General features: G+C 39.0%; 43 protein-coding genes, 1 tRNA gene and 1 riboswitch (1 of these 45 running past the window's edge). Of the genes, 16 read left to right on the top strand and 28 right to left on the bottom strand.

Annotated features, from left to right (window positions below; all coding sequences use genetic code 11):
- From PLE33_03700 to PLE33_03685, 4 genes are all read right to left on the bottom strand, one after another.
- Window positions 1-106: the 5' end (the start) of a capsular biosynthesis protein gene (locus PLE33_03700; protein ID HPS60348.1), read on the bottom strand. 686 nt of this gene lie to the left of the window's left edge; only the first 106 of its 792 coding nucleotides appear in the window; the start codon lies at window positions 104-106; the stop codon falls past the left edge of the window.
- A 3-nt stretch (window positions 107-109) separates the two neighbouring features.
- Window positions 110-991, bottom strand: coding sequence for a polyprenyl synthetase family protein (locus PLE33_03695; GenBank protein HPS60347.1), 882 nt, complete (start codon window positions 989-991; stop codon window positions 110-112).
- 356 nt (window positions 992-1,347) lie between these two features.
- Window positions 1,348-3,237: a TonB-dependent receptor gene (locus tag PLE33_03690; protein HPS60346.1), complete on the bottom strand. Its 1,890-nt coding sequence runs from the start codon at window positions 3,235-3,237 to the stop codon at window positions 1,348-1,350.
- A gap of 20 nt (window positions 3,238-3,257) precedes the next feature.
- A complete protein-coding gene (locus PLE33_03685; GenBank protein HPS60345.1) occupies window positions 3,258-4,070 on the bottom strand; it encodes a hypothetical protein in 813 nt (270 codons plus the stop codon).
- A 44-nt stretch (window positions 4,071-4,114) separates the two neighbouring features.
- A riboswitch (molybdenum cofactor riboswitch) is annotated at window positions 4,115-4,233 on the bottom strand.
- A gap of 317 nt (window positions 4,234-4,550) precedes the next feature.
- Between PLE33_03685 and PLE33_03680 the strand changes: the two genes are divergently transcribed.
- Window positions 4,551-5,483: a hypothetical protein gene (locus tag PLE33_03680; GenBank protein HPS60344.1), complete on the top strand. Its 933-nt coding sequence runs from the start codon at window positions 4,551-4,553 to the stop codon at window positions 5,481-5,483.
- Between the two features lie 177 nt (window positions 5,484-5,660).
- On the opposite strand, the gene PLE33_03675 is transcribed toward PLE33_03680, so the two are convergent.
- From PLE33_03675 to PLE33_03645, 7 genes are all read right to left on the bottom strand, one after another.
- Window positions 5,661-6,998 (bottom strand): LPP20 family lipoprotein, encoded by a 1,338-nt coding sequence (locus tag PLE33_03675; protein ID HPS60343.1) that lies wholly within the window; start codon window positions 6,996-6,998, stop codon window positions 5,661-5,663.
- Window positions 6,995-8,266, bottom strand: coding sequence for a CsgG/HfaB family protein (locus PLE33_03670; GenBank protein ID HPS60342.1), 1,272 nt, complete (start codon window positions 8,264-8,266; stop codon window positions 6,995-6,997). The genes PLE33_03675 and PLE33_03670 overlap by 4 nt, the downstream gene beginning before the upstream one ends.
- Window positions 8,267-8,827: 561 nt before the next feature.
- Complete coding sequence (locus tag PLE33_03665) at window positions 8,828-9,991, bottom strand: T9SS type A sorting domain-containing protein (protein HPS60341.1); 1,164 nt, start codon at window positions 9,989-9,991, stop codon at window positions 8,828-8,830.
- 360 nt (window positions 9,992-10,351) lie between these two features.
- Window positions 10,352-11,944: a hypothetical protein gene (locus tag PLE33_03660; GenBank protein HPS60340.1), complete on the bottom strand. Its 1,593-nt coding sequence runs from the start codon at window positions 11,942-11,944 to the stop codon at window positions 10,352-10,354.
- A 695-nt stretch (window positions 11,945-12,639) separates the two neighbouring features.
- A complete protein-coding gene (locus PLE33_03655; protein HPS60339.1) occupies window positions 12,640-13,020 on the bottom strand; it encodes a hypothetical protein in 381 nt (126 codons plus the stop codon).
- Between the two features lie 244 nt (window positions 13,021-13,264).
- A complete protein-coding gene (locus PLE33_03650) occupies window positions 13,265-16,546 on the bottom strand; it encodes an Ig-like domain-containing protein (protein ID HPS60338.1) in 3,282 nt (1,093 codons plus the stop codon).
- A complete protein-coding gene (locus PLE33_03645) occupies window positions 16,512-18,956 on the bottom strand; it encodes a S8 family serine peptidase (protein HPS60337.1) in 2,445 nt (814 codons plus the stop codon). The genes PLE33_03650 and PLE33_03645 overlap by 35 nt, the downstream gene beginning before the upstream one ends.
- Window positions 18,957-19,205: 249 nt before the next feature.
- Here PLE33_03645 and PLE33_03640 point away from each other — a divergent pair, with 249 nt between their 5' ends.
- Genes PLE33_03640 through PLE33_03625 form a run of 4 tightly spaced genes read left to right on the top strand, consistent with a single transcriptional unit; the run spans window position 19,206 to window position 23,151 of the window.
- On the top strand, window positions 19,206-20,144 hold the full coding sequence (locus PLE33_03640) for an aspartate carbamoyltransferase catalytic subunit (GenBank protein ID HPS60336.1): 939 nt from the start codon (window positions 19,206-19,208) through the stop codon (window positions 20,142-20,144).
- A 13-nt stretch (window positions 20,145-20,157) separates the two neighbouring features.
- Window positions 20,158-21,456, top strand: coding sequence for a dihydroorotase (locus PLE33_03635; protein ID HPS60335.1), 1,299 nt, complete (start codon window positions 20,158-20,160; stop codon window positions 21,454-21,456).
- Window positions 21,449-22,240, top strand: a complete 792-nt coding sequence (locus tag PLE33_03630; GenBank protein ID HPS60334.1) for a dihydroorotate dehydrogenase electron transfer subunit — start codon at window positions 21,449-21,451, stop codon at window positions 22,238-22,240. The genes PLE33_03635 and PLE33_03630 overlap by 8 nt, the downstream gene beginning before the upstream one ends.
- Window positions 22,225-23,151 carry a dihydroorotate dehydrogenase gene (locus PLE33_03625; GenBank protein ID HPS60333.1) on the top strand — a complete coding sequence of 309 codons (927 nt, stop codon included), beginning with the start codon at window positions 22,225-22,227 and terminating at the stop codon, window positions 23,149-23,151. The genes PLE33_03630 and PLE33_03625 overlap by 16 nt, the downstream gene beginning before the upstream one ends.
- A gap of 249 nt (window positions 23,152-23,400) precedes the next feature.
- On the opposite strand, the gene PLE33_03620 is transcribed toward PLE33_03625, so the two are convergent.
- Entirely contained in the window at window positions 23,401-26,928 is a 3,528-nt protein-coding gene (locus PLE33_03620; protein HPS60332.1) for a C25 family cysteine peptidase, read from the bottom strand.
- Between the two features lie 263 nt (window positions 26,929-27,191).
- Between PLE33_03620 and PLE33_03615 the strand changes: the two genes are divergently transcribed.
- Window positions 27,192-28,100: an endonuclease/exonuclease/phosphatase family protein gene (locus PLE33_03615; GenBank protein HPS60331.1), complete on the top strand. Its 909-nt coding sequence runs from the start codon at window positions 27,192-27,194 to the stop codon at window positions 28,098-28,100.
- A 303-nt stretch (window positions 28,101-28,403) separates the two neighbouring features.
- Here PLE33_03615 and PLE33_03610 read toward each other — a convergent pair whose 3' ends face one another.
- Window positions 28,404-29,357, bottom strand: coding sequence for a YitT family protein (locus PLE33_03610; protein ID HPS60330.1), 954 nt, complete (start codon window positions 29,355-29,357; stop codon window positions 28,404-28,406).
- A gap of 105 nt (window positions 29,358-29,462) precedes the next feature.
- On the opposite strand from PLE33_03610, the gene PLE33_03605 reads away from it, so the two are divergent.
- The 8 genes from PLE33_03605 to PLE33_03570 all read left to right on the top strand — a co-directional run bounded on the left by PLE33_03605 (window position 29,463) and on the right by PLE33_03570 (window position 37,725).
- Window positions 29,463-31,124 (top strand): nucleoside kinase, encoded by a 1,662-nt coding sequence (locus tag PLE33_03605; protein HPS60329.1) that lies wholly within the window; start codon window positions 29,463-29,465, stop codon window positions 31,122-31,124.
- 8 nt (window positions 31,125-31,132) lie between these two features.
- The gene (gene mutL, locus PLE33_03600; protein HPS60328.1) at window positions 31,133-33,025 is read left to right on the top strand and encodes a DNA mismatch repair endonuclease MutL; all 1,893 of its coding nucleotides are present in this window, start codon (window positions 31,133-31,135) and stop codon (window positions 33,023-33,025) included.
- Window positions 33,022-33,912 carry a tRNA (adenosine(37)-N6)-dimethylallyltransferase MiaA gene (miaA, locus tag PLE33_03595; protein ID HPS60327.1) on the top strand — a complete coding sequence of 297 codons (891 nt, stop codon included), beginning with the start codon at window positions 33,022-33,024 and terminating at the stop codon, window positions 33,910-33,912. The genes mutL and miaA overlap by 4 nt, the downstream gene beginning before the upstream one ends.
- A gap of 113 nt (window positions 33,913-34,025) precedes the next feature.
- Window positions 34,026-34,859 carry a peptidylprolyl isomerase gene (locus PLE33_03590; GenBank protein HPS60326.1) on the top strand — a complete coding sequence of 278 codons (834 nt, stop codon included), beginning with the start codon at window positions 34,026-34,028 and terminating at the stop codon, window positions 34,857-34,859.
- Window positions 34,860-35,081: 222 nt separating this feature from the next.
- A complete protein-coding gene (locus PLE33_03585) occupies window positions 35,082-35,210 on the top strand; it encodes a hypothetical protein (protein HPS60325.1) in 129 nt (42 codons plus the stop codon).
- 227 nt (window positions 35,211-35,437) lie between these two features.
- Window positions 35,438-35,707, top strand: a complete 270-nt coding sequence (gene rpsT, locus PLE33_03580; GenBank protein ID HPS60324.1) for a 30S ribosomal protein S20 — start codon at window positions 35,438-35,440, stop codon at window positions 35,705-35,707.
- A gap of 54 nt (window positions 35,708-35,761) precedes the next feature.
- Window positions 35,762-36,433 (top strand): monofunctional biosynthetic peptidoglycan transglycosylase, encoded by a 672-nt coding sequence (mtgA, locus tag PLE33_03575; GenBank protein HPS60323.1) that lies wholly within the window; start codon window positions 35,762-35,764, stop codon window positions 36,431-36,433.
- On the top strand, window positions 36,433-37,725 hold the full coding sequence (locus PLE33_03570) for a DUF2851 family protein (protein HPS60322.1): 1,293 nt from the start codon (window positions 36,433-36,435) through the stop codon (window positions 37,723-37,725). The genes mtgA and PLE33_03570 overlap by 1 nt, the downstream gene beginning before the upstream one ends.
- A gap of 73 nt (window positions 37,726-37,798) precedes the next feature.
- Here the strand turns inward: PLE33_03570 and PLE33_03565 are convergent, their stop codons facing one another.
- The gene (locus PLE33_03565) at window positions 37,799-40,915 is read right to left on the bottom strand and encodes an N-6 DNA methylase (protein HPS60321.1); all 3,117 of its coding nucleotides are present in this window, start codon (window positions 40,913-40,915) and stop codon (window positions 37,799-37,801) included.
- A gap of 356 nt (window positions 40,916-41,271) precedes the next feature.
- On the opposite strand from PLE33_03565, the gene PLE33_03560 reads away from it, so the two are divergent.
- Together PLE33_03560 and PLE33_03555 are read left to right on the top strand one after the other, a co-directional pair.
- Window positions 41,272-41,949, top strand: a complete 678-nt coding sequence (locus tag PLE33_03560; GenBank protein HPS60320.1) for a hypothetical protein — start codon at window positions 41,272-41,274, stop codon at window positions 41,947-41,949.
- Between the two features lie 565 nt (window positions 41,950-42,514).
- Complete coding sequence (locus PLE33_03555) at window positions 42,515-44,002, top strand: T9SS type A sorting domain-containing protein (GenBank protein HPS60319.1); 1,488 nt, start codon at window positions 42,515-42,517, stop codon at window positions 44,000-44,002.
- 68 nt (window positions 44,003-44,070) lie between these two features.
- Here PLE33_03555 and PLE33_03550 read toward each other — a convergent pair whose 3' ends face one another.
- The 14 genes from PLE33_03550 to PLE33_03485 all read right to left on the bottom strand — a co-directional run.
- Window positions 44,071-44,487 carry a hypothetical protein gene (locus PLE33_03550; protein ID HPS60318.1) on the bottom strand — a complete coding sequence of 139 codons (417 nt, stop codon included), beginning with the start codon at window positions 44,485-44,487 and terminating at the stop codon, window positions 44,071-44,073.
- 869 nt (window positions 44,488-45,356) lie between these two features.
- Window positions 45,357-45,824, bottom strand: coding sequence for an ECF transporter S component (locus tag PLE33_03545; GenBank protein HPS60317.1), 468 nt, complete (start codon window positions 45,822-45,824; stop codon window positions 45,357-45,359).
- A gap of 47 nt (window positions 45,825-45,871) precedes the next feature.
- Complete coding sequence (locus PLE33_03540) at window positions 45,872-46,483, bottom strand: transposase (GenBank protein ID HPS60316.1); 612 nt, start codon at window positions 46,481-46,483, stop codon at window positions 45,872-45,874.
- Complete coding sequence (locus tag PLE33_03535; protein ID HPS60315.1) at window positions 46,467-46,991, bottom strand: hypothetical protein; 525 nt, start codon at window positions 46,989-46,991, stop codon at window positions 46,467-46,469. Before PLE33_03535 ends, PLE33_03540 begins: the two co-directional genes overlap by 17 nt.
- Window positions 46,988-47,332 (bottom strand): hypothetical protein, encoded by a 345-nt coding sequence (locus PLE33_03530; protein HPS60314.1) that lies wholly within the window; start codon window positions 47,330-47,332, stop codon window positions 46,988-46,990. Before PLE33_03530 ends, PLE33_03535 begins: the two co-directional genes overlap by 4 nt.
- A gap of 20 nt (window positions 47,333-47,352) precedes the next feature.
- Window positions 47,353-47,444, bottom strand: a tRNA-Ser gene (locus tag PLE33_03525).
- Window positions 47,445-47,450: 6 nt separating this feature from the next.
- Entirely contained in the window at window positions 47,451-47,918 is a 468-nt protein-coding gene (tadA, locus tag PLE33_03520; protein HPS60313.1) for a tRNA adenosine(34) deaminase TadA, read from the bottom strand.
- The gene (locus tag PLE33_03515) at window positions 47,915-49,612 is read right to left on the bottom strand and encodes a peptidylprolyl isomerase (GenBank protein HPS60312.1); all 1,698 of its coding nucleotides are present in this window, start codon (window positions 49,610-49,612) and stop codon (window positions 47,915-47,917) included. The genes tadA and PLE33_03515 overlap by 4 nt, the downstream gene beginning before the upstream one ends.
- Window positions 49,609-52,215, bottom strand: a complete 2,607-nt coding sequence (gene mutS / locus PLE33_03510; GenBank protein HPS60311.1) for a DNA mismatch repair protein MutS — start codon at window positions 52,213-52,215, stop codon at window positions 49,609-49,611. Before mutS ends, PLE33_03515 begins: the two co-directional genes overlap by 4 nt.
- 27 nt (window positions 52,216-52,242) lie before the next feature.
- Window positions 52,243-53,367 (bottom strand): SPOR domain-containing protein, encoded by a 1,125-nt coding sequence (locus PLE33_03505; GenBank protein ID HPS60310.1) that lies wholly within the window; start codon window positions 53,365-53,367, stop codon window positions 52,243-52,245.
- Window positions 53,368-53,414: 47 nt separating this feature from the next.
- Window positions 53,415-54,674 carry a transcription termination factor Rho gene (rho, locus tag PLE33_03500; GenBank protein ID HPS60309.1) on the bottom strand — a complete coding sequence of 420 codons (1,260 nt, stop codon included), beginning with the start codon at window positions 54,672-54,674 and terminating at the stop codon, window positions 53,415-53,417.
- Window positions 54,675-54,689: 15 nt separating this feature from the next.
- Window positions 54,690-55,427, bottom strand: coding sequence for a class I SAM-dependent methyltransferase (locus PLE33_03495; protein HPS60308.1), 738 nt, complete (start codon window positions 55,425-55,427; stop codon window positions 54,690-54,692).
- 134 nt (window positions 55,428-55,561) lie between these two features.
- On the bottom strand, window positions 55,562-56,458 hold the full coding sequence (locus PLE33_03490; GenBank protein ID HPS60307.1) for a patatin-like phospholipase family protein: 897 nt from the start codon (window positions 56,456-56,458) through the stop codon (window positions 55,562-55,564).
- A 938-nt stretch (window positions 56,459-57,396) separates the two neighbouring features.
- Window positions 57,397-57,671, bottom strand: a 275-nt coding sequence (locus PLE33_03485; GenBank protein HPS60306.1) for a hypothetical protein, incomplete at its 5' end; no start/stop codon positions are given.

Genomic DNA, 57,671 nt, shown 5'->3' with positions numbered 1-57,671 from the left:
TTTTAACTCCTCCTTCAGCCATCGCGGATAGTTGCTTAAGAGAATCCTCCAGCGATTTGGAGCCGTCATCAATATTTGGTAACAGATGAGTATGAATATCAACCATCGCTTAGGGTAATCTCTCTTTTATCATTGCTACGAATTCCAGAAGAACAGAATTATTGGGATAGGGCTTCAGCATTTTAACGGAATTGGCAAGCATATTTTCCACCGTCTTACGCGCTTTATCAAAACCCAAAAGAGCTGTGTAACTGATTTTGGAAACAGGAATAATTTCATCATCCAAACCCTCACTGCCACGAGAATAATCTGCCTCTATATCTTCAATCATTTGATAGGCAATTCCCAAATTCATAGCATAAGTTCGCATAACCTGATGTGTTTCTTCATCCGTTTTACTTAGCATACAGGCAATATCGGCTGCTGCCTCTAACAAAGAACCAACTTTCTTCATATCTATATAATTCAAAGTGCTGATTTTCATCACTTTATGCCTGCTGGATAAAGCTACAACCTGACCGCCAATCATTCCATAACTCTTTGTCGCATTTGATAGGATGCGAATTGCTTCCAGCACCTGTTCCGGATTGTTCATCTCGCTAACTATTTCATAAGATAGAGTATATAAGGCATCGGCAGCCAAAATAGCTATGGCATTACCATATTTGATATGCAACGCGGGCTGACCTCTGCGCTGAGTTCTATTCATCACACCGGGTATATCATCATGAATTAACGCTCCATTATGCAAAAGCTCAATTGCTGCTGCAGCTTTTACGGCATCGGGCAAAGAACGATGTTTTTTAAAACCCGTAAGCATTTCAAACATAGATAGAAGCAATAACGGACGCCATCTTTTGCCGCCGGGAATTACTGCTTCATAAATTGCTTTTTTAAGCTCTGGGGCATATTTGGTCTCATAAGACAACGCATTTTCAAGTTCTTTTTCTATAAGCTCGAAACGCGTTTCAAAATACTTCTGTAAAAGCAAAACACACTTCCTTTTCAGCACGCTTGCTAAAGCTACTATTTTATGGCTTCTATTATCTCAAATACCATAGATTTGTCAAGTTCTTTCTCGCTGCACAGATAATATATAGTTCCTGGAGATAGGTGTATTCCAAAAATCACTTAGTTGCAGATTGAAAACACCGTTTCTCAGGAAGGTTGACCTCCTGGTCAACCATATTAAACGATGTCCTCATCGTTTAATAGGATAAAGGGTTTCCGTTACCGTTTGCTTTTCGGTAAAGAAATAAAGCGTAAGAGGTGGTTGATGAGGACATCAACACTCCGATGTCATCCTGAAGGGCTTTAAGGTATCACAACCTTCACGACCCTTTTTATCTATATTTTAGCTTTCAGAGCCAAAGAAAAGTTTCTTCCCGGTTCCGGATAACCGTATTCACTTTGGTAATCCTCATCCAGCAGGTTCTCAATTCCCAGCGATAATTCATAGTTTTTCCAGGGGAAGATACATAGCAAATCGTGCTTCCAGTAAGTATTTAAAGTATGGTAACCTCCGCTGTCATCTTGAGAAAGCCGTCTATCTCTATAAGAACTATAGAGCAGAAACTTAATTTTACCGGGTAAGGTAAATCTTTGGCATAATTCCACAGAGTTTTTAGGTGTCTCGGTTAAGTAATAATCACTATTTTCCCGGTAGCTCAGGTAAGCGTAATTGATGCTGGTCTGAAAAATATTCGCAGGAGAATAGCTTAGTCCAACTTCCGTGCCCTGGGATTGAACTTTGCAGATATTTTCATAGATGCCTTGGGAAGACAAATCAATCAGGTTTTTTGTATCATTATAATAGGCGCTAATGGAAAAGGAGAGTTTATTTCGGTAAAATGCCTGTTGATGACTTAGTTCCAGTTTCAGAGCATTTTGGGGTTTCAAATCGGGATTTCCTTTACGAGCTGAATAAAGCTGACGCATAGTTGGATGAGAAGTATTGCGTCCGATGGCTAAAGAGGTTTTGCCTTCCGGTATTATTTCATACACAATTCCTAAAGCGGGTTCCAACTGGGGTTGCGAATTGTTATTATCACTATTGATTCTGGTATTAATGCCAATTCCTGTAGTTAAAGATAATTTGGGTAAAACGGTGCATTCAAATTGAGTAAATGCCTGATGTATATGGACAACCGAATCCGTCCATTGTTGGTAAGAATCGTTATCTTTCCGGGTATTGCCCTGAAAATCGTAATTATAGCCAAAATCTATTTTTTGATTATCCCCAAAAGTTTTCGTTAAACGGGAATGAACCCCTAAGCCGGTATTCTTCATTTTAGAATCTAAAGTAAGGTTTTGGTATGCAGGATCGTTGAATTCCAAATAGCGATCGGTGTTCCCGGCAGTAATTAATTGCAGATTTAAAGTGCTGGAACCACTCATTTGCATTTTTGTCCATAACCCGATATGATAACGCATCCAATCCCGATACTGACGATAGCGCTGTTCGTAAATAGAGGCAGGAATATTCTTTTGTTCCATTTGGCTATAATTGAAGTCAATACCGGCATTATGGAAGTTCAAAAATTCTCTGTCCAGAGAGCCGGAAACATTATACAGGCATTTATCGCTGTTATTACGAACTCCTCCATCTTCATAATGCGTAGGAGTAAATTTTTCAGAGAGCATAAAGCCGTCCGATTTTTCGCGAGAAACGCCTAACCGGTAATTCCAGGTGTCAAAACTATGCGCTGAAGAGATATTCACTTCATTGGTATTGTTGCGTTTAAATATTGTATTCAGTTCCAGCCAGTAATTTTTAGGCGGGGTTTTGGATATAATATTGATTACCCCGCCCATATTATTTGTACCGAATAGAGGAGAAGCTGGTCCCTTTAAAACCTGGATTTCTGCAATATCCAGCAAAGAGAGTTTGCTGATATCCACATTGCCGAAATAGCCATTATTTAGAGGTTTGCCATCCACCATCACTTTAATTTCGTTTTTCCTGAAACCCCTTAAGCGTAAATTGCTTTCGTCTTTTGTGCCAATCGTAGCGCTGATGCCAACGCTATTTTGCATTGCTTCTCTCAAGGAGAGGGAGGTTTTTACATCTTCACTGCTAATTGTATGTAACGAGCCAATTGCCTCTGAGGGCTTTTCCACTATTACATAAACGGTAGGAAGAGTGTAGGTCTTCAGGGAATCCTGTATTACCGTTCCGCCTAAGGCAACTGCCATCCAGGCAAAAATAAGCAGCAGGATAGTTTGCAGCCGTTTCACTTCTAAGCTATATAATATCTTTAATAATCCGTCATTATTCTTGATTCGTAGCCGTCAAAGCTGGCAGGAACAGGAATAGCTATATCTTTTTTATCTTGAGGTGCAAGAGGAAAAGTGTAATCTTGTAAACCGGCATTGGTTAGTTCTATCTTTGCCAGTTTTTTAAACTTCTTTTGGGAATTAGTTAAAGAATCATTCAGCGCTGGAAAAGTGGTAACTTCAGAATCCAGCAGATAATAGCCCTCAGCAATTTGTTGCGGAGTATAATTTTTAGCATAGTCATCTACAGCAATTAACCGAATAGTGCTGCTATCGGATAAACTAATACCCTGAATCAAATCGCTAAGTTTAATTGCTTCTTCAGTTCCAGAAATCCAATTGGGAATGGTATGAATTGTTAAGCCCTTCAGTTCAATGGTTTTACTGGCTCTTCCGCTAAGGACATCCACTTTGCGGTATAAATTGAAGAGGGATGTGTTTTTTACTTTGAAAGCGCTTGGAAGTCCCAAGTCAGGGGAAAACCAGGTGCGGTTGTTATCGCTGGGGACAATATAGCCCTCTTTAAAGAAATTCCAGGTTAAATCGTAACCGGCATTAACAGAAGCACGAGGACTGTAATTGTCACTGGCAACAATTTCATAAGCAAATAAATCTCTGAAATTCAAGGTATCGCTGGCAGAGGGATCAACTAAATCACGCACAGTGGCATTGGAAATAAATTGGTCCAATTGGTAACCATAAATATTAGTGTCTGTTGGATTGTCGTCCTTTTCACTGCAGGCAAACATAAATAGTGTAAGGAGTGCGAGTAATAGCACGCTAATTCTTTTCATTTTTCCTCCATATAAAGCTATAGAGGCATACAGGGATGAAGTTTTTTTTATTTCCCTGTTGCCTTTCCAAATACGGGAGGCATAATCGTTTCCAATTATACCCTGTGGTGCAATTCCATACTGAATACAGTTTAGGAAGTTGCACTCGGCTTTTTACAAAAAATCCGCAGCAAGTAAAATTGTCAACCCCCAACTTTAGTGTTTCACGCAGATTTCGCAGATTACGCAGATTTAATAGGTCTGGGATAAATAGGATTATTGGGATTTACAAGATTAATTATAATTAGCTACCGAGAACACCGAAGCCACCGAAAAAGAACTAACTTTGAACTAAGAACTCCCGCACTAAGAACTCCCGCACTAAGAACTCCCGCACTTTGAACTCCCGCACTAAGAACTCCCGCACTCCTGCACTCAATTTGCCTTTTTGGTTCTATGAATTATATTCTGTAATATAGCTTGTAAAAAAAGGATGAGGAAATGCGTAAATATTATTTATTCCCGGGTCTGCTGTTAATGATTCTGCAGCTTTCGGCTTTTCAGGTATATTTACCGGAAGGGCAGGTAAAAGAAATTACCATAGAGGACTTAAAGCAGGAAAAGCTTGTTACTTTCACTACTGTTAGAGATAAAGACGGGGGTCAAAAAGAAGAGACCTGGCAAGGCATTCCTTTAATTTCCTGGCTAAATTCTTTCACCGGCAGTTCCTGGCTAAATTCTTTCACCGGCAGTTCCTGGCAAAATTTGCAAATTGAAAGTAACGACAATTATCAGCTTTCTTTTCACCGTTTAGAACTGGATGACACCAATGCTTATCTGGCTTTGAAATTGGGAGCGGAAGAACTTTCGGAATATAACATCCGCTTAATTTTTACCCGCTACCGGGAAAACGCCTGGATGAGGAATATTAAATGTTTACGGATGTTAGGTTTTAAGCCGGTTCCTAAACCCAGGCAAATATACTTTTGGGATAAGAGCTTGCAAAAAAACGGCATTGATCTCAAATCCGGAGCAATTGCAATCAAGGACTTAATGCAAAAAGGTTTTGGTTTGGAAAGCGGGGATCTTATTTTTGTAGATGAACAATTTCGCAAGTTATGCTTTAGTTATCCTCGGGAAATAGCTAATGCCTCACTATTTATGGATTCCCGGGGACAGTATTTTCTGGTTCCTGAACCTTCTTCTCCGCTCAAAATCTCTTTTGAAAACGATCTTTCCCGCATAATCTATATCCAGTGTGGAGCAATTGCTTATCTTCCTGAAGACGCCATTGAAAACATTGCAGGGATAGGGAAAACCCTTAATTGGAACTGGAATAGTGAATATCTGTATTTTTTCAGAGCAGAGAAAAGACAGATTAAAGCCGGAGAAAAGCCCTCGGATATCAATGAGGATTGCTGGCTGGAATTTTAACCGCGATTATAGAAAGGACTTATGACGACTTGTTTCACGCAGATTACGCAGATTAAGCAGATTACGCAGATTACGCAGATTTGATTTCTGAGTGGTTTACAGTGCCGTCAGCACTCCCGCACTCCTGAACTTCCGCACTCCCGCACTTTGAACTCCCGCACTTTGAACTCCCGCACTCTAATACATAATATATTGTTCCACCAGCATAAACATCACTTTATCGCAGATCTCATTAACAGCATTCAGTTCACTCATTTTTTCGGCAATTTCGGGTAAAGAAGCAGTGCTTTTAATTCCGGTTATGTTAGTATTATAAATACTTTTACCGTTGCTGCTTTGAAGCAATTCTACATAGGCATCAGCGGTGGCAGAATATTGATTGAGCAGGGGCAGATAATTACTGCTGCGGTTATAGATATTAACTTTGAAAGTCCAGTCGCTGGCATCTTGGTTTTCGGTAACCTCCAAATCCAAGTCCTGCAGTTTCTTAATTAAAATATTGCGGAAGTCAGTTCCCGGAGTATTATCAAAACTATATTCAAGGTAAGCTTTGGGCTGACGGACATTTAGTTTTAAAGAGGCAGGCATAAAGCGCAGATTATTAAACATAGTTTTAACTACCGGGTTATCTCTTCCTGTCAGCCAGAATGCCTTATCCGGTTTAGCTTCTACAAATTGAGGATTGCTGAAAGAAGTTATGCGGTTGATAATTAATTCCGCTGTGCCGTTTTCATCTGTTGTAGCAAAGGGAATAATTTCGCCTTTTCCACTGTTGAAAATGAAGCATACAGGAAAATTAGAGCAGGGATATTCTTGTCCGTTTTTATTGTAACTTACGGCAAGAGCAACGGTTTTGCGTTCTCTTTGCTTAGCAGTAAGGTCTATCTCCTTATGGGCAAATTTAATGCTGAAGGTTTCGGGTAAACGGTTCAGACGATAGAAAAGTTCGTTGTAAAGGTTAATCTCATTGCCTTTGTAAAGCGTTGTCAAATCCCTATCGGTATAATCCACAATCAGTTCCAGTCCTTGCAAAAGCGAGGTTATTCCGGAACCAATATTGGTGTTTGCAGCATCAAAATCCGCAAGCAAATTGAGGGCTTGAGCCATTGCCTGTTCGCATTGAGTTTTCCGCCAGGCAGCATATTCCCTTTTAGAAAGACGATAGTAAGCCCAATAGTCATTTTTGGTTTCATAAGTGCCAACCAACTGCAGGTCTCTAATTTTATTATTACTGGAGCTGCGAATTCTGCTTATTATTTCAGAGGAGGGAATACCATTTTCCTCTGTTTCCTTTAAAGCAATATCGGAATCAATCTGCACGCTGATTTGAGTGGATATTTCCAGAATAGCATTATTTCTGGCAAGTTCCACATAGTTAGGTGCTTTACGGGGGATTTTTACTACAGCGCTATAGTATTCATTATCATAAGGCATTTCCAGAATCCATTCCGGTTGCTTTTTTGCCATACTGCATGCTGTAGCAAGCAAGAGCAGAAGATACAATAACCGTTTCACTGCATTAAATATCCGCTAACTTTATTCACGATGTCATTTCCTGTATTTTTCAGTGTTTCCATAATCATTTCATTGACGGATGGGGGAAAGGGCTCTGCTTTTTCCAGCAATCTTTTTGTATTGGTACTTAAAGCACGATCGTCTCCAGATATCTTTCTTGCCCAGGTATCGCTAAAGGGATTTTTAACTTCCAGGGTTTCCTGCAGGATTATTTTTCCGGTTTCCACATCCAGGATGCTGTAGGAGGTGGAAACACTAACGCTTGCCGTTTTAGTATATTTACGGTAGCGGAAATAGACCTTACCCTTAATTTCTTTTTCTTGAGCAGTTCCGTCGGCATCAATATATTCCTCAGTCCGCAGAACAACTTCCTTTTCATCTTCGCTTTGAACACTAACAGTGCGTTCAGGGGAAACGCTAATCTGCAAAATACTTCCAGTGAGGATTTCATTAGCTCCTAAAATTTGACCTAAACGAACGGAACCGGTTTCATTCACTAAACCCGAAGCAGAAAGTTGTTGTTCTTTCATCACTGTTTCCAATTGGGAACGGGCAATAATTTCTATAAATTCATTGTTTACAGAGGTTGAAATAAGACGAGAGACAATATAGTCAGTTAAAATATCACTAACGGCACCGTATTTTCCGGAAGTATTGCTTTTATCTGCAAAAGGAGAAACGGCTATTCTTTTAATTGCCAGTTTACGGCATTGTTCATATCTTAAATCGGCATCCTGGTAATCGGGAATCAAATTCAGGGCTGCCTTAAATTCCAAAGCTGCTTTCTTTTGCATCTCTCTATCGTTGCTGATTTTGGCATAACGAATACCGGTTTCATAATGGGCTGCAGCAGCATTTTCTTTGCTTTGTTTTATTTTTTCCGTGTAATCGGGAATTTCAATTGTAACTCTGTAACCGGAATAGGGATTTAGCAAAGGAGGCAGAACTTGAATTTCCTCTCCCGTTTTTTGCAGGGCGGTATATTCCTGATAGACCTGTTCCCATTTATTTATTTCGCTACTTTGGATGATATTCTCTATCTTTTTCTGTTTTGCTGAGCAGTAACTTTGCCAGGTTTTAACCAAAAGGTCTTGAGCTACATCGTTATCGGGATTTTTCTTAAGGGTTTTTACAATGTCCTGAATTGCTTCTTCATAATTCCCTTTGTTTAAGTGCTTTTGGGTCTTTTTGGCAAGTCGGACATTTTGAGAACAGGCACTTAAAATCAGCAAAGAACCAAGCAGAACAGGAAGCAGCCATTTTTTCATTAAAACTCCACTGAATACATACATAATTCCAAATTGCATTCCGAGAGGTTTATGTCAAGCGGATTTTGATTGGATTTTAGAAACAAGGATTTCAGGATGTAAGGATTTAGAGGATATAATAGGTCTGAAATGAAGGGGATAATAGGGATTATAACATAGTTAGAATAATTGAAGTTATACCGATTTTTAAAATTACTTTTTTCCCCATCTTCATATTAGTCGTTATGAGTCCTATATACCCCATAAGTTATTTCCCGGGTAAAAGTTATCAAAGCACAAAGGACTCCTTACTTACAGCAGGAAAGTCCTTTTTTTTGTTTTTGCTCTAAACCGCTTCTTTTTTTATTACAACCCTATAAAGAAGTAACGAAGAATACTCTTGCTATTATCACAACCGAGGGAAGTAAGCATCCTTCTTTTTTTGCTATAGCGTAATTTGGCAAACGAAAAAAAATCTTTGCTTATCAACCTAATCTATCGCATTATATATTTATTCTTACGATAAATCATAATGCTACCTTCTTTACAGGGCTACTCACTTTCTACTTTCTATATTCTTGTTCATTTCAGGATAGCCAGTTTGCGGATATAGGTGTTTGAACCAACCTGCAATTGTAAAATATAAATTCCATTGCTTAACTCTCTGCCGTTATAATCAGTTGCATTCCAGATATAAGAATAGGTGCCTTTAGTATAATTACCGGATATCGGTTCGCAAACCTTCTGTCCCCGGTTGTTATAGACAATGGCTTTAACGGTTGACGGTTCCAAAACTCCAAAACGGATAGTAGTATCGGGATTGAAGGGATTAGGATAAATGCTGTTGATTCCTTCCAAAACAGGAATATTATTGTCATCATTACCTGGATGGAAGATTAATTCCTTTGGTCCGTAGAATGTGCTATTGGCATTTAAATCCATACATTCCAGCCAATAATAGTAAGTTCCTGAGGCGTTTATCTCTTTATCTGTATAAACATAATATTTGGGTGCAGAAGTATTGGTGGCAGGAATAAAAACTCCCAAATCCACAGCAGAAGCAAAGTCATCTGAAGTTCCACGATAAAAACGAAAACCCGATAGTTCCGTTTCACTTTGCGTTACCCATAATATTTGAGCATAGTTCTGATAATTGATACTTACAATAAAGGAAGAAAGCTCCACAGGCAGAGTTTGATCTACTTCCGAAAGAGTAAAATCAAAATAAACGATGCCACTCATATCAGGACTTGTTAAGCCATCTGCTACCACATATCTTGTATCTCCTGACCCCTGAACAGGGTATTCACCTTTCAAATACCAACCCTTGGTAGCATTATTTCTCAACCACAATCTTAAGCTACTGGATCCTGTTAAAGAAGACGGAAAATACATAGTTGCCTGAAATACATCAGTTACAAAACCGGAAGTGTACCAAGTGCGAGCTAAACTGTGGTTAGTCCCTACAGTATTAATATCCTCAGTAAACCTGATATTCATTGAATAAAATTTCGCCTTGGTTGAATAAATATCTGCATTTTTGAATTTATATATTATCTTTTTGGAATTCATTCTCAAACCACCGTGATCAAAAGCTAAATTCGTAACAGTAACATCATTTGGCAATTTAACCGATAAAGTATCTGCTCCAGCAAGATTAATTCTTAAAGTATTCACTTCAGAGGGTAAACTTGTTATATCTTGTGAAGTTACAGAGACAATGTAATTTGTCCCCTGCGTTGTCATCTGAGGGTAACCACTTCCATTGTAAATGAACTGCGGAGTTCCACTTGCCGAATCGTAGGAACTAATAGATAAATAATAATTACCAAGTTGTATCCAACCACTGTCAAAATGTAAAATACTACAGCTCTCATTATCCGTTAGAGTTACTATATGCCCGGATTCTATATAAACTTTAGCTGCACTGGAAGTAGGTTTGGCTGTGGCATCATTCCAGTGAGTTCCATCCCTTGAGGACTTCCAGGTTGTAGTTCCTGTCCATCTATGATTTGTTCCATCCCAAGTATTAACTGTTCCCCAATTTCCACTTGCAATACTGGCAAAATAGTCAGTTGATTTTGTAGCTGTAGGAACTTCACCTCCTCAGGCACAACCGGTTGAATAAGTTGTTCCGCTTAGTGTGAAAATGACACCATAATAACGAGTGCTGGATTGTAAATTAGTAACTGTTACCGAACCTCCTGTACCATTATATACACAATAAAATCCAGAATCTTCAAGTTGAGATTTTTTAACATTCCAATCTGCACTTGCTTCATAAGTTCCTGATGCTTGAGGAGGATAGACAGCTGTGTCTTCTTTAAGAAAGAGAACATAAGTTAATCCTAAAGTAACGCTCCAGGAAAGATTAATGCTGGAAAAAGTAACATTATCAAAAGTGATAGCAGTAGGAGGATCTGTACTGGAAGTTGTAGTATGATTATAAGCAGGGGACGGCATATAGATATAGGTATTAGCTACATCACTGTAATTATATTCCATCACTTCCACAGTGTAAGTAGTACTTTTAGTTAGCCCGGTAACAGTTACGCTTGTTCCAGTGCCTTTATAAATGCAGAAATATCCGCTTGAACCAATTTGGGAACCAGGATCCTGCCAGTTAGTACTGGCTGTGTAAAAAACACCATTGGCAGCATCAACCGGAGTAGCATTACCTTCTTTCATAAACATTATGCGTTGGGCAGCGCTTCCAGCTGTGCAACTGACCGTAAATCTGCTTGGTCCAATATCCGAAAAAGTAACAGTTGAAGCTTGAGTATTGGGGCTACGCAAAGTGATATTCACATCATCAATATGGATATCTGCATTTCCGCTTGCCAGATAGAATCTGATATAGACATTAGTGTAAGTAGCGGCGTGAACATCTACAGAGTAAAACTTAAAACTGCTGGTAAGGGGATTTGAAGAATTAGAATATGTTGTTATATCAGTCCAAGTTAAAGCATCGGTACTATATTGAATTCTAAAAGAATATTGACTGCCGGTATTTTCCAAGGCAAAGAAAGTGATTAAACCAGGTGTATTAACTTTCCTGGTATAAGCATAGTCGCCAGCTGGTTGAAGCTCAAGAGAATAACCCCCGGAATAGGCAGGAGAATTTCTAACAGCACCAGAAAATGTCCAACCGCTGGGGGGCCAGGTTCCATCAAAATTTTCGCTTACAATTACATATTCCAGATATTGAGTTCCACCGGCTGTAGTTGAACCACCTTTATAAAAAGTTGTAGTAAAGATAATATTATCCGTTGTGATAGCAGAAACGGATAAAGTATGGTTGGGAATTAATGTCTGTCCAATATCAGCAGTAATCCAGAAATAGTGAGTTGTATTACTTAAAATTTTATTTAAACCAGAAAAAGTATGTGAACCATTTCCTAAACCCGATGTTAATGATGAAATATTGGTTGCGCTGGTAAAGGTGTTAGCAGTATTGTACCAAAGCTGTAGTTTAGTTAGTTCACTTTCAGTATAAGTACCAGTGGTCGTAAAAGATACACTTGATAATGTTCCCCCTCCTCCGGTCATTTTAAGTTGGAAAGTGAATAGCCGTTTTTTAATTAATCCTGCATTAGCAACTGCTTCTCCAATTTGATTGTTAGAGGTTAATTCAGCGCTTTGTGCATACCCTAAGACGGAAACGAGGAGTAGTAGTAATATAAAAAGTGTCTTTTTCATTTTATCTCCTTATCTGCTAATTCACTTAAAAAAAGCATTCAAACAGTTAGCAGTAATTATTTTTATCTACGCTCTTACAAAGTAACCGGTATTTAAATTAAAGCAAATCCTTTTTTGAGTTTTCAGTAATTTTTTGTTAATGGGCAAAGGTAACATATAGACAGATAAGAAGATAGTGAGAAAAAAAATTTTTGAGGTATCAGCGGAAAAGTCCATTTTTTGTTTTTGCTCTATACCGCTTCTTTTTTTATTACAATTCTATGAAGAAGTAACGAAAATTACCCTTGCTATTACCGCAACCGGGGAAGTAATCATCCTTCTGTTTTTGCCATAGCGGAATTTGGCAAACTCGCTCTAAAGGGCTTTAGTTCAGGAAGAACGACGTCCTCGTCGTTCAAGCACAAGAAGGGGTTGACCAGGAGGTCAACCATCCGATCTCGCCCTAAAGGGCTTTTGGCAGAGGGCTGAGAGCTGAGGGCAGAGGGTTGAGGGCTGAGGGCAGAAAGGCAGAGAGAAATAATAGGTCTGGGATGAACAGGATTATAGGGATTTTAGGGATTTATAAACTTGAATGTTTTTCCATAAATGATATGAACATCCAAGTTTTCCTTTCCATCCTGTCATCTTCTTTTTTTCCCGGTTACCGTTCACTTTTCACCCTTCACTGTTAATTCTCAATTCTCCATTCTCAATTCTCAATTCTCAATCCTAAATCTTTTTCTCTTTTTCTCTTTTTCTCTTTGTTCAAATATCCTCTTTTTCTCTTTCTCTCTTTGTTCCAATATCCTCTTTTTCTCTTTTTCTCTTTGTTCCAATATCCTCTTTTTCTCTTTCTCTCTTTGTTCCAATATCCTCATTTTCTCTTTCTCTCTTTGTTTAAATATCCTCTTTTTCTCTTTCTCTCTTTGTTCCAATATCCTCTTTTTCTCTTGTTCTCTTTGTTCTAATATCCTCTTTTTCTCATTCTCTCTTTGTTCCAATATCCTCTTTTTCTCTTGTTCTCTTTGTTCCAATATTCTCTTTTTCTCTTTCTCTCTTTGTTCAAATATTCTCTTTTTCTTTTTATGTATTTTCAACACGGAATGTAAATTATTCAGGTTTATCAGGGAGAAAAAAAGCGATAGCAGAATGTAAGGCAAAACCAGTATTTTGAAGTTATGCCGGAGAAAAGATTCCCATATCGTTCCCATATCGCGATACGAGAACGATACGGGAGTCATATCGGCAATATATCTTATGGGCAAGGGCACTGATTAAGCAAAAAAAAGCCCGGCAGTTAACCGGGCTTATTTTAGTTCTGGATTTGCTTGATAATATTGTTTACTTTTCGGCAGTTATGCGGAAAAAGCGTTTAGAGCCAAGTTCGGACAGGTTCAGGTTAATTTGTCTGCTACCGGCAGGGACACTTACATAGAGAGTATAGGTTCCAAAGGGCTCTTCGCTGGCATAGATTTTATAGTTACTAACTGTAACAGGGGTATGGGATACGGAAAGAGTAACGGCATCCCAACGCAAAATATAGTTATCAGGGGTTGATTCCAGAATTACATTTTGCGGAGAAAGGGGTGTTTCATCTATAACCTCAAATTGAAAAACGCTACTGCTATCCACGAGGGGTCCGGAAGTCATAACCAGCTGCAAATTGTAGCTACCCCAGGAAGTTAGAACTGTATCCAGATTATAGGTGTTGGAAACAGGGATTCCATTCAAAAGCCAGGTAGCGTAACTCTCGGGAGTATTATGCCCCAAAGAATTATTTATAAACTGAAGAGGTTGCCCAACAAAGAAAGGTCCTTCCGGAGTTGTAAAAGCAGCAGTATGATGATAATAGAAACAACCAATATCGGCAACCGTGCCATCCGGGTCTGGTTCTGTATCAGGATTTCCGGCATCAATACAGGGACTGTTATATGGCAATGCGAAATCAAGCTCCAGGGCATTTACAAAGTTTGGATTGGCATTGATATTACCGGTTCCGGGAAAAACCTGGGTGCCATAGTTAATATCGCTATAGGTAACATTGTAAGTTCCGTTTACACATTCCAAAGGATTATTCAAAGCAGTATTGCTCCAAACGATATTATTCCATAAATTCAAATGTGAGGAAGTGATAACAGCTATTTTAGGATAACCGGATAGGGTATTATTGCTGAAAATTAAATTGGGAGTAGCATAGATAGAGAGAGCAACGCAATTCTGCAAAAAATCAGGTGGCACCTGGTCTTCTTCAATAACAAAGCAATTACGGGTTACAGGCATAAGTTCTGCACTATAATTTTTCAAGCCGGTTTGGCAATTCAAAATAAGAGAGTATTTCAGATCAATGTTTCCCCCGGGGTTAATCTGAATTCCGGTTTCAGCATCTTCAATTTGAACATCGCGCAAAACAGGTGTGGTATTATTCTCAATCAAAATTCCGATGTTTTCCAGTTCCTGTCTTAAGGTGCTGCTGGTGTTCCGGATACGGACATTATTCAGCGAAGGAGTTGCTTCAGAACGAATTCCATTATTTTCAACAGTAATTCCCTGATGGCATTCTTCAATCTGCACATCATTCAGAATGGCATTTTCATTGCCCTTCAGTTCAATTCCGCATTTGTCTCCGTTACGCAAAGTGCTGCTGGTGTTACGAATACGGACATTGTTCAGGGAAGGAGTAGAAGCTTGAAGAGGATCGGTATTATCTACTATAATTGCGGTATCATATTCCTCAACAGCTACATCCGAGATAATTACATTGCTCTTTCCTGTTATAACCATACCCTTGGTATCATTTTCTTCCAGGCGTTGAGAGAGGGAGGAATTTCTGAGGGTTATATGGTTTATAATCGGTTCAACTGGTGGGTCTTCCACACCCCGGATAACTTGGATACCGGTTTTATAGCTTAAGATGGTAACATTCTCAATGGGAGGATGGGATACACCAATAACCGTAATTCCGGTTCCGTTTATTAAAGCTGTAGTATCAATCGGAGCTATATAAACAGTATTGATAATCGGATGGGAATTTATAATGGTTATAGGATTAGTAGCATTCAGGATTTCACAATTGATAATATTGCTTTCTGTTCGGGTGCCTGCCGTTCCTGAAATTTCCAAACCACCCCAAAACAGATCCGGAAAGCCGGGAGAAAAAGTTACATCATTGGCAGAAATGGAACCGAGAATATTAATTGGTTCTTCATTCCACACCTGAATAACGATACCTGGCTCAAAAGTTATATTTTGAGTGCTATCTATAACAATGGGCTCAGTAATGTTAAAAGGAGAGTTATCTATTGTCCAGGTAGCAGGTAAATTATCTGAATCCACAACTACTCCGGTGGTAATATTCAAGAGAACATTAATGGTTACAAGATCACTGCTTTGCTCAAAACCGTCAGAAACACTAAAAGTGATAGTTTCTACTCCATACCAGTTATGCAAAGAGCTGAAACTAACCTGTAAACCGGTTATGGTAACACTAATATCGGTATTTCCGCTACAAGTTAAAGTTAACGGATCATTATCCAAATCGCTTATATAAGGTGTAAAATCCACTAACAATGAGTCATTGGCATAGAAAGAGTAACTTTCAGGTAAATCTATTACCGGAGGATGATTAGGACGCAGAACATTCATATTTACGGTAAGAGTTGTAAGCGGATGGGAAGGGTCATTGGAATTTATATTTAAAAGGGCATTATAGCTTCCAGGTGTAATAGTGAGAGCAGAAAAGGAAGCAGTTATCGTTACTGTGTCTCCAGCAGGAACTTCACCCTGCATAGGTTCAATTGTTAGCCAGGGGATAGTAGTTACGAGTTGATTAAGCACTATTTGATCGTTTAATTGATGCGGTTCGCTATTGAAAGCATCACCCTGGATAGTGTAAGAAAGAACAAGGTCTCCATTAATTGTAAAGGGGATGGATACATTTACAATTGCAGTAGCTGTTTCTCCACCGTGAATAACACCCCAGCCCCCGGATGATTCTCCCTGCCAGTGAATGGTTATTCCATTACCGGAAGTTAAATCAGGAATCATAGCTGCAGTTCCACAGGTAAAATTGGTGGCAGAATTGACAATAACTCCAGCGGGGAAAGTTATATACACATCTTTCAGCCATTCATTATCGGGGCTGTTATTATAAAGAGAAAATGTCCAATCCAATGTCTCTCCCGGTTCATAATTAGCATAGTTCAAAGATAAAGTGCTGCCTGCAATGCTTTTATCCGCACGGGTAAACTTTTTGGTTAACCAGCCACCTTCGCTTGGAGAGATGTAATAATATAAAGGTAAACCCCCAGTGTTGGAAATAGTGAAGGTTTTCTCTGTCTCCGTGCCGGCATCCAAAGCTGCCGTTAATGCATTGGTGCTCACTTCAATTGCCGGAGGAACATAAGCACTGCCGGTAACTTGTAAATGAACCAGATGATCGTTATCAGCATTACTGGCTATTATTACATTGCCATTATAACTTCCTGCTGCAAGAGGAGAAAAATTTAAAATATAAGTATTGATTGTGCCGGAAGGGATATTAAAACTCAAAGTATTGCGGGTTGAAGTAGTGCTTTTTGAAGTCCGTAAACTAACTCTTATGTTTTTCAGAAACAGTATAACCATCGGGAGTGTTAATTATTCCGGTTAGGGTTTCGCTACCATAATTCTGGATGGTAAATTCCCGGGTTTGGCTTTCGCCTACAGGAATACTGCCAAAATCCAGCGAATTTGGAGTTACTGCAATTTGAGGTTCATTATAAGCTGGTTCTACCACCAGTTTAATATTGGGTCTTGTATAATAAGCAGTTCCTAAGTCAAAGATATTGGTTTGATTAACATTATCATTTACAAGATAATGGTAACCATTTTCTATGGAAGTATATTGAACTGTTCCGGAGCGATTATAAGAGCTGGTAATACCAAAGGCAGTATCAACTAAAAGATTATCTGTTCCATTCCATAGAAAAGGAGCGGAAAAATTATACAGATTCCAACCGGTCTGGGTAGGCAAATAAGCAGGATTGGAATATACCGTCACCAAATTATCACCGGTAACAAAGGTAAAGACATCTGTAGCTGTAGTATGCTTCAGACGCACTACAAAGTTCGGCATCGTAACCGCTGGCAAACCAACTATATTAAAACCAAGCTGAGTAATATATACCGGACCAAAAATTCCTGCAGCATTTAATTCTGCTTTAGTATAGACAGATTGACCGTGCAAACTTTTGAACCATACATTAACAGGCGATGCATCAGAAGTTCCCGTTACAGAAGTCCCGGAGCCGATAATAGCTTGGGTAACAGGTTGAATTAAGGATATGGAAATTTCATTGGTTGTTTCATTATTACTATTATCAGTTGCTTTGGTTTTAATGGTATAAGTTCCTGCTGTAAAGCCGGTAGAATTCCAAATATAGGAATAGGGAGAGGAATTATCAGTATAGTAAAGAACATTATTAATGTAGAAATTAACGGAAGTAATTGTGCCATTACTGTCTGAAGCATTTACATCAATAGTAATAGCAGAATTGAGGGCAAAAGAGGTTCCGTTAGCAGGAGCAGTAATTATGCAAGTAGGCATTCCACTTTCAATAGTATTTAGGGCAGCATTGGCATTAACCATTCCGTAACCAGTATATCTATCCCAACCTGCACCTCCATCTATAGTCATATCAGTTGCAGTAGAAGTAAGCTTGGAAAAAACCTGAGCAGGAGTTAAAGAGGGGTCTTTGGAAAGCAGTAAAGCAGCCACTCCTGCAGCATAAGGTGTGGCACAGGATGTTCCATTGAACCATAAATAATAATCCCCGCTGGTATTATACCCATTCCCTGTTCCCGTAATGTCTGTAGCAGGTAAAATTGTGGGAGCCATTATGTCCACGGCTTTTTTATTATTCTGACTATTAATACCGTAATTGGAACCCCACCAATATTCTCCATCGGAAGAGGAGGCACTTTTTCTCTGTCCTGAAGGGCTGGCTGCGCCTACGCTTATTACAGAGGTTTCATTGGCAGGATAAGAAATAGTGGAATTATCCTCGTTTCCTGTAGCGGCAAATAATGTTACACCGGAATTATAGGCATAATTTAAGGCAGCGTCCGTAGAAGGTGAATCTCCTTCTTCTACATCCGTTGCACCCAAACTCATACTGGCAATATGAGCACTATTATCAGCCGCATAAGTTAACGCATTCTCTATAGCTGTAAAATACATCTCTCCATTAGAATTAGCTACTTTTAAAGGCATAACACTGCAACCACCCGCAATTCCTGTGATACCCAAAGAATTATTTGCTTTTCCAGCTGCAATTCCAGAACAGGCAGTTCCATGTCCTGGCTCTGCACTGTCGTCCATAGGATTGCCGTCATTATCTCCAAAATCATATCCCGTTACTAAACGCAAATCCGGATGCGCAGTATCAACACCTGTGTCAATAATAGCAATTATAATACTGGCTGAACCATAACCCTGGCTTTGATTCCAGGCAAGCTGTGCATCACTGTCAAAACCGACTGTGCCAACTCCTGAACCGGTATGACCGTAAGCAGTATAAGCAGGTAGCTGAGCTGTATTATTATGACCCCAGTTATTGGCATAATAGGTATCATTGGGAACAACTGCAGGATAGGCTATATATTCAGGAATTGCCTCTTCTACATAGCGATTGGTTTTAAACTTTTTAATCGCTTCTTCCACGGTTGTTTTGCCCTCCAGTTTCATCAAAAACCAGCGGTCAAAACCAGTTTGCTGCGCCCAACTTTTATCTTTAACATCACGATGAGCTCTGATTATTTTGTTAGCTCCGGTTTGAGACATTAGCTGATCCAGTTCATTAATACCGGTTGATGATTTTTCAGCATAAAGGTCTGTTGGAAGATTGGCACGGCTTACTGCTTCAGCGCTAAGTTTCACTTTTATCAGGTCAGGTGCATACAGTTTTCTGTTTACATCTTGCTGTGGATGTAAAGTAACTGCTGTTATAGAACCAAGCAGTAACAGCATTGTAATTACGATCAACGGTCTTTTCATTTTTTCTCCTTAAATATTCAGGATACCTAAAATCCTTTTTATAAAAGCTCTCAATTCAGGCAAGTAATTTCTTCGCTGGAAACTCAGATCTTTCAACAGCGGCTTCATTATTCTCCCTTTTTCATTTCATTATCAATAAAAAGGAGTTACCTTATAATATAATCAAAAAATTCACTTGACCAAATTGGCATATTCCAAGAAACGGGACAAAACCTTTAATCACAGCCGGTGAGCTGGAAAGGAGAAAAGATGACCTCTACACCACAATTTACAGGACGCTCTCTGTTTGACCTGGATGAATATTCTCGGGCAGAAATTATGTTCATTCTGGAAGCAGCCAAAAGAATGAAAGAGATTAACTTGCGGGAATATAAAAAGATTCCTACATTAAGGGGAAAAACGGTTTGTACATTATTCGTAGAAAACAGCACCCGCACCCGAATGAGTTTTGAACTGGCTGCCAATCGTTTAAGTGCCGATGTTGTAAGTTTTCAATCCTCTATATCCTCACTACAGAAAGGTGAAAGTTTGCAGGATACAGTTTACACTTTAAATGCAATGGGTATAGACCTCTATTGTATTCGTCACAGCAGTCCCGGGAGTCCTCAACTCGTTAACAAATATTCAGGTAAACCTGTTATTAATGGAGGCGATGGAAGACATTCACATCCCACTCAGGCATTACTGGATATTTTTTCTATCTGGGAACGCTTAGGTGACCTGAAAGGACTGAAAATAACCATTGTTGGCGATATTTTGAATAGTCGCGTTGTGCGTAGCAATTTAATTGGAATGGGAAAACTGGGAGCAAAAGTAACTGTTTGCGGGCCTAAAACATTGATGCCGGGAAATATGGAAAGTGTTTATAACTGCCGGGTAGAATATGATTTGCCTCGTGCTTTAAAAGATGCGGATGTCGTTATGGGCTTAAGAATGCAACTGGAACGAATGACGGAAGGGCTTTTCCCCTCTCTGGAAGAATACAGTAAACATTATGTTCTCTCCAAAGAGACCGTGAAATATGCTAAAAAGAATGCTTTAATTATGCATCCGGGACCGATGAATAGAGGAGTGGAAATTTTACCTGAAATTGCAGACAGCAATCATAGCATCATTGTAGAACAAGTTGCCAATGGAGTTGCTGTTAGAATGGCTTTAATGTTTTTAATCTTAGGTGGAAAAGCATAGGGAGGAATGAATAATGAAGACCTTAATTATAAATGCTGTCATCTATCAAAAGGGAAAGTTCATAAAAGGGGAAATCTTAATTGACAGAAAGAAGATTGTAAAAATAAGCGGAGGAACAGCTTCCTCCGGTTACCCTACCGACAAAGCGGATAAAATTATAGATGCCAAAGGCGCTTGTATGTTTCCTGGTTTTATAGACCTGCATTCGCATTTACGAGACCCGGGGCAGACCTATAAGGAAGATATCGTTACAGGAACTAAAGCTGCTGCTCATGGTGGTTTTACAGCTGTTTGTGCAATGCCGAATACAGAACCTGTTACCGATAATATTGCTTCCGTGGAATACATTCAATTGCGGGCTGAAGAACACGGTTCTGCCAAGGTGTATGTGATTGGAGCCATTACCAAACAATCTGCGGGAAAAGAAATTGCGGAAATGGCAACAATGAAAGCAGGAGGTATTGTAGCTGTTTCTGATGACGGTAAATGTGTGCAGGATGCGCGCCTAATGCTTTCGTGTATGAAGTATGCCAGTAACTTTGGTATTCCGGTTATTATTCATCCCGAGGATTATTCTCTGGCAGGCAAGGGACAGATCCATTCCGGCAAAGTGGCTACCAAACTTGGATTTAGTGGAATTCCGGGTCTGGCAGAAGAAGTGATTATTGCCCGGGATATTATGCTGGCAGAAAGTGCTGGAGCTCAATTACATATTGCTCATATTTCTACGGAGCGCTCTATAGAATTAGTAAAAAATGCTAAGGATAAGGGCTTACCGGTTACCTGTGAAGTTACACCTCACCATTTGGTGCTAAATGAAGAGGCAAATTTATCTTTTAATACCAATACTAAAATGAAACCCCCTCTGCGAAGTGAAAAAGACCGTCTTGCCTGCATTCAGGCATTGAAAGAAGGAATAATTGATTGCATTGCTACAGACCATTCTCCTCATGCGGATTTTGAAAAGGAAAAGGAATTTGATCTGGCTCCTTTTGGCATAATTGGTTTGGAAACGGCATTTCCCGTGCTCTATAAAAACCTGGTGCAGACGGGACAGATAGACCTAAACCGTTTAATTGAGGCATTAACTATCGCTCCAGCTAAGATTTTAAATTTACCCGGGGGAATTTTAGCAGAAGGAAAAACAGCTGATTTAACGATTATAGACCTGGAAAAAGAAACTCTTTTTTCAGCGGAAAATATCCTTTCTAAAAGCAAAAACACACCCTGGCTCAATCAATGGTTTCCCGGCAGGATTATGGTGACTATCTGTGACGGTAAAATAACTTATCTGGATAGTGAAAATGGATAAACCCAAACACCAGTTTCTGGAACAGACAATATATTCTCGCGAAGAACTCTGCGGGGATTATTTTATTCTTTGGATATGGGATGAGGCATTGGGGAAAAAATGCCAGCCGGGACAATTCTTTGAAATTAGAGCTCATTACAGTATTGCCGATGCGGAAGAAATCCGTTCTTTGCCCAAACTTTTTAAACCCATTTCTATTTATGATAATGCAGAAGGGAGAATTGGTTTCTTCATTAAAAAAGTAGGCACCGGTACCAATGCTCTCTATAAACTTAAAGCTGGAGACCTTTTAGAGCTAATAGGCCCTCTGGGAAACGGTTTTCCCTTTGTTACCGGCAGAAGAATATTGCTGGTTAGCGGAGGAATTGGCTATCCTCCTTTGTGGTATTTACAAAAGCAATTAATTAAGCACAATCTGCTTTACTGGGTGCATGGTGGTTCAGGACAAAACGATGTGTTTCCCTGTGATGAAATTTGGACTGAAGATGGCAGTTTTGGCAAAAAAGGAATGGTTACAGAAGGGATGACAAAATTGATTGCAGAAAAGAAGATTGATTTAATATATAGTTGCGGTCCTATGCCAATGCTGAAAGAATGTGCCGCAATTACCAATAAACTGAATATTGAACATTACTGTTCTCTGGAAGCATATATGGCTTGCGGCATTGGCGTTTGTTACGGTTGTGCCATTCCTGTTGGCAATGAAAATGACTGGAATTATTTACGGGTGTGCAAAGAAGGTCCTGTTTTTAATGCTGCGGAGGTATTATGGAACAAATTTTAAATCCGCTTCAGACATCTTTGGGGCGGCTAAAAATGAATAGTCCCGTTACTGTTGCCTCCGGCACTTTTGCTTTGGAGAACCTGGATTTTATTGCTCAGGAACATTTAGGAGCTTATGTCTGTAAAACTATTACCCGCAATCCGAAAAAGGGAAATCCACCTCCGCGTTTATATGAAACAGAAGCAGGACTGTTAAATTCCATCGGTTTGCAAAATCCCGGCTTGGATAAATTCATAGCTGAGGATTTACCTATATTGCGAAAAAATCTTAAAGTTCCTTTAATTGTAAGTATTTCGGGTGCTTCATTAAACGAATTTGCACAAATGCTGGAATGTTTGGAAAAACAAGAAGGGATTTCCGGTTACGAACTAAATGTATCCTGTCCCAATGTAGAAAATGAAGGCATCACTTTCGGTATTGATCCTGATGTTGTATATAAACTATGTGCTCTGCTATCACCTTTAACAAACAGGGAACTAATTGTAAAACTAACTCCCAATGTTACAGATATTGGCATTATTGCCAAGGCAGCTGAAGATGGAGGTGCTACCGCAATATCATTAATCAATACTATTTGGGGAATGGCAATTGACTATCGGAATGGAATGTCTATGCTTAAAAAAGGAATCGGGGGCTATAGCGGAATTGGCATTAAACCCTTAGCTTTGGCTTTAACTTATCGTGCCGCTCAGGCAGTTAAAATACCTGTAATTGCTATGGGGGGAATTTATAACTGGCAGGATGCATTGGAGTTTTTTTGGGCTGGAGCAGCTATGATTGCTTTGGGAACAGCCAATTTTATAGACCCTGAAGCAGTAGATAATGTTTATAATGGTTTATACACTTTCTGCCGGGAAAAGCAGCTAAAACTAAAAGATATAGTAAAAAAGGTTAACGGGTTAACGGGTTAACAGGTGAACGGGTTAATGGGTTAACGGGTGAATGGGTTAACGGGTTAACGGGTTAACGGGTTAATGGGTGAATGGGTGAATGGGTTAACGGGTTAACAGGTTAACAGGTTAACGGGTTAACAGGTGAATGGGTTAGCAGGTGAACGGGTTAACAGGTCAACGAGTGAACAGGTTAATCGGTGAACTGGTTAATAAGTTAAGAGGTTAGCAAGTTAACCAGTTAACCTGCTAACCCGTTCACCTGTTAACCTACTTCAGCAGCAGCATTTTCTTAGTCAGGGTAGTTCCGTTCATCTGTAATTTATACAGATAAACACCCGAGGCAACATTATTTCCCTGATTATCTTTTCCTTCCCAAATCAGTTTATGGTTACCGGATAAAATATTGTCTTTAAGCAGAGTTTTAATCAGCTGTCCTTTCTGGTTATAGATATTCAGAGTAGCAAAACCTGCATTTCGGGCAGTAAAAGAAATAGCAGTTACAGGATTGAACGGATTGGGGTAATTGCTTAAATTGCATACTGGAACAGGCAAAGAGGCATCTTCATTGGTAACATAATTATCAGGCCAGGTAGTAGTAAACTCAATTGCCAAGCCGGGGGTTAAAGTAGTTGCCGTTACAGGATAAGCATTTGAATGGGTATAAGTTAAGCCCCGTAACTGATTGTGGTCTTCAATTCCTACTGTGCAATAGTTGGTAGTTATTCCCGGGTTATCAACAGTATGATATTGAATTACAATATCCCCGTCTTGTTGCTGTTTAGGATAGAGAATAATCTGGAATTTTTCCATAGAGGCATCGGGACCCAAATCTATAGTATATTGGTTGTAAGCTTTATTCCATTCAATGAGATAACGATTATTTGCCGAATCATACCAATAAATAATACGCATATCGGCAAAAATAGGATTACCTGTTCCATCCACACCTGTCTTCATACCTTTCAGGTCATCCCAATAGCCGGCAACCATGGCATACGGACCTAAGGCAGCAGGAATGTAACAATTATAGAAATCGGATTGATCGGTGGGAATGAAAGAAATCCAGCCATTGGTGGACATCGTAACGCTATTGTAATCCATACCGTAAAAACGGAAAGTGAAAGGCAAAGGAACAGTCAACACTGAATCATCCGGGCTTAAGAAGAGATTACCTAAAAGGTCACCACCTTCAGGATCAAGTTCAAGCCATTCATAAACGGGAGTTGAAGGATAGCCGGAATCATTAGAATCGTAAGCAAAATAACCATATTCATCGGGTCCTGTAGGAGAATTTGGTCCCGGAGTTCCGGCAGTAACAGAATAAAAACTATAGCAACTGTAATCGGTAGTATTAGTAGCATTAAAACGCAGAGGGATATTATTTCCGGGAAAGACATCGTTCAAAATAGTAATTGTTGCAGTAAACTGTTTGGTTTCATCGGGAGCCAAAGAACCAAGAGAAATTGGGGTATTTTGTACCGTAGCAGCTGGCGTAAGCGATTGAATTTGCAGAGAGATATTTTCCATAGCAAAATTGCCTTGATTGGCTGCGGTAAAAGTAATATTATTGGCATTACCTATCTGCAAAATACCTGTAGAATTAATAATCTGTATTTCAGCTCCACCGGCAACTAACTGAAATACACCGGTTACTGAAGGATTATCCAAAGTGAGGGTAAAATCAATTACTGCTCCGGGCTTAATAGCTCCGGTTGTAGAGAAATTGAAATTAACCGGCACAGTTGCCTCCGGATTGATAGTGCTAATAGTTGCAACAGGATTATCTATATTTACCCCGGAATGATTGCAAGCCAAAGTTGCATTGATATTATTATAGGCATCTGAAGAGAAATTCTTTAGCTGCAGAGAAAGAGAATAGGACTCATTCGGAGCCAGAATTGTTTGTGCTAAGTTATTGGAAACGATACCGATAGTAGCATTATCTTGCAAAGTTAAAGTCCGCACCAGGGGAACATAATCCTTTTTACTGATTGTTATCGTTAAATCACCTTCTACATTGGGGTCTATAGGCAAAATAGCATAGCCGTTAGCTATCGGAGCATAAGTGTAATTTATCCCGTCTCTGGTTCCGGAAACTATACCGCTATTTAAATTCGGGGCATTTATGCGGATAAAACTATCACTTTGCTGAAAAGTGAGTCCACCGGCAATAACGGTTTCAGGAATCTGATTGGGGACTAAAACCCACATATTCAAGCTGGGGTCACTTAAAATGTTATATACATGATAATAAAATTCCACATACTGATTATGGGCAAGATCATTAGGGAAATTCTTGTAGAGTTCAATTTTACCCATCAAAACACTGGAACCGAAACCCCGCACGCCCCAATCTAAAATACTGCGAAAAGCTCCGCTGGAAATAGAATTATTCAATCGGGTTTTGGTATGTAAATCGGAAGGACCTACAAAAGCAACACAACCACCGGGATTTGCCATAGAGCCCATCCGCATCCAAGCTTCCCCGAAATTCGGATTTACGGTATTGGCAAAATCCCCGGTATTACAAACGATGGAATATACAACCGGCATTTTGACACCGTTAAAAGTGTTGTCCAAATTCGGAATATGAAAAGCCGGATAGTGCCAACCATTAGCATCACCCCAACCGCGATAACTGATAAATTGAACACCTTGACTGATGGATTGCTGAATTGCTAAGGTTCCGGGATAGGTTGGAGGGCAGAAAACAGTATCAACTTGCATATAACCAAAAGCCAGCATTTTATCTCGCAACCATCGGGACATAGAAATAGGAGTAGTAGGCCTTAAATCACCTTCAGCATAATTTCCGGCAACCGTTAAAGCTTTCCTCATCCAATTTGTATCGTTCATAAAGGGTGTCCTTGCACTTTCATAAACAATGGTTTTATTAACCATAGCAAGAAATTCACTGGCATTAGCAAAGGAAAACCTTCCCACCAGCATTTCGGGAAAGTAATCATTGCCCTCCAGCATTGTGTAGTAATTATCATCTGCATCAGTTTCTGCATATTCCGGCGAGGTAATATAATTAGTAGGAATAGCATAAGTTCCGTTAACATCACCCCAAAGGAATAGATAGTCACATTGATATGTTTGATAGTGCGAAGCGATAAAATTTTTAATTTGTTGCACATCCGAACCGATATCGCTTTTATTTACGGTATAGACATCAAAACCGAGGGATTTTTTCCAGGAAATAAAATCCTGCTGGTAGTTTGTTAGCTGACTGTGAGTAATAATTAACATTTTTGGTCGGCTGAGAGGTAAATTTCGCAGGTAGGAATTCTCAAAATTATCTGCTAAAGCTTTGTAGGCATCAATAAAAGCGGGAGAAACTGAGGCGGGAAGAGGAAAAGGATTGGAGCCCAGTAATTCAAAATTAAGTTCGCTTAAAGTGCGATAGCCATTCTCTTCTTCCTTTAGGGTTTCAATCCGAATAGTGTAACCGCGCATTTCTCTGAAAGTAAAACCGGTTACAATATTTACTGCCTGATCAATATATTTTTGTTCACTAAATAAAAAGTTACCTTCCGCATCAAACACCTTCCAAATCATAGAGGAGACCTGTAAACTGGCATCTGTAAAAGGGAAAGCAAGGGTTTTGGTAATTACGGAACCACTATCGGTATCACTATCATCATTATAGTTCGGTTCAAGGGAAGAAGATTCCTCCCTCAAGCCCTCAAAATGGGCTTGCAAAGTAGAACCGACAGTATAGAAGCTTTGCCCTGTAACCGCGGTTAACAGACCGCAGGCAAGAAGCATCAGGAGCAGTATATATTGTTTCATTTATCCTCCGCTAAAAGCGTATCTAATCAGATTTATGCAATAAACCTTCCAACCTGTTTAGTAATTTTGTTTTTGGGGGCTATTTTACTATAAAATTGGCTGCTAAATTGCTTTATAAACTACACCCTGTCAAAGTCGGGTTTAAATTACCTTTTATATAGTTTTTATATTGAAGATGCAGTCATTTTGTTAATTTCTGCTTAGCAGGAAGGACAAAAGAAGCAGCAAGCAAAAAATAATATTATATACAGTAAGGAAAATAGATGCCACACCGAAAAACAGTGATAATGTTACTAATCACTTTAGTAATCCTGTCCGCCTGCGGAAAAAATACAATCTTAAATCCGGAAGAGAATGATCCTACATCCATCACTTTCGGAACTAACAATACTCTGGATATTGTTACCTGGAATTTGAAAACTTTTCCGGAAGGGACAGACCTTGCGTCACTAAAACAAATGATTCTAGCAATAAATGCCGATGTGATTGCCTTTCAGGAAATTATGGATTATAATGCCTTTATGGAAATGGCGGATGACATCCCTAATTATGCTGCCTGTGTTTACACTGCCACCGATGCCTATCGTCTTGCTTATCTTTATGATACAGGAACAGTTACCGTGAATGAGCAATACACTATCTATGAAAATGACAGTAATCCTTTTCCCCGTCCGCCGTATCTGCTGAATATAACCTGGAATAACGAAAACTATATTCTGATCAATAATCATTTCAAAGCTTACGGGGATAATAATATTGACGCCAGTGACAGCTGGGACGAAGAAAGACGCCGTCAGCTTGCCTGTGAGGAACTGGATTACTATATTTCCACCAATTTATCCGATAGCCGAGTGATTGTTTTGGGTGATTTGAATGACCAGATAGCAGAACCGGATGAATATAATGTATTTCTTAGTTTTTTAGCTAAACCGCAAGAATATTATTTTGCCGATATGCCAATTGCGATTGCGCCTTCCTATTCCAATGTATCCTATCCAAGTTCGCTCAGCCATATAGACCATATTCTCATTTCCAATGAACTTTTTGCCGATTTTGAAGGTGCCGGAAAATATTGCAGAACAATTTTAGCAGAAAATTGGATGCTCAGTTGGAATACTTATGCGGCAACAATTTCAGACCATAGACCTGTTGGCATTCGCCTTTCCCGTTAACAATCCGGAATTTACAGATTAAGAATAAGCATCAATGAAATCCTAAACTATGTTCAGGTTTATGCCTGCTTCATTGTAAGATGATTGAGCATAGAGCCATTGATAACTCTTAAAAGATTCTTTAACGCTTCCTTAGTGAAGTTAAAGCATCGTTAAAGAATTGTTAAACCGTTAATAAAGGGACAAGCAAGCGACCTTTGTAAAAACCATTAATTCAGCCACTTGCGGTCTGTATTATCTTCCCTGAAAAACTATAGCCCTCAGGAAAGATAGTGCCTTCGCAGTTAAACAAGGTAGTAAAGTTTATTCGCTTAAATTGATACTGCGGGACTTAAATCCATATCCTAAAACATCATACACATCCATAATAATCATAAAGGCATCTGGATCGGCGTCTTTAACGATATCCGTAAGCAAAGGCACCTGTCTTCTGTTCAGCACCACAAAAAGTATTTTTATATCTCGCTTATTAAAACCGCTTACACCATTCAGATAAGTTACACCTCTATCCAGTTGACTGAAAATTTCCTGGCGAATTTCATCTACAGCATCGGAAATGATGTAAGCTCCTTTGATATAGGGAAGACCTTCGCTCACCAAATCGGTAATTTTTACGGTAATAAATAAATTCACATAACCCCAGATAAGTAATTTGGGGGCTTTAAAGGCAATGGCAACCAGTAAAATAATTCCTGTTTCCACAATATAATATCCTGTCCCGATAGAAAGATTTGCCTTTTGTTTAATTAGTGCAACAGGGATATCGGTTCCTCCTGTGGAGCCCCGAAAACGGAAAATCAATCCTAACCCGATTCCGAGTAAAACACTTCCGGCTATTGCACTTAGCAGCAAATCTTCAGGAGCTAACAAAGCATAAATTTTCCGCCCGTTAAGAAGATGAGTATAGGGCTTCAGATCGGAAATAATTCCCAATTTATAAAGCGCAGGAAAACTTAGCAGGTCGGTCATTACAGCGCTTACGATCATACCGTATAAACTTTTACTGCCGAAGGATTTGCCAATAAAGATGAAGCTGAGGATAAACAGCGGAATATTGATTAAAATCATAGACACGCCATTGGGTATGCCTAAAAAATAATATAAAATTTGAGATAAACCGCCAACTCCTCCAGGAGCCATATTATAGGGCAGTAAAAACCAGGAATAACCAATGGCGAAAAAAATAGAGGCAAAGACAATTCCCGCAAGGCGTCCAATTTCTCTTTGCAGATATTGTTTTGATGTAATTTGAGGCATTTGCCGCATCTCCTAATTTCTTGACTAAATCATAATCACCAAATCCTTGGTTTATGTAAAAAATAACTTCAAGTATCCCCTAAAGGAAGGGAAAGCAGGTAGAAAATGATTTTAGACATTCGCTTAAACGGAATTAAACATACTTTGCTGGAGCTGGATAAACCCGCTCCGCTCACCGATATTATAAAAAGAACGACGATAAATAAATCCCTGATCTTAACCATTAAAATAAATCATCAGGAATATGTCAATGAAGATTACGCCCCGGATAGGGAAACCCTGATTGATTGCCTCACCTATTCACACCCGGAGGGCTATAGAATTTATCAGGATAGCACTATCTTTATTATGGCTAAAGCACTATATACTTTGATGGGAACCGAGCACTCTCTGGTTATTGAACATTCCATTGCGGACGGTGTTTTTTGCGAGGTATTCAATTCGCAGAATTTTACGGAAGAGGATTGCAGTCGGTTGAAAAATGAGATGCAGAATATTGTTAACAGTGATTTACCGATAGAAAAGATTGTAGTGAAAACGGATGAAGCACTGGATATTTTTAGTTCTATGGGACGCAAAGATGTGCTGAAAAACCTGAAATACCACTATCAGGAAAATGTGGAAATATATAGATGCGGAAAGTATTATGATAGCTTCAGTCATCCTCTGGTGGAAAGAACAGGCAAAATAAAGAGCTTTGATATTGTTTATAGAGCTCCCGGATTTATTTTAAGGTTTCCCAGTCGGGATGATAAAATGGAAATCAATCCCTTTCAACTTCCTGCCAAATTATTCTCTCTGCACCAGGAACAGGATAAATGGCTGGATATTTTACGCGTACATAATATAATAGACATCAATAAACTAATTGATAACTATGAGGTCTCAGAATTCATTCAGGTGGAAGAAGCGCTGCACGAGAAAAAAATTGCGGAAATAGCTGCCGATATTGTTACCCGGCAAGAGGTGAAAATTGTGTTAATTGCAGGTCCTTCCTCCTCCGGAAAAACTACCTTTGCCAAACGCTTAGGCGTTCAATTGCAAGCGTGTAAAGCAAAACCTGTGGTTATTGGAATGGATGATTTTTTCCTGCCCCGGGATAAAACCCCCCGAAAACAAAACGGGGAATACGATTTTGAGTCCATCTATGCTTTAGACCTGGATTATTTGAATTTGCAGCTGAATCAATTGCTGGAAGGAGAACAGATAGAATTACCCCGCTATGATTTTACCAGAGGAGTTCGGCGTCACAGCAATAATTTCGTAAAACTCACTTCTAACAGCATTATTGTAATGGAAGGTATTCATGGATTGAATGAAACATTAACTGCTTCCATTCCTGCCCATAAAAAAGTGAAAATTTATGTAAGTGCCCTCAATCAGTTGAATTTAGATAATCATAACCGGATTTCTACAACCGATTGCAGATTGCTTAGAAGAATTATTCGCGATCATCGTTATAGGGGTTACAGCGCTGAAGAGACATTAAGCCGTTGGCAGGATGTGCGTGAAGGTGAAGAAAAGAATATTTTTCCCTATCAGGAAAATGCGGATTATATGTTTAACAGCAGTTTAACTTATGAAATTGGCGTAATTCGTAAATATGCCTGGAAATTGCTATTGAGGGTTTCTCCTTCCTCTTCTGCCTATATGGAAGCTAAGCGTCTTTCCGGTTTAATTGCCAATTGTAAAGATATTGCCGATTCTCTGGTACCGTATAATTCTATTATCAGAGAATTTACAGACGGCAGTATTTTCCGTTATTGAGGTTTTAAGTGTCTAATATCCATATCCTTGCTGAAGATGTTCGGAATAAAATTGCCGCCGGGGAAGTTATTGAACGTCCTGCTTCGGTAGTGAAAGAACTGGTGGAAAATGCTATTGATGCAGGTGCCGATAGTATTATCGTAGCTATAGAAAATGGTGGTAAAGACCTGATTAGAGTAATAGATAACGGTTGCGGAATGAGCTCTGATGATGCAATGCTGGCTTTTGAACGCCATTCCACCAGCAAAATAAAAACCGTGGAAGATATTATTCATATTGATTCTCTGGGTTTTAGAGGTGAGGCGCTACCTTCAATTGCTTCTGTTTCCCAATTGCATTTAGTAACCCGGACAGCTGAAGAGGAAATGGCTACCATTATAGAATTTGCCAATGGTAAATTACTGAATGTAGCCAAAACCTCTGCTAACACTGGAACTGCCGTAACGGTTAGAGGATTGTTTAAAGACCTGCCGGCAAGGCGAAAATTTTTAAAAACGACTCCTGTGGAAGCCAGACATATTTATAAATATATTCATTATCAGGCATTGGTGTATCCCGAAATCAGTTTCCGGTTAGTGATAGACGATAAAGAAAAGCTGAATTACATTGCTTGTTCGGATAGAAAACAACGCCTTGAAGAGGTCTTTGGCGGTGGTTTTTTTGAGGATGATATTATTCCCGTTCAGGGTGCTTATTCTGATTATTCCGTAAGCGGGTATATTTTCGGTTTGGAAGATAGGTCAGATAAACTTATTGATGCCCAATATACTTTTATAAACGGACGCTATATCTTTGATAAAACCGTGAGGCACAGTATTAAAGCTGCCTACGAACCTTTTATTTTAAAAACCAGCGCTTGGCAAAAAGGAACTACACCTCCCTATATAATCTTTTTGGATATTCCGCCGGAACAAATTGATGTGAATGTGCATCCTGCTAAAATGGAAGTGCGTTTTCGGGAAAACAACCTGGTGCATTCTTTGGTTCTGGAAACGCTTACTAAAGCACTCCGGGCTTATGAAGACAGCAAATTTGCCAGTGCCCGCGATAAATTTCAAAATGCTGTCTCAGGGGAAAAAGCCACTTCCCTGGAACGCGATATCTTTGTGCAAAATATTAAAGTTCCGCAGTTCTCTGCTTACAAAAAGGAATTTGGAGAGCTTTTCCAGGATGACCTTTTCCAACAGGAAAATAGCTCTTCTCCTGATGAAGTTATGCCCGTTTTGAACCTGGACAAAGAAGAAAACGAAATCCAGGATATATTTACTGACCAGCCCACGGAGCAGCAGAAATATGATATTTTACTGAAAAATGAAGAGGACTACATCAATCCCTGGCAGTTTCATAATACCTATATCTTTTTTCAGGTAGAAGACGGTTTAGTAGTAATTGACCAGCATGCTGCTCACGAAAGAATAATTTTTGAAAGATTGATTCAACGCAGTGAAGGAGCCCCCGCGGTGCGGCAAAAACTGCTTATCCCTTTGGTGATAGATATTCCACCCTATATTGCTGCCGAAATTAAAGAGCTGGTGGAAGCAAATCTGGAACTATTGGAAAAGGTGGGTTTTACTTTAAAAAAATTTAGCGGCGATTCCCTTGTGATTGAAGAAATCCCTGCAGAACTAACGGACTTTGCCAGTGGAAAGGTCTTTATTGAAATATTGAAGCAACTGGAACAGGAACTGGAAGTGAATACCGATTTCAGAGTTAGTTTGGCAAAATCAATTGCTTGTAAAGCGGCAATAAAAGCTAATCATAAACTTTCCCGTAAAGAGATGCTGAATTTAATCAATCAGCTTTTTGCTTGTCAGACGCCCTATTTTTGTCCGCATGGCAGACCCTTGATGCTCAAAATTCCGCTAACTGATTTTGAAAAGAAATTTAAACGCACTTTATGATTCCGGTAATTACGATTGAAGGTGCTACCGCTTCAGGGAAAACAGCTTTAGCCATAGCGCTGGCGGAAATATTGAATACAGAGATTATTTCTGCTGATTCCCGTCAGGTCTATCGCTTTCTAAATATCGGCACCGCTAAAGTTACCAAAGAAGAACAACAAAGAGTTAAACATCACTTAATAGATATTATAGACCCCAATGAAAGTTATAATGCAGGCACTTTCGCAGCCGATGCTTCTATGATTATTGAAAAACTGTATTCTGAAGGTAAAATTCCTATTATTTGCGGAGGGACGGGTTTATATATCAAAGCGCTGTTGAAAGGACTTTTTACCCTGCCTCCTTTACCGGAAGAAATTAGACAAAATTTGAAACAACGCTATAAAGAGGAAGGTCTTGCTGCTTTGTATTCTGAATTGCAACAGCTTGATCCCGATTTTGCCGGTAAAATAAACGAAAATGATACCCAACGCATTTTACGCGGTTTGGAAGTTGCCTTGGGTACGGGGCTTCCCTTATCGGAACATTGGCTTAAGCAAAAAGCGGATTGTAAATATAACGCTTTCCGTATCCTGATAGATATTCCCCGTCCGCAACTATACCAACGAATTAATCTGCGAATGGAAAAAATGCTGGCTCAGGGCTTGCTGGATGAAATTGAAAACCTTTTTGCCTTGGGTTACACGGAAAATTCACCCGGGCTTAAATGTCTTGGTTATAAGGAATTTTTGCCTTACTTCCAAAAAGAAGCGAGCTTGGAACAGTGCACTATCCTGGCTGCCCAACATCAACGAAACTATGCTAAAAGACAGATTACCTGGTATCGGAGGGGCACCTTTGATTTGACTATTTCTTCTGCAGGCATCACAGTTTCCACACCGCTATAAGCAATTCTTTAATATCAGCTCACTTTCAATTTGACAACCTACCCTGTCTTGATTAAATTATTCTTTATAATATAATCATACCGAAAAAAGGATAGGTTAAGCCGAGGTGGTAAATGCCAATAGTAGCCAAAGTATTTGAATTTGAAATAACCCGGGTAGATTTGGAACGCGAATGCGCAAAAGTTAGCGGTGCTGAACAGCAAAAATGCCTGGAAGGAGCTTTAAAGCGTTTGATAGATAGATGCCTATTGCTCTATAAAGCAATTGAAACAGGCATAAAAATAAGTGATACCGAATACGATAACGCTATATGGGAACTTCTGGATAAAGAAGATACCCTGAAACTCTGGAGCACTTCGCTGGAAGAATTATCTCCCCAGGAGATGGAAAAACTCCTAAAACAGAACTTGATGATTAACAAATACATCAATTCCGTGTGCCCGCAAAATATTCCTGTAACAAACGCTAAAATTCAGGAATTCTACGAAGAACAAAAAGAATATTTTTTAAAACCGGAACAGGTGCGCTGCTCGCATATCCTGATTAGCGATAACAACGAAGAAAGCAAAGCTAAAGCGATGCAGCTTCGTAAACAAATTCATAACGCAAATAGCTTCATTTATTACTGCCAAAAATATTCCGATTGCCCCAGTAATACTGTCTGCGGAGATTTGGGCTGGTTTCCTAAAGGAAAAATGATACCTGAAATTGAAGAAGTTGCCTTTTCCTTAAAAATGGATGAAATCAGCCAGCCATTCAAATCCCCTTACGGCTATCATATTTTGATGAAGACAGGTCACAAAGATAAAGAATATATTCCCTTTGAAGAGATTAAAGATTCCCTGTATGCCAGGGTGCAACAAATTGAAAGAGAATACCGGCTTTTAAGACATCTGAATGAATTGCACCGGAAATACGCTGCAGATATTGTTATTTATACATTGTAAGGGAAAAGTAGCCACCGAAAAAAGATGAGGGCACGCAGATTACGCAGATTACGCAGATAAAAAAAGAGAAATTAGCCACCGAGGACACCGAAAAAAGATGAAGGCACGCAGATTACGCAGATTACGCAGATGAGAAAAGAGAAAGTAGCCACCGAGGACACCGAAAACACCGAAAAAAGATGATGGCAGGCAGATTACGCAGATAAAATTAGAGAAGGATAATTGAAATTGAGGAATATGGCTCTTTCTAATACTACTCCCAATAGTATATTTCCCGCTTCACCGAATAGTTTTGACTGGCTTTATAGTTATATTAACTACAAGGAATTACGGTTGATTTGCTTATGTTAGTTCTTTTCTTTTTATTACTGCCGGTTTTTTTTGGCTTTGCCGTAACGCCCTCTTGACCTCTTGCCCTCTTGACTTCTCGACCTCTTGACCTCTCGACTTCTTGACCTCTTGACCCCTCGACCCCTCGACCTCTCGCCCTCTTGACTTCGTTTGCGATTTCTCTTGACAGAAACAATCGCCAATCCAAAATGGGATAAATAAATACTTATATCTAAGAGAGGATAAAAATGCCACAACACAAATCACCTATGAAAAGAATGAAGACGGACACCAAAAGAGCTGCTCGTAATAATTATGTAAAGAGCACTATCAGAACTCTTTCCAAAAAGATTCATAACACTACTACCGATGAAGAAAAGGATAAGATTTTAGCAGAACTCTATTCCAAACTTGATAAAGCAGCTAAAAAAGGTGTTATTCACCATAGAACTGCCTCCCGCAGGAAAGCTCGTTTAGCTGATTATGTTAATAAAACCAAGATAGAAAAGAAATCCTGAATTCCGATTCAGGTTTCCTAAATAAGAAATATTCACCAGTAATAAGGATTTTTCTTGAAACGCAGGCGTTCAATCTGGCTGCGTATTATACGATTTATTGTTATTATCCATCTATGTTTTTGGGGGATAGTGGCTTTTTTATCGCTGTTGTATAATTTTGTTAATCCTCCGGTAACACCTTTGATGTTACAAAGATATTTAGTGCGTGGTTATCCGCTGCACAAAAGATATTATGTTCCCCTGGAAAAGATTCCTGATAGTGCCCAAAATATGCTGATAGCCATTGAGGACGGCAATTATTACAAGCATTTCGGTTTTGAGTGGAAAATGGTGAAAGAAGCATACAAACGCAATAAGAAAGCGGGGAAAATTCGTTTTGGAGCCAGCACTATCAGTAATCAGCTTGCCCGCACTATTTTTCTTACTACAAACAGGAGTTATCTGCGTAAATATCTGGAAATTCAGGCAACGGTGATAATGGAAATTTGTATGAGCAAAAAGAGAATGCTGGAGCTCTATTTTAACTATGTGGAATGGGGGAAAGGCATTTACGGTATTGAAACTGCTTCCCGATATTACTATGGTAAAAGCTGTAGTTCTTTATCCCGCACTCAGGAAATGAAACTTATCAGCATTTTAACCAATCCTGTTCGTTACACGCCGCAAACCTACTACAAATCACCCTCTGCCATGCAAAGATATAACCTGCTGCAAAGGTATTTTTAATGGATGAAAAATTCCTCTACCATATTTGGGATGAAGGGCACCTGGCTGCAAATCTGAAAACGGTTAGCGGTAAAGACCTGAAAGTGAATTACCAGGGTCAATTCAATACTTTTCGGGGTCCCGATTTTGTTAATGCCATAATTTCTATTGAGGGAGAGGACTTACAGGGGGCAGTGGAAATTCATATAAACACTCAGGATTGGATTAAACACTCTCATCAGGAAGATGTATTTTACAATCAGGTTATTTTACATATTGTCTTGAATAATGACAGCCCTTCTCCCTTCACGATGAAAGAAAATGGTGAACTGGTAGAAATTCTGGAATTGAAGAATCAGCTGTCCGCTGAAATTCAAAAACTGCTTGCTGATATTGGTGATAAGACCTTAGCCAGCGGCAGTGATTATTGCGATCTGCTTTCTGCTATTGATAATGACCGATTACTAAGCATTTTATCCTTCTCCGGAAAACAGCGTTTTATGGGTAAAGTGCGCAGATTTAATGCTTCCCTGTCTTTAAGCGATTTTGATCAAATTCTCTATGAAGGAATGATGGAAGCTGCCGGCTATGACAAGAATAAATTCAATCTTTTTCAACTGGCGCAGAACATTTCCTTTGCCAAATTGAAAGAATGGTATAAAGAGGGACTTACAACTGAAGAAATGATTAGCATCTTTGTTGGTTCTTCCGGGTTATTAGCCAAAAGTCGTAACCGTTTAACCAATGAGCTTTATGATACTCTTGCTTCTGCTTTTGAGAAACAGAAATTCTATGCGCGTAAAATTAATACGGATTGGCAACTTTTTCGTATCCGTCCAGGAAATCATCCGGTTTTTCGTCTTATTCTATTAAGTGAATTTCTCTATCACTGTTTACAGGAAGGGGTTTTAAATTTCTTTCTCAATACCGTTGAAGCAGACAAACCCAATCCGCAAAAAAGATACCAGGCATTTTGTAAACAGTTTAAACCTAAACAGGAAGGATTGATGCCAAATAACCCTGGCTTGGGTATTACCGTTATCAACAACATTTACATTAATATTTATCTGCCCATTCTCTATCTTTACTATCAAAAACTGGCAAGGACAGAAATGACGGAATCCGTTCTGCAATCATATATAACCTTTAAAGCCCTGCCGGAAAACTATATCACCCGCTTTATGTGCAATCATATAAATCCCGGTCAAGTTAGCGCTGTAAACAAACAAACCCTTTACCAGCAAGGTCTGATAGATATTTATTACCGCTTTTGCCGTTATCACCTCTGTTCTGAATGTGTAAGGCAAACCTGAAAATATGTAAATCTGGATTGTGAGCTCTTTTTTTAGAAAAGCGTGTTTGGGATTATTTACCGGAACCGCTTTTTCATAAAGCAGATTCCAAATCGGAATAAAGATTATCTATGGGTTTTTGTAATTCCAAAGTTTTAATTAGAGCAGTAGCAATTTTACAAACAAGGATAGGATCTTCCAGAGTTCTGCCTTTACGGTCTTTCAAGTATTTTGCCAGAACTTGATAACCTCCGATGGAAAAATTCCATACCTCTTCGCTGATGCCTTCAAAATATTTATACTTGTTGATCCTGATTGTTCTCTCCGCAGGATTATATAAAACCTTTTCCACACTATCATCTGGTCCGGTTCCCTGATATTTAACAACTGGAGGATCAAGCAGAGGACTTTTTAATAGATGCAAATCGGCAAGTTCCTTACCCAGATTTGCTAATTTGGAAAAGAGAGAATAGTTCTCTGTAAAAGGTATTCTTGGGAAGTCAATTCTTAAATATTCAGCATATTTCCGACGGTAGATATTACTATGTAGAACAGCATAAATATAAAAAAATAATTGCTCCGGTTGGAATTTCTTTCCCCAAAGGGTCTTAAAATGATTTAAAACCTCTATAGAGTAATTAAATGCTTTATTCTTCTCAGTAATAATTTCTCCTTGGGGAGGATCATTAACAATTTGCAGAGGATAAACATAGCTTATTTCACTTGTATTATTAGAGATAACGCAACTTTCAGTAATGCAATTACCTATAAAGATATGTTGCCAATTAGCAGAAGTTTTTACCTGTCTAACAGAAATCAATGCAATGTTTTCTTTCAGTAAATGCTGCATAACGGCTTTTCTGGTTCTACAATGAAATCCCCTGCTATTACCTGTATAGTATGTATAGCGGATATCAAAAGGTCGGTATAGAATAGGTACAATATTTTCATCTTTCAATCCGCTATCTTTAAGATCTTTTTGAGCTAAACTAATTTTCCAGTCACGCGAGTCCTTTCTGAGTTTATAAGCGATTCGGGCTTCACTGGCATCCAGAGAAGCAAAATGGTGAATAGTTTTCCGGACTTTTTCTTTTGTGGGCTGGATAGTTAATGCATCGCGGGAGGTAACTACTCCTACACTATTTAAAGGAAATATTTCCGGTAGTGAGCTCCACTTAAGATAATATTCATAATTGCTTGTTTCGGGCTTAAACAAATAAAAAGGACTATGAGGCGAAATCGGTTGATAATTTTCAGCTTTGAATTCGGTATTATTTAACCAGCTATATTTTTCTTCCCGTAAACCGTAAAGTTCGTAATGGCAAATATGTTTTTTAGCTTCAGGTTTTTTCACCATCAGCACAATAGCGGTTCCTTGTTGAATATCAAAAACATTTTCGTCCTTTGTGCCTTCCGGTGTCTTTTCTTTCTTTTTGGAATTTCCATGCAAATCCAAAATATAGATTTCATCAAAGGTGGTTAGTAAACTTTGCCGCATACCTCTAAAAGTAGGATTATCCAGATAACCGTGATTAGTTATCATACCTACAATACCTTTGCCGGCTTTACTTATTTTCCATTGGGCAAAGCGCAGAAATTTTACATAATCATCCTGAAGCCATTTAGGATTTTTTTCCTGGAGGGGTTTGCCATCAACTTTATAATAACTTTGTGCCCCGTCTATATCTGCTTTAAGTAAGTTATCTATCCATTTATTTTTATTTTCGCTTTCTCCGCTATAGGGAGGATTACCCATAATTACTAAAATCGGTTCCTGGTCTTTAATTTTATTTGCCAGGATGCATTCCTCCGTAATATCAAATAAAAAGGGTAACTCTATTTGTTCAGGAATATCCGGTTCCAAAGTATTGGATAGGTATAGTTGAAAACGTTCTTCTTCGGAAATCGGATAACCCAATTCCGTTAGTAAGTAACTAATTTTTAAGTGTCCTACAGTATAGGGTGCCATCATTAGTTCTATTGCATAAAAATGGGGGAGAATATGCTCTTTAATAAGTTTATTTATAGAACCGCTACCATATTTCGTTTTAAATTCCTGCACTGCTATCTTTATTGCTTCAGCGGGAAAAGTTAAAGTTCCGGCAGCGGGATCAAGTAAAGTAACTTCAGAAGATGCAAGACCCTCCGATAATCCAAACCGGAGCTTAAGAAGAGTATTAACGCTGTGAACAATATAACGAACAGCCGGTTCGGGAGTATAATAGACCCCGCGTTTTTCTCTCAATTCAGGATCATATTCATTTAAAAAGGTCTCGTAAAAATAGACAATAGGATCCAGACCTTTGCCTTCTATATAGTATTTATGTAAGATACTGTTAACATCGGTAACATAAAGAATTTCTGCTATATCATCTATCAAAACCTGCAAAGCTTTAGGCGGTTCTTCATAAGATATGAATTTAAAAATATTCTTTAAGATCCCTAAAGTATTGGGAATGTATTTATAAATCAGTTCCCGATTAAATTCACCTTGGCTGCGAGTTCGGGCTGCGAAAATACCATAAGTTAATGTTTGAGCATAAAGATCAGCAAATTGATGCTCAGTTAGATTATTGATCAGCAGCCGTTTGAAGGATTCGTAAAAGTTAAACAGCATTTGTTTTTGCTGCTTTTTTTCTTCTTCAGCAAGTTCAAGCAAAATAACCTCATCTCTTAAGAATCTGGTTTTCCTCGCTAAGATAGAAGCAAGCTCTTTGGGACTTTCAATAGCCGGTATATGAAAGTTGAAATAACTTTTTAAAAGATTCCCAAAAGCATCTGGGTTTTCTACAGGGGGTGTCTTTTCCATAGTAATAGCGTTTATGGCTCTACCAATCGTAATTCTATTTACAATCTCGCCGTGTTGAATTAGCCAGAATTCATAAAAATTGGTTAAAATCAAATTTGGAAAAGTAGCAGTATAACGCTTTAATTGTTCACTGCTATAGATAAGTTCAAGATTGGTCTCTTGAGGATGTTTGGCTTCAATGTAACCGATAATATGATTTTTCCCGTTCCAAATTCTGAAATCCGGATTTCCCGCCTCTGTTTTTTTGGGAAGGATGGTAATGGCAAAATCGCTCAAATTGTAAATTTCAGCTGCTTGACGCATAAGGTCTGCCAATACTTCATAGAAACTTTCTTCCCGCGCATCGCCGCGATTTAGAACTCCCTGTAAGCTATTAAGATAATCTTTTAATATTTTTTCCATTTATACCTTATAAAGCTAAGCCCGATTTTCGTCAAACATTTTCTTGATTAACTATAGGAACGCTTAACTATGCTATAGCTATAGGTATAAGGATTCCAGTTTTAAATTTGGTAACCGTGTTTTTCGCTTGGTTAAATAAAATACAGCTATAAATAAACCGGGCTTTTTGTGTTTTTTTCACAAAACAATTTGACAAATAACCAGAATGCATAATTATGTTATTATTAGCAATAAAGAGGTTTGCATAAATCCGATATGGCAAAACCTGTAATCTTTGTGGCAAAGGGGAATTTATCTTCCCATTTTACCCTAATTGCATTATTTTGAGCTAAGTTATTATAAAAAAGGAGAACAAAATGGAATACACCGCAGCAGCGATAAACTTTTTTCAAAGCCGAATTGAGGCATATCTGAATATTTGGGAAAATTCTTCTTTAGAGGATATGCGAAGGGATCAAAACGAAAAACAGCATTCCCCTTTAAATGTGCGGAAGGCATTATTTCGTCAAGCTATTGGAGGTCATTTAACTGACGGGCAGGAATATCGGATCCTCAATCAAGACCTAAAGTGGTATCTGCATCCGGAGTTTGAGAGTTTTAACAAAGAGATTAAGGATTATATTGAAAAAAATTTAGACGACAAAGAACTTCTTCATTACTGGGATAAAAGAGATTATGAAGAAATCAAACCGGAAGATTTACAAGGACCTTTTGAGAGAGAGTTTAATTGCTGGAAATATGTAAATCTGGATTGTGACGATCCTTTTTTAGGGCAGGATGAAGCTATTGTTTCTTTACAGTCGCGTTGGGTTTTGCATTGTGCCTATCAAGCCAATAAACTTAATGAAGAAGAAATCAAACAGTTAGTCAAGCTGGATTTGGATGCCCTTGTATGCAAAAATGTTGTTTTTTTCAATTTCTTTGAGCTGAAGTTAATAACGGATTTTTTACTGGAACAGGGTGTTTGGGATCATTTACCGGAGCCGCTTTTTCAGAAAGCAGATTCCAATATCAACTCTAATCCGAAGGTGTAAAGAATCTCTGAGGGAAAATAATATACGGAAGAAGCGGAGAATTCTAAGTTCTGCTCATTATGATAGTTCCTTTCACATATCTTGTTAATAATTCTATTTGGCAGAAGGGCAATGTTGATTATATTTACTTTTAGGAAGATGGAAAAGTTCTGCAATGAAAGTTGTAGCCCACGGGCTCCAATCTGTCGCAATAAGATAGCTTTTTTATGAACAAAACTTGGACTATGATTGACAAAATGAAGATAATGCATTTGTTTGTATATAATAACATAGATTGTGAGAAACGAGGACGATAAAATGTTCTCAAACAACCTGAAAAACAACGAGTTGGAATGGACACTAAAATTCTGTAATCAACTCAGAATAGCTGAAGTCATTTCAGGATGCATTAACTTTATTATCCAGCAGCAAATGAAAATAAGGTTCCGGTAAAAAAATATGGAAATGCCAAATTAAAATAGAAATTGACAAATATCATAGATTAGATTCACTATAATTTATAAAATCGGTGCTAAGAGGTAAAATCATGAGACAAAAACTTTTCATATCTCTACTCCTACTATTTATGGTATCCGGTATGCTTGCTCAGGAACGATACATCAGGAATATTCCCATTATTTTGCCATATCCGGACTTCATTTGGTATCAATACACTTCAAAACAGATATTTCCCTGTCCGGATGGAGGAGTTATGGTATTGGGTGACTGCACAGGCCAGTATGAAATGGACCCTGACAGGTATGCAGCGGATTGTGGAGTGATAAAATTGAATGCAGAGGGTAATTGCGAGTGGCAATGGTGGAGTCGTGACTTTAATTGTGAGAGCGCACCCCAGATTATTGGAATAGACCAGGAAGCTGATGGTACGGTAAACTTTCTGATTAATACTCCTCCTGAGCATAGCCAGATCGGTTGGATAGACCCACAGGAGAATTATTCTTTGGAGGATATCCATCTTCCCAATTGCGTACTAAATAAAGCACTCAGGTTGCCCAATAATGATATCTTTGCTATTGGAAGGATATACGATTATAATAGTCCCCCATTTTATGGGGTTCATGCGCTTTTTATGCACTTGGATTCCTTGGGAGATACTTTATCAACCTGTCATTACCCACCGGACACATTATGGGTAGTTTCAAATCTCGGTCTAAAATGGGCACAGGCCTATGATATGGAGTTAGACACAGATAATATGCCTGTTTCCACCTGTCAGTTTACAGACCGCTTTGCCAGCGTTGTAAAAACCGACTGGGATGGTAATTTGATTTGGCGGAGGGACACAAATACTGCCCATACTGATGAAATCAAAATCCCAATAACAAAATTACCTCTTACAAATGAATTGATATTTGGTTATAATGCTTATAATAATGGACTCTGGAACCAATTCTGTATATATCAAGTTTTACCTGATGGCTTAGATAGTTTATTCACTATTCAAATGACGGATTCAACCTGTGTGGGAAGTTATTATTCTATGATTGGCTATAATCAAGGGATATATTTATCAGGTTATTATGGCGATTCTGAATGGACACTTAACGCTCATGAGTATATTTCCAGCTATAATCTGACTGGAGAAGCTATATGGACATGGTCATATTCCTCAATGTTGAATTTTAGACAATGCACAGATTGCATAACATTGTTGCCCAATAGTAACATTATTCATGTATTTAGCAGTTGGTCATTCGGAAACGATGGATTAACGGTAGTTACACTACATCCGAATGGGACACCAAATGATGATGAGTATATTCAAAAGCCAATTAATAAAATCCTCGCTTATCCAAATCCGATGAGGTCTTTTCTTAATATTGATTTTAAGCTTGAAAGAAATACTACACAAGCTACTTATCAACTGCAGATTTATAATATCAAAGGGCAGTTAGTCAGGATGATAAATCTTGATAAGAAATCTGGCAATATATACTCTTCCGTCTGGGATGGGACAGATTTACATGGCAAATTATGTGCTAACGGGACATATATATTACGACTTGATAGCAATAATAACACAACATCATCAAAGATAGTTCTGATAAAATAGGAGAAACAATGCGTAGATTTCTGTTAATTATTTTATTCGTATTAGGTCTATTGCAAGAAATGTAGTTGCTATTTAGCGAGTAAATAGTTGATGATTTTCCTTCTTCTGTCAGAGTTAATTCCTTGATGAACTTTGATTTTAAACTTGAGAGCACTGTTAATTCCTTCCAGGGAGTTAGTTGTGTTGGGGATATAGTTTTCCGGGTATTTCTGGAAGGTGAACAAATAAGGAAGATTTGACTTTATACTACGAATAGCGCTTCTCAGCTTTCTGTGAGTATAGCACCATTTTCCAGTATCTGAGTAGGTCTTTTCTTTCAAGAATTGCTTCCATTTCCACATCCACATCTCTATCAACATAGAAAACACCTCTTCCCAGGAGGAAGTTATGGAATCCACAATCTTTTGCAGTTCAATCCCTGCTTGCAGTTTCGGGTTGCAGGTTAGGTATCGGGTAATGATCTGTTTCTGGTGAAACTGGCACATTTGGATAGGAATGCCTGGAAACGCAGAAAACAACCCTTTTTTACCATCTACGACGATACCTCAAAGCTTTTTAGGGGCTTTCAGGATACGGGAAAAAGGATAAAAAGATACTGTAGATTGCATTTTCCGAGGGGTTGACGAGGACGTCAACCCTCCGATTTCGCTCTAAGGGGCTTTTGGCAGATGGCAAAGAGCGGATGACAAAGGGTTTATCAGCTATTTTTGGATATTAACTCTATAAACTTTCTCAGCCTTATAAACCCTATTTTCCGAGGGGTTGACGAGGATGTCAACCCTCCGATTTCGCCCTAAGGGGCTTTTTGGCAGAGGGCGAAGAGCGGATGGCAAAGGGTTTTCAGCCATTTTGGGATCTCAACCTTCTAAACCTTCTCAGCATTATAATCCTTATTTTCCGAGGGGTTGACGAGGAAGTCAACCCTCCGATTTCGCCCTAAAGGGCTTTTTTTCCGGAAGAACGACGTCCTCGTCGTTCAAGCACAAGAAGAGATTGACGAGGACGTCAACCCTCCGATTTCGCCCTAAAGGGTTTTTGGGTTGAGAGCGAAGAGCGAAGGGCATTATCATAAAATCCTAATATAGCTGTCTGCTGTATTCCTTGCTTAAAGCCGGTAATTTAGCGTTTAACATACCTTAATCAAGCGTTAATAATTAACGCTTGATTAAGGTTAGATAAACACTTGATTTATGCTCTCAGTTAAGAAGGGAAAAAGCGGTGATTGAACTTGAATACGATATGCAGTTCCCAATTGTAAAATATAGTTTTGTGTCTGCAAAGGTATGATATTGCATTACACGAAATTAGGAAAAAAGTAACTTGGAATTATGAGGGCATCATAAAATCGGAAATGCTAAGTGCGGGAAATTTTCGTGTAGGCAAGATGTAAGGCAATACCTCCAAAATAACCTGCAGCTGCCTGAACAATATTAACCGGCAAGTCAGCTACAGCCACTGCAAATCCCAGATTTGGAAAAACCCAGCAACCGAAAAAATAACCGGCAACCATAATGATGACTGCTATTGCCGGGAAAAAATATGTTTGCCATTTCACATCGGGTTTTGCCAATCCGGCAACCAATCCTTCCAGCCCTTTAACGAGAAGCGTTACAGGAGCAAAGACAGGGAAACCGATTAAATCAGCAAAAAAAGAACCAAATCCTCCTGCTATCAAACCTGCTTTCCAGCCACCAAAAAGTCCACTAAAGATAATAACTACATCTCCTAAATTGAAATAGCCGCCTCCTGGAACCGGAATTCTTACCAGAACGGTAGCGATCATAACCATAACGGTAAGTCCAACTATAAGATACCATTTCATTTTGTCCTCTTTATGTTTACATTTATTTTTCTAATATTATTCAGGTTTTACTTCAGAACTTGGTGGCAGTGCAAGATGCGTTCATCAATCATTTCCCCTTTCAGGGTTGCTTCGTTAATTACATAAGTAATAAGTGCTAAAAGAACAATCAGGCGTTTACGAAACTTTTTTTTCAGAGTAATTTTACCCGCTTGCTCAGCAGGAATGGAATCTACAAAAAGGCATAACTCGGAATAGGAAGAAAAGGCAATTTTATAGAGCATTTTGCCTAAAATAATATACTTCAATTTTTCTATTCCCAAAGGAAAATCTAAGAAGGTATCTATCTTCAGCCAAGTGATTAATATCTGGATAAACATTAAACTGCTTATAAGTAATGTAGTTCGCGTAATACCGTAATGAATCCAGTAATCCTTATTGTGTCCTATTTGAAAAAGAGCAAAAATAACATAAACCCCGAAAAGCAGTAAAATAAAAGGCAAGAAGTGATAAAGTTTCTTTAAAAGTCCCTTAAGCTTAAAAGTCCAAGCACTAAGCAATAATACAACTCCCAAGACAACTAACTGCACAGGGGTATTCTCCAGATAGATGAAGCAGAAGAAGACAAAAAACAAGATAAGAGCTAAAGAGACAAGCAGTAATCTATATTGAGGTTTCATAAACACTACTCCTGTTTGGTGCAAGCAACTGAAAATTGATGAGGTTAACTTCTTCAGGCACGGAAAAAGAAGAATGTTCACAAAAAATGAGACAAAAAGGGAAACCACTAGCCCTTAAATAGCGATAAATTTCTGCTAAATAGCGGTTTTCATCTACAATGCAATAAACCGGTCTGGGTTCAACAGCATAACTTTCGGAGAGATTGTTTAAAAGATATTGAATGCAATCCCATTCGCTTTTCAGCTTCAAATCCGGTTTATAAAATGCAGAATGGGATTTAATAGCATAACCCTGCAGCTGAAAAAGCTGCTGTAAATAGATTTGGTAAAATAAAAGCTTTTTTCTCTCTAATGCAGGAAACAGGCAATGCTTAATAAAAGAACTTTTCCCGCTGCCGTTTTCACCTTGCAGATAATAGATATTATCCGGCAGAAAAAACAGCTCCTGCTCTATGAGCAAACTGAAATTCTGCCAGCAGGAAACAACTCCCGGTGCAATTTTAATCATAATCTATCTTCCAGAATAATATCCTTGCCGCTATTCTTAATCAAGATTTGAATTGCTTCCCGGCGTTTAGGATCAAGGGCATTCAGCAAATTCACAAAACGGATTTTAGGTGCGGGAGAATATATTGCCAGAAGTGCCATCAAAATTACTTTCTGTCCTCCGGAAAGTTCAGTTATGCGGAAACATTTATCTATTGTCTTTCCGGTTAGCATTTCAAACCGGTCAATCAATTTGGCAGTGGCGGATTCATCCAGGTTGTAAATAAGGAGCTCATCTTTTAGCCGGTCACAGGAAATAAGCGGAATATCGGCATCAGCCACTAAATAATCAGTATGGATCATTTTAAATTCTCTTTTTAAACTGGCGGAGAGTCAGGGATTCGAACCCTGGGTACCTGTAAAAAGATACAACGGTTTTCGAGACCGTCCCGTTCAACCGCTCCGGCAACTCTCCTTGTAATTATGATTTTCTTTTACGGCGAAAAAATTCCTCCAGCAAGCAGGAACATTCATTTTCCAGAACTCCGCCGATAACTACAGGATGATGATTGAAGCTTTTATCATTCAGCACATTATAGATAGAGCCAACAACTCCGGTTTTGGGATCTTTGGCTCCATAAACAACTGTTCCAATTTTACTTAAAATAATCATTCCCGCACACATCAAACAGGGCTCTAAGGTTACATACAGCGTATAATCATATAAAAACCCCACTTCAGACATCAGAATTTTGTCAATAATGATTTTTTCACAATGGGCTAAGGGATTGGCTAATTGCCGACTACGATTATGTTCCCTTAGTATTATCCGGTTATTTTTTACAAGCACTGCACCCACGGGAATTTCATCTTCGGCAAAAGCTTTTTGGGCTTCAGATATTGCTTCCTGCATAAAAAGATAATGATTTTGGGAAGAAAGGCAAATCATGGTTTAGTATTGATTACAACCTTTGCTTTTTTCACCTGTTTTTCCATCCAGGCATCAAACCAGTTCTCGGGCAAAGTTTGAGCGTAAATGGCTTTAATCCGTTCCGGGCTGATTTTAGATTTTACTGGACGAAAAGCAGTTACTTTGGGAACGATTATAAGCTCTCCTTCTTTTATTTGCGGGGGCTCGGTTTTTTCCTGATGTGCCTTTACTGCCTGATAGTAAATATTGGTGAGGGGCTTACCTTCCCACAGGGAATCTATGGTAACTTTTTCCAGCTTTACAAATTGGTATTTTGCCAGAATTTCAGGATTGGCAAGCCAGTGCTGGACGAGCTGTTGATTTTGGTCTTTTCGGCGTTCGTTACTTAATCTTTGCCCAATTTGCGGTTTTACTTCTTCTAAGGGAAGATAATTCTTATCTTGTTTTTCCACTACTTCAAAAATTAGCCATGCAGAAAGCTCTGCTGAATATATTGGCTCCATAATATCTCCGCTACTTGCACTATCCAGATATTTGAATAGTTTACCCTTAAGATCATTGGCAGGAACAATTAAAGAATCCGGGCTCATAGCATTGGTCAGGATGTATGGAAGGTCAAATTCTTTAGCTGCCTGCTGCAGCCCGATATTTAAAGCCAGTTTCATAATTTGGCGGGCTAAGGTTTCGGGAGCAGTTAAAGTAGCAGTTTTAGGTAATGCCTGCACAAAGATAGTGTTATATAGAGTTAGGGTTTTTGTTGCCTGCATTTTTTGATAGATAATATAGCCCTTGGTATAAGGTAGGGGTTCACTGCATTTTCCATTTTCCAGTCCTGAGATAGCATCTTTAATCTCCGCAGGCAGTTCATCGGTCTTTTGATAACCGTTATCAACATAGCTGACGATTACATTTGTATTCTTGAGGTCTGCTATAATCTCCTTAATCGGAAAACCATCGTTAAGCTTATTCTGAACTGTCTCAGCAGCTATTTTGGCTTCCGCAAGTTCCAAACTATCAGGTATAATAGGAACAGAACAATAGCCCAAACGATAAAACTGCTTTAAACGGTATTGATCCAAATTTGCCTGATACCAGGCATTTATTTCTGCATCACTTAGGGCAATATCTATCCGGGAGGAATCAAAAATATAGAGTTCCAAATCCGCATTACTGGCAATAATTTGCTCTGCCTGTTTACGGATTTTAGCAGTGAGCAATTCTTCTTCAATCAGCACCTTTTGCAATTTCAGAATGGGAATAACATTTTCCTGATAGTGCTTTCTTAAGGGAGCCAAATTTTCCGGTTGGTCGGTCATCAATGCCTGTAAATAAAGGTTCTTGTTAAACTTGCCGTCAGTTTGAAAAAGCGGTGACTTGATAATATGCTCGGGAATGGAATTGGTGAGGGTATCCAAAACTTCTGTAGCGCTGGCAGAGATATTATACTTTTGATAATAGTCCTTCAAAATTATGGCTTTGGTAATATCCTTCCAGGTATCATTATGGATTTTTTGTTTTTCTTCTTTGGAAGGAGCGCGTCCCGTCTGATAGCCAAAAAAAGTATAATGACCTCGGTAGGCATCATAAAATTCCGCAAAAGTAATATCCGTTCCATTCACGGTTCCTGCTACGGAAGGAATATTATTGGCGCAGGAAGCAAGAAAAAGGGTAGCTGCCAGGGTAATTAGTATTAAAAGAGAGAACTTGTTCATTTTTCTCCTAAAAGTTTATTCTGAATTTGTTGCAGAAATTGCCATGCCTCTATGGGGGAGAGTTTATCCAGCTCAATATCTTTAATTTCCTTCAGCACGGGGTCGTTTTCACTGGCTTTATCGGCTAAAATCTCAAAAATATCAATTTGGGGCACATCCCGCACTAATTTCTTACGGATGGTTGCAGAAAGCCCCTGAGGGCTTATTTCATGCTCTTCCAGGTTTCTTAAGATTTCTTTGGCTCGGCGGATAACCTTTTCCGGAATTCCTGCCAAACGGGCAACCTGGATTCCATAGCTTTGATCAGAGCCACCTCGCTCAATTTTACGGATAAAAATCATTTCCTCGTTCCATTGCTTTACGGCTACATTGTAGTTCTTAATATCGGGATAGAGATTTTCCAGCTCCGTAAGTTCATGATAATGGGTGGCAAAAAGGGTTAACGAATGCTTATACCTCTGAATAAATTCTATAATAGCCCATGCTAAAGATAAGCCATCAAAAGTGGATGTTCCCCTGCCTATTTCATCCAGCAAAATTAGAGAATTTGCTGTGGCAGAGTGCAAGATATTGGCTGTTTCAATCATCTCCACTAAAAAAGTGCTTTGCCCCTGAGCTAAGTTATCAGAAGCGCCAACCCTGGTAAAAACACGGTCAAAAATAGGCAGGGTCATTTGCGCTGCGGGAACAAAACTGCCCATCTGAGCTAAGATAACCAGTAAGCCCACCTGCCTTAAATAGGTTGATTTACCTGCCATATTGGGTCCTGTAATAATAGCAATGCTGGTTTCCGGGTAATCCAGATAAGTATCGTTCGGAATGAATTTATCGCTCTCTATCAGTTTTTCAATAACGGGATGCCTACCGTCCGTAATATGCAGGTTTCTATTTTCTGTAAAGACAGGACGGGAATATTGATTTTGCCAGGCAAGAAATGCCAAAGAAGAGAGCACATCCAGTTCGGCAATAACCTCGCTCAATTGTTGAAAGCGGGGTAAGGACTCCGCCAATTGCTGACGCAGGTCTTTAAAGAGCTCATATTCCAGGTTCTTAATCTTCTCTTCCGAAGAAAGAACTTTTGCCTCAAATTCCTTCAATCGGGGTGAAATATAGCGTTCGCTATTGGTGAGCGTTTGTTTGGCTATATAATAATCGGGCACTTTGTTTTTATTGGCAGAGCTCACTTCTATATAATAACCAAAAACGCGATTATAGCCAACTTTCAAATTACTGATACCGGTTTTCCGTCGTTCGTCATCTTCCAAACGCGCAATCCAGCTTTTGCCGTCGTGGATTAGTTCCAGCAGTTCATCCAATTCGGCATTATAGTTCTTGGCAAAAATTCCGCCCTCAGTGATGTTAATTGGTGGATTATCGTTAATTGCCTTTTCAATGAGCTCAATGATATCAGAAAAACTGCCCATATTCTGGTTCCAGACAGCAAATTGGGGATGTTCAAAAGTGTTTAACTTGTTTTGTAAATTGCGGGCAGAATAAAGATATGATTTCAGGGCAATCAGTTCTCTCGGGTTTATTCTTAAAGAGCCCAGACGGCTTACTAAACGGGTGATATCGCCAATTTCTTTTAGGATAAGTCGCAGTTCTTTTAAATGGCTGCTTTTATCTATGCAGGATTGGATGATGTCCTGCCGAAAAGTAATATCCTTAATGTCCAAAAGAGGATGCAACAGCCATTGCTGTAACAGCCGCGAACCCATGGGAGTTATTGTTTGGTCTATAACAGAAAGCAAACTGCCGTATTTTGTGCCGTAGCGTAGAGAACGAACCAGTTCCAGATTTCTTCTGCTGATTTCATCCAACTGCATATATTGGGAAAGTGAATAATATCGTAGCGAAGAAATATGATTCAGGGGAGAAGTGTATAGCCCTTGCACATAAGCCAAAGCAGCTCCTGCAGCCGTAGCCCCCAAGGTTCTATTATGCGCTCCGTAAGGTTCCAAAGTAGTTACCCCGAAGTGTTTTTTAAGGGTGGCAATTGCCTCTTGGGGTTGAAACTGCCAGCTGTCAAAAACAGATATCGTAGGCAGGGTCTCAATAGGTAAGCTTTTCACGAATTCTTCGGTAGCTGCACTATCTACAATCAGTTCCGGACTATGAAATCTTTGCAGTTCGTTTACTAATTCTTCTTTATCCAATTCCGTGAAAAAGAAATCCCCCGTGGAAATATCCAAAAATGCCAACCCTATCTTACGCTGAGGATCGGTATAGTAAATGGAAGCTAAAAAAACATTGTTACTACTTTCCAGAAAGGATTGATCCAAAACAGCTCCGGGGGTAATGATTTCGGTTACTTCCCGTTTTACTAAACCGGTTGCCTTTTTAGGGTCTTCTGTTTGTTCACAAATTGCAACTTTCAGCCCGGCTTTAATCAGTTTATCCAAATAAGTGGTTAATGAATGATAGGGAAAACCGGCAAGGGGAACAGGATTTTCGTCGTTCTTATTTCTTGTGGTTAAAGTAATATTCAGAATTTTAGCAGCGGTGTGGGCATCTTCAAAAAAGGTTTCGTAAAAATCGCCCATCCGAAAAAGAATAAGCTTGTCAGGATGCTTTTCTTTCACCGCAAAATACTGTTTCAGCATCGGAGTTAGCTTGTTCTCTTCCACTTTTTAATATGCCGTAATAAAAGAATTGATGTTATTGGTTGCCAGCAGTTCTTTTGCTTCTTCCGCTTGGGTTCTATCAGGAAAAGAACCGCAAACGACAACCCAGCTTTTTTTCCCTCCGCTTATTTCTTCATAGTAGGCAGCCGGAATATTAAGCAGCCGAATGTTGATTACTAAACGATTAGCATTGTTTTCCAAAGAGAACCTTCCTGCCTGTAACCAGTAACCGTCTTTCGGTTTTTCTTTCAGTTTTACCGGAGTATCTTGTTTCGTTTCAATTTTGCTTACTGATACAGGAGAAGCGGACTTTGGTTCAATTTTTTGAACCTGGAGTAAGGAATCCTGAGCACTCTCTTGAGCTATAACAATCTGCAATTTCGGATAGGGATAGAGGAAGCTGATATCTACATTCGGTTTACGGCTTTTTATTTCTAACAGACGATCCTCAATCAGATCGGCAACCTGAGAATACCTATCCAGTTCGTAACCTTTACGATATGTAGAAATTGCGTCTAACTGTTTATCAGATTGTTCATAAGCATAACCGAGACGGTAATAAAAATACTGTTCATCTATTTCCGGTAGCCGGGCATTTTGCAATTTATTTAAAGTAGTTACAGCGCTATATGCTTTTTTTTGTGCCAGGTAACAATCTGCAATCAGATAATATGCTTTCTCGGCAAATTCTCCCCGAGGTTCTAACCGCAGATAATTTTCACAGTTATTGATAGCGGTTGCATAATCATCCTGCCACCAGGCACATAAAGCAAGCCAATAAAAGCGTTCCATCAATTCGGAAGAAGTTATCCGTCTTAAATATAAGGATGCTTCTTCAATCCTGCGTTCTAAGCAGTATATTTTGCCAAGCTCCAATAAGGACTTCTGGGTATAGCTACTTTTGGGGAATTTCTCTATCAGTAATTGGTGGGAGGCAATTGCCTCTTCCGTTTTTGTTTTCAGCAAGGCATTATAAAATCCAATGCAGGCACGTTCTTCATCATTTGCGGGTTTTAAAGTGCCGATGCTTTCTGCCAGTTCATCAATTTTTCCCGTATTATAAAGTTCTTCCAAATTCTGAAATTCTTTTCTCACGGAACTTAAGGCAAAACCGCAAAGCGCTGTTAACAAAAAGAAAAGGAAAATGCGCTTCCTAACGGCAGAGGGACAAGTGTTCATCAATTACTCATTGAAGTAAGCAATTCTTCGTTGGTCTGGGTTACCTGCATTTTTTTACGCAGGGTTTCTATTCCCTGAATAGGGGAAATGGTCTTTAAATATTTACGCAGCACATACATCCGGTTCAGTTCATTTTGCGAAAGGAGTAATTCTTCCCGCCGCGTTCCGCTCTTGATTAAATCTATGGCAGGATATAATCTCATATCGCTGATGGAGCGGTCTAAAACCAATTCCATATTACCTGTGCCTTTGAATTCTTCAAAGATAACCTGATCCATTTTACTGCCGGTATCAATTAAAGCGGTAGCGATAATAGTTAAGCTACCTGCTTCTTCAGTATTACGAGCTGAACCAAAGAACTTTTTGGGTTTGATTAGTCCGTTGGCATCAATTCCACCGCTTAAGACCTTTCCGCTGGAAGGGGTTATGTTATTATAAGCTCTTGCGAGCCGGGTGATGCTATCTAAAACAATTACAACATCCTGATTTAATTCCACCATTCGCTTGGCTTTTTCTAACACCATTTCACTAACTGCTGAATGATTTTTGGGGGATTCATCAAAGGTGGAACTGATTACTTCTCTGTTACCGGGTTTAAGGATTTTTTTCATTTCGGTAACTTCTTCGGGGCGTTCATCAACCAGCAAAACGATTAAATAAACTTCAGGATGATTGCTTAGAATGGCATTGGCTGTATCCTGCAGCAATGTTGTTTTTCCTGTTCTGGGGGCTGCTACAATCAAACCGCGCTGACCTTTGCCGATGGGTGTGAAAAGGTTAATAAGCCGGGTGCTGTAGTTATCCTTATTAAATTCCAGGTTTAAGCGTTCCACTGGATAATAAGGAGTTAATTCATCAAAAGGACGCAAATTCAACATACAATCGGGAGCCAAATTATTCACCGCTTCCACTCTGAGCAGAGCATAATATTTTTCTCCTTCTTTAGGGCTGCGAACAGGTCCGCTAACCATATTTCCCGTTTTAAGACCAAAACGCCGGATCTGCGTTAACGAAACATAAACATCATCGCGTCCTGCAGTATAGTTATTTTGGGGAAAGCGCAGGAAACCGAATCCATCGTCCATAATTTCCAAACAGCCGGATACGAAAGCAAGCCCTTCCTGAGCCGCTTGAAATTCCAGCATTTTAAAAATTAGTTCGTTTCCTTTATATTGAGTATAGCCAGGCAAACCGATTTTTTTTGCCAAGCGGGATAGTTGAAGTTGATTCAAGCTGAACAGATCTTCTTCAAACAGCATTCGTTATCTCCTTTGTCAGTTATTAGTTAGAGTATTCTTTTGCACTTTTTTATAACCGGTTACAGCCAAACGGCAAGCGCTGGCATAACCAATGTTTTTAATGCGTTCAATCAATTCCAGACCTTCTTTAATTAATACTTCCGTATTCTCCAATGTCTGCAGGCGTTTTATGATATCCTGACAGTTTTGGAGCAAAGCAGAACGATTTTTTCCGGGGTCATCTACCGGAACATAGAAATCCGTAATCTGCACTTTTTTTAAGGGAAGCTTTTTCACTATTTCCTGTAATTCCTTACGGGTAAATGTTTTTTGATGGTAAGCACCGAACAGCCGATCTACAGAGGCAACCCAATGGTGCATTAAAATATGGGTTTCCTGAGCAGGGGATTGTTCTCCATCGCAATACATTTCCGTTATCAGCATTAAGCCATCAGGTTTTAGCACTCTTACCATTTCTCCGAGCACTTTTTCCCGATTTTGAATATGGTGTAAGGCATCTGAGATACACACCGTATCAAAATAGTTATCCTCAAACTGCAAATCTTCCAAATTCATCCGGAAAATCTCTATATTATTTTCCGGAAAAATCTTCTGGGCATAATCCACACAGCGTTGCGAGGCATCAACTCCAATAATTTGGGTGTAGGATTTTAAATGTTGTTTGAGAGTTGTAATAAAGTCACCTTTTCCGGTAGCTGCATCCAATACATTACCGCCATCTACTTTGGCAAGAATTTTGATGATTTCATTCATAACAGAACTCCTCGCTGATATTTTAGATATGGGATTTTTGCCTCTATGTTTTTCTTCTCTGATTGTGCAGTTCTGAGGACTGCCTGCATGTCTTATTTATTACGATCCTATTATTTTAGAGCAGCACTTTTCCGTCAAGTATTATCTTTCACGGGGATGTTTAAATTCGGAAAATGACGAATTAAATTACGATAGTGTTTTCGGATGGTAGCCATAAATCTTGGCTCGTTGTAGTTAGCAAGGGTTTCCAATGCCTGTTTACGACCGTATTTATAAAATTCGGCTGCCTTGTGAAAAGCAAAGGGCTTTCCAGCAGGCATTCCTGCCTCAATTACAATATCAGGACTGAATGTAGCAATATCCCTGATTGCCAGATATGCCTGATTTTGCAAAACCGCATTAAAAATTATTTCGGTTCTGCCCAAATGCTTTCTTTTGCCCGGGTCTGTTCTCTCCAAATTAATAAAACTTGCATTTTTTGATGCTTCCGGCAAAACATTAACGGCAATTACTTTATCTTCCGAAAGCACAGAGGAAAAAGCCAAAGGCAAAGGATGCTCCACACCTCCATCAATAAATAGATATTGTTTAAATTTATAGGGAGCAAAAAGAACCGGCAACGAAGTTGAAGCTCTCAACGCATCAGCATACAGTCCTTTGTTAATAAGAATCGTGCTCTTACTTATTAAATCATAAGCACAGGCAATAAAAGGAATTCTGCTTTCTTCAATTGTTTTGCCTTCGGTCAAATTTAGAAAGAAATTCCGCAATAAACGCCCATCAAAAATGCCACTGATAGTTCTATCTAAACTGAGAGGAGAAAATGCCTTAGTATATTTTATCTTGGTTGCTATTTCATAGATCTGAGCAGAACTGAATCCAAAAGAATATAATCCACCAATAATACTGCCCATACTGCTTCCAATTATACCGGTAATTTCAAAGTTCTCTTCTATCACACTTAAAACTCCGATATGGGCTAATCCTAAGGCAGAACCACCACCTAAAATAAGAGTTGCTTTTTCTTTCATTTTTTATCTATCCTTTGTTTTTGTCATTAAAGCAAAAGAAAGCTAAACAGTCAAGCTTTATTTAGCATTGGTTCTGTTTCTTTTGGTTTTTATAGCGGGGTAGGATAAGTTGCTGTGTCAAAACAAGAACAGAGTTGGGTTGGAATTGTTCAGAAATTGTTGTTTCGAGGTTGAATTTTTGTTTTAACTCTAAACAAACAGCTTGTTTTGACTTACAATTTTGCCACAGCCATCACTGAAACCACAACTCACAAATTGCAAACAATGGCAACCGCACTTTTACTGGTTTCCTCATTTCAAAATTGTGAGTTAAAACAAGAATCCTGCACACAGGCAACCGCATTACACCAACCCCTCAAATTCCACAATTGTGAAAGAATGTCCATTTTCACATTTCCAGAGTTGGGTTGGAATTGTTTAGAAATGGTGGTTTCGGGGCGAATTTTTGTTTTAACTCTAAACCGAGCTTCAGCTTTGACAGTTTCGGACAAAAGATAAATTTCCTGTTACCTCTGCATCTCGTTGCAAACCACAACAGGATCGGTTTAGAGTCAAAACTCCCCAGCTTTGACAGTATCGGACAAAAGATAAATTTCCTGTTACCTCTGCATCTCGTTGCAAACCACAGAAGAATCGGTTTAGAGTCAAAACGCTCACAGCTTTGACAGTTTCGGACAAAAGATAAATTTCCTGTTACCTCTGCATCTCTTTGCAAACCACAGAAGAATCGGTTTAGAGTCAAAACAAACAGCTTGTTTTGACTTACAATTTTGCCACAGCCATCACTGAAACCACAACTCACAAATTGCAAACAATGGCAACCGCACTTTTACTGGTTTCCTCATTTCAAAATTGTGAGTTAAAACAAGAATCCTGCACACAGGCAACCGCATTACACCAACCCCTCAAATTCCACAATTGTGAAAGAATGTCCATTTTCACATTTCCAGAGTTGGGTTGGAATTGTTTAGAAATGGTGGTTTCGGGGCGAATTTTTGTTTTAACTCTAAACCGAGCTTCAGCTTTGACAGTTTCGGACAAAAGATAAATTTCCTGTTACCTCTGCATTTCGTTGCAAACCACAGAAGAATCGGTTTAGAGTCAAAACGCTCACAGCTTTGACAGTTTCGGACAAAAGATAAATTTCCTGTTACCTCTGCATCTCGTTGCAACCACAGAAGAATCGGTTTAGAGTCAAAACGCTCACAGCTTT

It is taken from the genome of Candidatus Cloacimonas sp., from assembly GCA_035403355.1.
Lineage (GTDB): Bacteria > Cloacimonadota > Cloacimonadia > Cloacimonadales > Cloacimonadaceae > Cloacimonas.
The sequence above is the reverse complement of the archived record's forward strand: the minus strand, read 5'-3'. Positions and strand labels throughout refer to the sequence as shown.

Excerpts from the sequence above, each read along its gene's own strand:
- PLE33_03685 (HPS60345.1), bottom strand. The coding sequence starts at position 4,070 with ATGAAAAGAATTAGCGTGCTATTACTCGCACTCCTTACACTATTTATG.
- PLE33_03680 (HPS60344.1), top strand. The coding sequence starts at position 4,551 with ATGCGTAAATATTATTTATTCCCGGGTCTGCTGTTAATGATTCTGCAG.
- PLE33_03670 (HPS60342.1), bottom strand. The coding sequence starts at position 8,266 with ATGAAAAAATGGCTGCTTCCTGTTCTGCTTGGTTCTTTGCTGATTTTA.
- PLE33_03665 (HPS60341.1), bottom strand. The coding sequence starts at position 9,991 with ATGACAACGCAGGGGACAAATTACATTGTCTCTGTAACTTCACAAGAT.
- PLE33_03660 (HPS60340.1), bottom strand. The coding sequence starts at position 11,944 with ATGAAAAAGACACTTTTTATATTACTACTACTCCTCGTTTCCGTCTTA.
- PLE33_03650 (HPS60338.1), bottom strand. The coding sequence starts at position 16,546 with ATGGTTATACTGTTTCTGAAAAACATAAGAGTTAGTTTACGGACTTCA.
- PLE33_03645 (HPS60337.1), bottom strand. The coding sequence starts at position 18,956 with ATGAAAAGACCGTTGATCGTAATTACAATGCTGTTACTGCTTGGTTCT.
- PLE33_03640 (HPS60336.1), top strand. The coding sequence starts at position 19,206 with ATGACCTCTACACCACAATTTACAGGACGCTCTCTGTTTGACCTGGAT.
- PLE33_03635 (HPS60335.1), top strand. The coding sequence starts at position 20,158 with ATGAAGACCTTAATTATAAATGCTGTCATCTATCAAAAGGGAAAGTTC.
- PLE33_03630 (HPS60334.1), top strand. The coding sequence starts at position 21,449 with ATGGATAAACCCAAACACCAGTTTCTGGAACAGACAATATATTCTCGC.
- PLE33_03625 (HPS60333.1), top strand. The coding sequence starts at position 22,225 with ATGGAACAAATTTTAAATCCGCTTCAGACATCTTTGGGGCGGCTAAAA.
- PLE33_03620 (HPS60332.1), bottom strand. The coding sequence starts at position 26,928 with ATGAAACAATATATACTGCTCCTGATGCTTCTTGCCTGCGGTCTGTTA.
- PLE33_03615 (HPS60331.1), top strand. The coding sequence starts at position 27,192 with ATGCCACACCGAAAAACAGTGATAATGTTACTAATCACTTTAGTAATC.
- PLE33_03610 (HPS60330.1), bottom strand. The coding sequence starts at position 29,357 with ATGCCTCAAATTACATCAAAACAATATCTGCAAAGAGAAATTGGACGC.
- PLE33_03605 (HPS60329.1), top strand. The coding sequence starts at position 29,463 with ATGATTTTAGACATTCGCTTAAACGGAATTAAACATACTTTGCTGGAG.
- miaA (HPS60327.1), top strand. The coding sequence starts at position 33,022 with ATGATTCCGGTAATTACGATTGAAGGTGCTACCGCTTCAGGGAAAACA.
- PLE33_03590 (HPS60326.1), top strand. The coding sequence starts at position 34,026 with ATGCCAATAGTAGCCAAAGTATTTGAATTTGAAATAACCCGGGTAGAT.
- rpsT (HPS60324.1), top strand. The coding sequence starts at position 35,438 with ATGCCACAACACAAATCACCTATGAAAAGAATGAAGACGGACACCAAA.
- PLE33_03570 (HPS60322.1), top strand. The coding sequence starts at position 36,433 with ATGGATGAAAAATTCCTCTACCATATTTGGGATGAAGGGCACCTGGCT.
- PLE33_03565 (HPS60321.1), bottom strand. The coding sequence starts at position 40,915 with ATGGAAAAAATATTAAAAGATTATCTTAATAGCTTACAGGGAGTTCTA.
- PLE33_03560 (HPS60320.1), top strand. The coding sequence starts at position 41,272 with ATGGAATACACCGCAGCAGCGATAAACTTTTTTCAAAGCCGAATTGAG.
- PLE33_03555 (HPS60319.1), top strand. The coding sequence starts at position 42,515 with ATGGTATCCGGTATGCTTGCTCAGGAACGATACATCAGGAATATTCCC.
- PLE33_03550 (HPS60318.1), bottom strand. The coding sequence starts at position 44,487 with ATGTGCCAGTTTCACCAGAAACAGATCATTACCCGATACCTAACCTGC.
- PLE33_03545 (HPS60317.1), bottom strand. The coding sequence starts at position 45,824 with ATGAAATGGTATCTTATAGTTGGACTTACCGTTATGGTTATGATCGCT.
- PLE33_03540 (HPS60316.1), bottom strand. The coding sequence starts at position 46,483 with ATGAAACCTCAATATAGATTACTGCTTGTCTCTTTAGCTCTTATCTTG.
- PLE33_03535 (HPS60315.1), bottom strand. The coding sequence starts at position 46,991 with ATGATTAAAATTGCACCGGGAGTTGTTTCCTGCTGGCAGAATTTCAGT.
- PLE33_03530 (HPS60314.1), bottom strand. The coding sequence starts at position 47,332 with ATGATCCATACTGATTATTTAGTGGCTGATGCCGATATTCCGCTTATT.
- tadA (HPS60313.1), bottom strand. The coding sequence starts at position 47,918 with ATGATTTGCCTTTCTTCCCAAAATCATTATCTTTTTATGCAGGAAGCA.
- PLE33_03515 (HPS60312.1), bottom strand. The coding sequence starts at position 49,612 with ATGAACAAGTTCTCTCTTTTAATACTAATTACCCTGGCAGCTACCCTT.
- mutS (HPS60311.1), bottom strand. The coding sequence starts at position 52,215 with ATGCTGAAACAGTATTTTGCGGTGAAAGAAAAGCATCCTGACAAGCTT.
- rho (HPS60309.1), bottom strand. The coding sequence starts at position 54,674 with ATGCTGTTTGAAGAAGATCTGTTCAGCTTGAATCAACTTCAACTATCC.
- PLE33_03495 (HPS60308.1), bottom strand. The coding sequence starts at position 55,427 with ATGAATGAAATCATCAAAATTCTTGCCAAAGTAGATGGCGGTAATGTA.
- PLE33_03490 (HPS60307.1), bottom strand. The coding sequence starts at position 56,458 with ATGAAAGAAAAAGCAACTCTTATTTTAGGTGGTGGTTCTGCCTTAGGA.